General features: G+C 55.3%; 54 protein-coding genes (1 of these 54 only partly in view). 31 read left to right on the forward strand and 23 right to left on the reverse strand.

Annotated features, from left to right (window positions below):
• Positions 1-57: 57 nt before the first annotated feature.
• Entirely contained in the window at positions 58-1,083 is a 1,026-nt protein-coding gene (locus JQC75_RS01925) for a DUF4382 domain-containing protein (RefSeq protein ID WP_203325829.1), read from the reverse strand.
• A gap of 464 nt (positions 1,084-1,547) precedes the next feature.
• On the opposite strand from JQC75_RS01925, the gene JQC75_RS01930 reads away from it, so the two are divergent.
• Together JQC75_RS01930 and JQC75_RS01935 are read left to right on the forward strand one after the other, a co-directional pair.
• Positions 1,548-2,003, forward strand: coding sequence for a GNAT family N-acetyltransferase (locus JQC75_RS01930; RefSeq protein ID WP_380796754.1), 456 nt, complete (start codon positions 1,548-1,550; stop codon positions 2,001-2,003).
• A gap of 4 nt (positions 2,004-2,007) precedes the next feature.
• On the forward strand, positions 2,008-2,325 hold the full coding sequence (locus tag JQC75_RS01935; protein WP_011758525.1) for a putative quinol monooxygenase: 318 nt from the start codon (positions 2,008-2,010) through the stop codon (positions 2,323-2,325).
• 100 nt (positions 2,326-2,425) lie between these two features.
• On the opposite strand, the gene JQC75_RS01940 is transcribed toward JQC75_RS01935, so the two are convergent.
• Positions 2,426-2,605: a hypothetical protein gene (locus tag JQC75_RS01940; protein ID WP_239002064.1), complete on the reverse strand. Its 180-nt coding sequence runs from the start codon at positions 2,603-2,605 to the stop codon at positions 2,426-2,428.
• Positions 2,606-2,808: 203 nt separating this feature from the next.
• On the opposite strand from JQC75_RS01940, the gene JQC75_RS01945 reads away from it, so the two are divergent.
• Entirely contained in the window at positions 2,809-3,693 is an 885-nt protein-coding gene (locus tag JQC75_RS01945) for a radical SAM protein (RefSeq protein ID WP_203325831.1), read from the forward strand.
• A gap of 27 nt (positions 3,694-3,720) precedes the next feature.
• Here JQC75_RS01945 and JQC75_RS01950 read toward each other — a convergent pair whose 3' ends face one another.
• Positions 3,721-4,569, reverse strand: a complete 849-nt coding sequence (locus tag JQC75_RS01950) for a mechanosensitive ion channel family protein (RefSeq protein ID WP_203325832.1) — start codon at positions 4,567-4,569, stop codon at positions 3,721-3,723.
• Between the two features lie 141 nt (positions 4,570-4,710).
• Positions 4,711-5,484: a 4,5-DOPA-extradiol-dioxygenase gene (ygiD, locus tag JQC75_RS01955; RefSeq protein ID WP_203325833.1), complete on the reverse strand. Its 774-nt coding sequence runs from the start codon at positions 5,482-5,484 to the stop codon at positions 4,711-4,713.
• 306 nt (positions 5,485-5,790) lie between these two features.
• Here ygiD and JQC75_RS01960 point away from each other — a divergent pair, with 306 nt between their 5' ends.
• A complete protein-coding gene (locus JQC75_RS01960) occupies positions 5,791-6,966 on the forward strand; it encodes a type III PLP-dependent enzyme (RefSeq protein ID WP_203325834.1) in 1,176 nt (391 codons plus the stop codon).
• 85 nt (positions 6,967-7,051) lie between these two features.
• On the opposite strand, the gene JQC75_RS01965 is transcribed toward JQC75_RS01960, so the two are convergent.
• Entirely contained in the window at positions 7,052-7,267 is a 216-nt protein-coding gene (locus JQC75_RS01965; protein ID WP_203325835.1) for an HP1242/YdcH family protein, read from the reverse strand.
• Positions 7,268-7,703: 436 nt separating this feature from the next.
• Here JQC75_RS01965 and udp point away from each other — a divergent pair, with 436 nt between their 5' ends.
• The gene (gene udp, locus JQC75_RS01970; protein ID WP_203325836.1) at positions 7,704-8,462 is read left to right on the forward strand and encodes a uridine phosphorylase; all 759 of its coding nucleotides are present in this window, start codon (positions 7,704-7,706) and stop codon (positions 8,460-8,462) included.
• 57 nt (positions 8,463-8,519) lie between these two features.
• On the opposite strand, the gene JQC75_RS01975 is transcribed toward udp, so the two are convergent.
• Positions 8,520-9,272, reverse strand: a complete 753-nt coding sequence (locus JQC75_RS01975) for an outer membrane protein OmpK (RefSeq protein ID WP_203325837.1) — start codon at positions 9,270-9,272, stop codon at positions 8,520-8,522.
• Between the two features lie 394 nt (positions 9,273-9,666).
• On the opposite strand from JQC75_RS01975, the gene JQC75_RS01980 reads away from it, so the two are divergent.
• The 4 genes from JQC75_RS01980 to JQC75_RS01995 all read left to right on the forward strand — a co-directional run bounded on the left by JQC75_RS01980 (position 9,667) and on the right by JQC75_RS01995 (position 12,351).
• The gene (locus JQC75_RS01980) at positions 9,667-10,134 is read left to right on the forward strand and encodes an NfeD family protein (RefSeq protein WP_203325838.1); all 468 of its coding nucleotides are present in this window, start codon (positions 9,667-9,669) and stop codon (positions 10,132-10,134) included.
• 18 nt (positions 10,135-10,152) lie between these two features.
• A complete protein-coding gene (locus JQC75_RS01985; protein ID WP_203325839.1) occupies positions 10,153-11,067 on the forward strand; it encodes an SPFH domain-containing protein in 915 nt (304 codons plus the stop codon).
• Positions 11,068-11,079: 12 nt separating this feature from the next.
• Complete coding sequence (locus JQC75_RS01990; RefSeq protein WP_203325840.1) at positions 11,080-12,012, forward strand: SPFH domain-containing protein; 933 nt, start codon at positions 11,080-11,082, stop codon at positions 12,010-12,012.
• A 63-nt stretch (positions 12,013-12,075) separates the two neighbouring features.
• Positions 12,076-12,351: a homocysteine S-methyltransferase family protein gene (locus JQC75_RS01995; RefSeq protein WP_239002065.1), complete on the forward strand. Its 276-nt coding sequence runs from the start codon at positions 12,076-12,078 to the stop codon at positions 12,349-12,351.
• 132 nt (positions 12,352-12,483) lie between these two features.
• Here the strand turns inward: JQC75_RS01995 and JQC75_RS18975 are convergent, their stop codons facing one another.
• Entirely contained in the window at positions 12,484-12,606 is a 123-nt protein-coding gene (locus tag JQC75_RS18975) for a hypothetical protein (protein ID WP_275403202.1), read from the reverse strand.
• 104 nt (positions 12,607-12,710) lie between these two features.
• A complete protein-coding gene (locus JQC75_RS02000) occupies positions 12,711-13,604 on the reverse strand; it encodes a winged helix-turn-helix domain-containing protein (RefSeq protein ID WP_203325842.1) in 894 nt (297 codons plus the stop codon).
• Positions 13,605-13,753: 149 nt separating this feature from the next.
• On the opposite strand from JQC75_RS02000, the gene uvrD reads away from it, so the two are divergent.
• On the forward strand, positions 13,754-15,931 hold the full coding sequence (uvrD, locus tag JQC75_RS02005) for a DNA helicase II (protein ID WP_203325843.1): 2,178 nt from the start codon (positions 13,754-13,756) through the stop codon (positions 15,929-15,931).
• Positions 15,932-15,998: 67 nt separating this feature from the next.
• A complete protein-coding gene (gene ubiA / locus JQC75_RS02010; RefSeq protein ID WP_203325844.1) occupies positions 15,999-16,871 on the forward strand; it encodes a 4-hydroxybenzoate octaprenyltransferase in 873 nt (290 codons plus the stop codon).
• On the opposite strand, the gene torT is transcribed toward ubiA, so the two are convergent.
• On the reverse strand, positions 16,822-17,901 hold the full coding sequence (torT, locus tag JQC75_RS02015) for a TMAO reductase system periplasmic protein TorT (RefSeq protein ID WP_203325845.1): 1,080 nt from the start codon (positions 17,899-17,901) through the stop codon (positions 16,822-16,824). The genes ubiA and torT overlap by 50 nt on opposite strands.
• Positions 17,902-18,004: 103 nt before the next feature.
• A complete protein-coding gene (locus JQC75_RS02020) occupies positions 18,005-18,583 on the reverse strand; it encodes a nucleoside triphosphate pyrophosphohydrolase family protein (RefSeq protein WP_203325846.1) in 579 nt (192 codons plus the stop codon).
• A 95-nt stretch (positions 18,584-18,678) separates the two neighbouring features.
• On the opposite strand from JQC75_RS02020, the gene JQC75_RS02025 reads away from it, so the two are divergent.
• Positions 18,679-18,969: a helix-hairpin-helix domain-containing protein gene (locus JQC75_RS02025; RefSeq protein WP_203325847.1), complete on the forward strand. Its 291-nt coding sequence runs from the start codon at positions 18,679-18,681 to the stop codon at positions 18,967-18,969.
• Positions 18,970-18,982: 13 nt separating this feature from the next.
• Here JQC75_RS02025 and JQC75_RS02030 read toward each other — a convergent pair whose 3' ends face one another.
• The 3 genes from JQC75_RS02030 to ubiD form a co-directional block, all read right to left on the reverse strand.
• Positions 18,983-19,753: a substrate-binding periplasmic protein gene (locus tag JQC75_RS02030; protein WP_203325848.1), complete on the reverse strand. Its 771-nt coding sequence runs from the start codon at positions 19,751-19,753 to the stop codon at positions 18,983-18,985.
• A gap of 104 nt (positions 19,754-19,857) precedes the next feature.
• Positions 19,858-20,556: an NAD(P)H-flavin reductase gene (fre, locus tag JQC75_RS02035; RefSeq protein ID WP_203325849.1), complete on the reverse strand. Its 699-nt coding sequence runs from the start codon at positions 20,554-20,556 to the stop codon at positions 19,858-19,860.
• Positions 20,557-20,678: 122 nt separating this feature from the next.
• A complete protein-coding gene (gene ubiD / locus JQC75_RS02040; protein WP_203325850.1) occupies positions 20,679-22,160 on the reverse strand; it encodes a 4-hydroxy-3-polyprenylbenzoate decarboxylase in 1,482 nt (493 codons plus the stop codon).
• A 98-nt stretch (positions 22,161-22,258) separates the two neighbouring features.
• On the opposite strand from ubiD, the gene JQC75_RS02045 reads away from it, so the two are divergent.
• A complete protein-coding gene (locus tag JQC75_RS02045; RefSeq protein ID WP_203325851.1) occupies positions 22,259-22,777 on the forward strand; it encodes a hypothetical protein in 519 nt (172 codons plus the stop codon).
• A 75-nt stretch (positions 22,778-22,852) separates the two neighbouring features.
• Here JQC75_RS02045 and JQC75_RS02050 read toward each other — a convergent pair whose 3' ends face one another.
• Together JQC75_RS02050 and JQC75_RS02055 are read right to left on the reverse strand one after the other, a co-directional pair.
• Positions 22,853-25,183, reverse strand: a complete 2,331-nt coding sequence (locus JQC75_RS02050) for a M4 family metallopeptidase (protein ID WP_203325852.1) — start codon at positions 25,181-25,183, stop codon at positions 22,853-22,855.
• A gap of 272 nt (positions 25,184-25,455) precedes the next feature.
• Entirely contained in the window at positions 25,456-25,836 is a 381-nt protein-coding gene (locus JQC75_RS02055; RefSeq protein ID WP_011758549.1) for a gamma-butyrobetaine hydroxylase family protein, read from the reverse strand.
• 118 nt (positions 25,837-25,954) lie between these two features.
• Between JQC75_RS02055 and JQC75_RS02060 the strand changes: the two genes are divergently transcribed.
• From JQC75_RS02060 to JQC75_RS02075, 4 genes are all read left to right on the forward strand, one after another.
• On the forward strand, positions 25,955-29,179 hold the full coding sequence (locus JQC75_RS02060) for an nSTAND1 domain-containing NTPase (RefSeq protein WP_203325853.1): 3,225 nt from the start codon (positions 25,955-25,957) through the stop codon (positions 29,177-29,179).
• A gap of 131 nt (positions 29,180-29,310) precedes the next feature.
• Positions 29,311-29,658 carry a DP-EP family protein gene (locus JQC75_RS02065; RefSeq protein ID WP_203325854.1) on the forward strand — a complete coding sequence of 116 codons (348 nt, stop codon included), beginning with the start codon at positions 29,311-29,313 and terminating at the stop codon, positions 29,656-29,658.
• Positions 29,659-29,902: 244 nt separating this feature from the next.
• Complete coding sequence (locus JQC75_RS02070) at positions 29,903-30,814, forward strand: GGDEF domain-containing protein (protein WP_203325855.1); 912 nt, start codon at positions 29,903-29,905, stop codon at positions 30,812-30,814.
• Positions 30,815-30,830: 16 nt separating this feature from the next.
• Entirely contained in the window at positions 30,831-31,082 is a 252-nt protein-coding gene (locus JQC75_RS02075) for a hypothetical protein (protein ID WP_203325856.1), read from the forward strand.
• 17 nt (positions 31,083-31,099) lie between these two features.
• Here the strand turns inward: JQC75_RS02075 and JQC75_RS02080 are convergent, their stop codons facing one another.
• Positions 31,100-32,392: a Xaa-Pro dipeptidase gene (locus tag JQC75_RS02080; protein WP_203325857.1), complete on the reverse strand. Its 1,293-nt coding sequence runs from the start codon at positions 32,390-32,392 to the stop codon at positions 31,100-31,102.
• Positions 32,393-32,525: 133 nt separating this feature from the next.
• Complete coding sequence (locus tag JQC75_RS02085; protein WP_203325858.1) at positions 32,526-33,107, reverse strand: histidine phosphatase family protein; 582 nt, start codon at positions 33,105-33,107, stop codon at positions 32,526-32,528.
• Between the two features lie 210 nt (positions 33,108-33,317).
• Here JQC75_RS02085 and JQC75_RS02090 point away from each other — a divergent pair, with 210 nt between their 5' ends.
• Positions 33,318-33,887: a lipid-binding SYLF domain-containing protein gene (locus JQC75_RS02090; RefSeq protein WP_203325859.1), complete on the forward strand. Its 570-nt coding sequence runs from the start codon at positions 33,318-33,320 to the stop codon at positions 33,885-33,887.
• A 109-nt stretch (positions 33,888-33,996) separates the two neighbouring features.
• Here the strand turns inward: JQC75_RS02090 and hslU are convergent, their stop codons facing one another.
• The 6 genes from hslU to priA all read right to left on the reverse strand — a co-directional run bounded on the left by hslU (position 33,997) and on the right by priA (position 43,255).
• The gene (gene hslU, locus JQC75_RS02095; protein ID WP_203325860.1) at positions 33,997-35,322 is read right to left on the reverse strand and encodes an HslU--HslV peptidase ATPase subunit; all 1,326 of its coding nucleotides are present in this window, start codon (positions 35,320-35,322) and stop codon (positions 33,997-33,999) included.
• 10 nt (positions 35,323-35,332) lie between these two features.
• Positions 35,333-35,857 (reverse strand): ATP-dependent protease subunit HslV, encoded by a 525-nt coding sequence (gene hslV, locus JQC75_RS02100; protein ID WP_203325861.1) that lies wholly within the window; start codon positions 35,855-35,857, stop codon positions 35,333-35,335.
• A 382-nt stretch (positions 35,858-36,239) separates the two neighbouring features.
• Entirely contained in the window at positions 36,240-36,797 is a 558-nt protein-coding gene (locus JQC75_RS02105; protein ID WP_203325862.1) for an SPOR domain-containing protein, read from the reverse strand.
• Between the two features lie 3 nt (positions 36,798-36,800).
• Positions 36,801-38,546 carry an arginine--tRNA ligase gene (argS, locus tag JQC75_RS02110; protein WP_203325863.1) on the reverse strand — a complete coding sequence of 582 codons (1,746 nt, stop codon included), beginning with the start codon at positions 38,544-38,546 and terminating at the stop codon, positions 36,801-36,803.
• Between the two features lie 500 nt (positions 38,547-39,046).
• Complete coding sequence (locus JQC75_RS02115) at positions 39,047-40,894, reverse strand: hypothetical protein (RefSeq protein ID WP_203325864.1); 1,848 nt, start codon at positions 40,892-40,894, stop codon at positions 39,047-39,049.
• 165 nt (positions 40,895-41,059) lie between these two features.
• Positions 41,060-43,255: a primosomal protein N' gene (gene priA, locus JQC75_RS02120; protein WP_203327093.1), complete on the reverse strand. Its 2,196-nt coding sequence runs from the start codon at positions 43,253-43,255 to the stop codon at positions 41,060-41,062.
• A 122-nt stretch (positions 43,256-43,377) separates the two neighbouring features.
• Here priA and JQC75_RS02125 point away from each other — a divergent pair, with 122 nt between their 5' ends.
• The 13 genes from JQC75_RS02125 to JQC75_RS02185 form a co-directional block, all read left to right on the forward strand.
• Positions 43,378-44,103: a FimV/HubP family polar landmark protein gene (locus JQC75_RS02125; protein ID WP_203325865.1), complete on the forward strand. Its 726-nt coding sequence runs from the start codon at positions 43,378-43,380 to the stop codon at positions 44,101-44,103.
• 147 nt (positions 44,104-44,250) lie between these two features.
• Entirely contained in the window at positions 44,251-44,463 is a 213-nt protein-coding gene (rpmE, locus tag JQC75_RS02130; protein ID WP_011758567.1) for a 50S ribosomal protein L31, read from the forward strand.
• Positions 44,464-44,965: 502 nt separating this feature from the next.
• Positions 44,966-46,213 (forward strand): malic enzyme-like NAD(P)-binding protein, encoded by a 1,248-nt coding sequence (locus tag JQC75_RS02135; RefSeq protein ID WP_203325866.1) that lies wholly within the window; start codon positions 44,966-44,968, stop codon positions 46,211-46,213.
• A 149-nt stretch (positions 46,214-46,362) separates the two neighbouring features.
• Complete coding sequence (gene csrD / locus JQC75_RS02140) at positions 46,363-48,270, forward strand: RNase E specificity factor CsrD (protein WP_203325867.1); 1,908 nt, start codon at positions 46,363-46,365, stop codon at positions 48,268-48,270.
• Positions 48,271-48,440: 170 nt separating this feature from the next.
• The gene (locus tag JQC75_RS02145) at positions 48,441-49,310 is read left to right on the forward strand and encodes an MSHA biogenesis protein MshI (RefSeq protein ID WP_203325868.1); all 870 of its coding nucleotides are present in this window, start codon (positions 48,441-48,443) and stop codon (positions 49,308-49,310) included.
• Positions 49,307-49,912: a PilN domain-containing protein gene (locus JQC75_RS02150; RefSeq protein ID WP_203325869.1), complete on the forward strand. Its 606-nt coding sequence runs from the start codon at positions 49,307-49,309 to the stop codon at positions 49,910-49,912. Before JQC75_RS02145 ends, JQC75_RS02150 begins: the two co-directional genes overlap by 4 nt.
• The gene (locus JQC75_RS02155) at positions 49,909-50,562 is read left to right on the forward strand and encodes an MSHA biogenesis protein MshJ (RefSeq protein ID WP_203325870.1); all 654 of its coding nucleotides are present in this window, start codon (positions 49,909-49,911) and stop codon (positions 50,560-50,562) included. The genes JQC75_RS02150 and JQC75_RS02155 overlap by 4 nt, the downstream gene beginning before the upstream one ends.
• A complete protein-coding gene (locus JQC75_RS02160; RefSeq protein WP_203325871.1) occupies positions 50,546-50,842 on the forward strand; it encodes an MSHA biogenesis protein MshK in 297 nt (98 codons plus the stop codon). The genes JQC75_RS02155 and JQC75_RS02160 overlap by 17 nt, the downstream gene beginning before the upstream one ends.
• Positions 50,843-50,853: 11 nt before the next feature.
• Positions 50,854-52,527 carry a pilus (MSHA type) biogenesis protein MshL gene (mshL, locus tag JQC75_RS02165; protein ID WP_203327094.1) on the forward strand — a complete coding sequence of 558 codons (1,674 nt, stop codon included), beginning with the start codon at positions 50,854-50,856 and terminating at the stop codon, positions 52,525-52,527.
• A gap of 1 nt (position 52,528) precedes the next feature.
• Positions 52,529-53,431, forward strand: coding sequence for an ExeA family protein (locus JQC75_RS02170; RefSeq protein ID WP_203325872.1), 903 nt, complete (start codon positions 52,529-52,531; stop codon positions 53,429-53,431).
• Complete coding sequence (locus JQC75_RS02175; protein ID WP_203325873.1) at positions 53,428-54,684, forward strand: tetratricopeptide repeat protein; 1,257 nt, start codon at positions 53,428-53,430, stop codon at positions 54,682-54,684. Before JQC75_RS02170 ends, JQC75_RS02175 begins: the two co-directional genes overlap by 4 nt.
• A complete protein-coding gene (locus JQC75_RS02180; RefSeq protein ID WP_203325874.1) occupies positions 54,681-56,444 on the forward strand; it encodes a GspE/PulE family protein in 1,764 nt (587 codons plus the stop codon). The genes JQC75_RS02175 and JQC75_RS02180 overlap by 4 nt, the downstream gene beginning before the upstream one ends.
• Before the next feature lie 2 nt (positions 56,445-56,446).
• Positions 56,447-56,746, forward strand: the beginning of a protein-coding gene (locus tag JQC75_RS02185; protein ID WP_203325875.1) for a type II secretion system F family protein. 921 nt of this gene lie beyond the right edge of the window; only the first 300 of its 1,221 coding nucleotides appear in the window; the start codon lies at positions 56,447-56,449; the stop codon falls past the right edge of the window.

Genomic DNA, 56,746 nt, shown 5'->3' on the forward strand with positions numbered 1-56,746 from the left:
ACTGGTCTAATCGGGATACAAAAAAGCCCCTGAAACAGGGGCTTTGGGCGCTGATTATCAGCTGGCGGGAGTAAAGTCACCGGGGAAATGGCGAGTTGTGGTTTCGCCTTTGGTCACTGTTACATCCTGCTCATCGGCATGGATGAAGAACGGCATTTCCACGTCGGTTGGCGAGTTGTCGGCTTCAGGATCGTCGTTCTGGGCAACACAGGTGTAACCCAGCGCGTAATCGCCTGTGACTACGAAACCAAATTCGTAGTCATGACCGGTAACAACCTCTTCGGCATTGGTGATTTCGTTTACGCGGGCAACGGCCAGCGGAGCCACCATGGGTTCGGTAACCGCTGGGCGGATGTCACTCATGTTGTCCAGTAGAGTTGCGGCGGGGTAGAGGTACACGGCGGGGGCAAACTCGCTGCCACCGGCGGCAGTTTCACAGGCCGCCATCAGCTCGTCACTGACCTGGCCGCTGATGTTGCCAACTTCGGCGCGGTTTACCAGTTGCACTGAGGTAGGCTTCAGGGTCCAGTAGTCTTTGTTGCCATGGGGCGCCTGGATGCCACGGGCGAGATCAAACTCGGCCACGTAATCGTTGGCACCGGCTGCAATGGTGAAGGCCTTGTTGAAGAACAAGCGTCCAACTGATTTGTCCTTGTCTATATCTGCGTCTCCGCAACTTTCTCCTACACTATTGGTTACCAGTCCTTTATCAATTCCGTCTTTAGTTTTAACAAAGGAACTGGCGGTATCTACGGTTTCGCTATTTTCCATGTAGATACACATCTGGTATTCGCCAACCGGTACCTGAACGCCTTCCACCAGCGTTTCGGCTGAGCTGCCTTGAAACGCCAGCAAATCCACCTGCTGGGTGACAATAAACGGAAAAGACTCTCCGCTATTTTTGTTTTTCAGGACAACCTGTTTGAAGGCGATATTCACCTGGGTTGCATCGGCTGGGTTGTCAGAAACGCCCAGACTGAAGCTGCCCATCTGAGGTTGTGGATTTGAGTCATTGTCACTGCCACCACAGGCTGCGAGTAGCGAGGTCAGGGTGACGGCGATAAGCGTTTTGGTTAGTTTCATGTTGCACCTTTTTGTTATTCAGAGTTCCATTTTCCCTGTTATTGAGGTTGCCTTCTTCCATGTTCCCCCAGGCCCCGAGTTTCAGGGCATGCCTAACAGGATAAGCTTTTGTACGGTAAACGCAATTAATAGCCACGCTAACTGTATGGGAATAGGGCTGGGCGAAGTCAGGTGGTTCAAACAGCTGAATGTCAAATTGGGCTACTAAATGCTGATAAATACCCGGTAGCCAGCGATAAAGAGGGGCTTTTAGGGTAGGGAGGTGGATTCTCGCCTGGTGCATGGGGGCGCATTTCAACACAGGAATCGGCTTGCCGGTGGCTATGCCAACCCCCCGGAATGAAATCCTCCCATACCGCGCCTCAACCTGGAACGCAGGATTGGCGCTTACCTCCATCGCGGGGCTGCACGGTGTCGGCGGTGGTGATAGACTGGCTGCGTTCAATCACCCGGAGACCCCAATGATCCGCTGGCAAACACAGGCTTTTGCCGACCTCGATACCCTGACTCTGTACCGTTTATTGAAACTCAGAGTTGATATTTTTGTGGTAGAGCAGCATTGCCCCTATCCCGAACTCGACGAAAAGGACTTGCATCCGCAGGCGATGCACCTGCTGGGTTGGCAGCAAGAAAAGCTGGTGGCCTACGCACGCATACTGCCGCCGGGACTCAGTTACCCGCAAGCCAGTATTGGCCGGGTGGCGGTGGAGGAATCGGAGCGGGGTGCTGGTGTGGCCAGAGCGTTAATGAACCAAGCCATATCGCTTGCCCTCGAAGCCTGGCCCGATGCGGGCATTCAAATTGGAGCTCAGGAATACCTGCAGGCCTTTTATACCTCACTTGGCTTTACGCCTGTCTCCGCCGTTTACCTTGAAGATGGGATCCCCCATCTGGATATGCGCTTTCATCAAAGGACATGAATAGATGACAAACTATGTGATAAATCGTCGCCAACTGGTGTGTGTGGCAAGCTTTTTAGCGTTTCCAGGTAAAGAAGAAGCCCTGATTGAGGCCCTGGGGGCGCTTATCCCCGATACCCGTCGTGAAGTGGGTTGTATCAGATACGAGTTGAATCAAAGCCGCGACGAGCCAAGACGCATCACCTTTATTGAAAAGTTCGTGGATGTGGAGGCTTTTGACAGCCACTGCGCCAAGGATGCCATTCAGCACTACTTTCATCAGCAGATGCCCGAGCTGGTGGAGTCTTTTAAGGTGGAAACCTACCACGAGATCATCGTCTGAGTCGGTTGAGATTCGGCCACAGGCCGCAGTCGTAGAGCAGATGCAAAAAAGCCCCGGGTGAGGGGCTTTTTTAATGCTGAAAAGCGGCGGTAGTTGTCATTTATTGGCCGCGCAGCACTATCTGCGGATTGGTATCCAGCTCGCCATCGGCAGTGAGGGCAGCCAGCTCCTGATCCTGAGCTATCACCGCCAGTGGGCCCCGCGGCATGTTGCGCACAAACAACAACCGGAATCCCCAGGCCTGTAAGCGGTAAAAACTCATTTTTTGTTCAGCCGTCATTATGTTCCAATGCTGCTGAAAAGTCGGTGCGCTCCCTCGCCTGTCTTGCTCCACCAATGCGGTTTGATTCATCATGACTCGCCTTTTAAAGGTGAAAACTGGCATAGCTGGCGCGCATTTTAACAGCAGACGTGTGGTTAAAATTTGCGCTGGCGCATATTTGTAAGTATTTCTTATGACTAAATAGTCAGAGGTTCCTGTTCATGCTCAATTACATAGCTCCGGTATTTCGTCCTCCCTCAGAATGGCAATCGCTGATCCTGCAGGTGACAAACGGCTGCAGCTATAACCGTTGCCGCTTTTGCGACATGTACACTGCCGAGCAAAAGCGTTTCCGTGCCTTTAAAGAAGACAAAATAGAAGCTGACTTGAAACGGGCCGCCGCGTCAGGCGTGCCCATCAGAAGGGTGTTTCTGGCCGATGGTGACGCCATGACATTGCCATTTTCCCGCCTCGAAGCCATTTTGCTGCTTATCCACAGATACTTGCCCGATGTGAGCCGGATAAGCAGCTACTGCCTGCCAAGAAACCTCAGTAACAAGTCGGTAGAGCAGCTTGTTCGCCTCAGAGAGTTGGGGCTAAGCCTGATGTATGTGGGCTGTGAGAGTGGTGATGACGAAGTGCTGGCCCGTGTCGATAAGGGCGAGACCTTTGCTTCTTCGCTGGCGGCGCTGGAGAAAATCCGCGCTGCAGGAATGAAGTCGTCTGTGATGATCTTAAATGGCTTGGGCGGTGAGGAGTTGTCTCATCAACATGCCATCAATTCCGCCCGACTCATGAATGCCGCCCAGCCAGATTATTTGAGCACCCTGGTGGTCACGCTGCCCCTGGGCAAGGCACGCATGGACGAAGGCTTTGATAAGGACTTTCGCTTGCCCCAGCAGCGCGGTCTGCTCAACGAAATGCATACCCTGCTGACGCACCTTGAGTTGACGCAGACAGTCTTTCGCTCGGATCATGCCTCTAACTATTTGGTACTCAAGGGCGTTCTGGGGCGGGACAAAGACAAGTTGTTGTCGCAGGTGCGTCTGGCGCTGGACGAGCCGGGAGCTGTGCCGCTCAGGCAGGAATGGCAGCGTGGGCTGTAAGGCGCCCAGAAGGCGCCTCTGGCCAGCTTATTCACCGATAAGGTGCGCTTCCCGGCTAAGGGATGGGATCCTGATAGCAGCGGCTTTCAGCGCCCCGTGAATCGCCTGATGGGTGATGTATTTGTCCTGAAAGTAGCTCTGGGTAGGCAGCCAGTATCTGAGGCCAATTTCAATCCCCAGATTGTTAAACCCGTTAATCCCCACTTGGGGAGGCTGCTCGGCATGAAGCTTTCCGCTGGCGAGTAATGCATTATTGACCAAGGCGATAACGGCCTCGGCATCCTGGTCATAGCAGATGTTGAATTGGCTTTCTACCAGCTTGTATTCAAAGGAGTTATGCAGGATTTCTCCCACGATGTGCTTGTTGGGAATGCTGATCTGCTCGCCTTCCTCATTGGTGAGAATTGTCATGCCAAGCATGATGTCTTTCACCACCCCGGTCACACCGCGCACGCTGATGGTGTTACCCACGGCAAAAGGGCGGGTCACAATGATGGTGATCCCGGCGGCATAGTTTGACAGCATCCCCTGAATGGCCAGACCGGCTCCCAGCGAGGCGGCGCCTATGGCTGCCACCATGGGGGTGACGCTAATCCCCAGCTTACCCAGGGCGACTATGGCCACCATGATGATAATCAGAATGCGTACCAGATGGGTCACAAAGCTGGCGAGGGTGATGTCGACCCGATACTTTTCCAACTGCTTGTTGACCATGCCGGCGACCCTGGCTGCAAGCCAGAGGCCGAGCAGAAAAATAATCAGGGCGCCAACCAACTGAAAACTGTACTGCACCAAAAACTCGGTGATGAGGTCATAGACGTTTTGCAGCTGGGCCAATTCCTGTTGCAGTCCCTGCTCCAGACCTGTGTTATTCATATTTCCTCCGCGGCTTCCTTAACTTGCCGATGAATTCACCCTGAGGTATCAACATCTGCTTCAAATATCCTGACATTTTGCCTGTTGGGGATGGGAAATAGAATGCCTGTGTGGCGTCTGCAGAAAGAGGCCGAGTTCGTATCAACCCAGTTTCAGGCTCAGCATACTGATGGCGCCCATGGTCAACTGGTTGTTGAACAGGGCTCTGGGTTCATCCGGGTAACCTGTGCCCAACACGTAAAAGAGTGGCCTTAAGTGTTCATCTGTGGGGTGGCAGAGTCTGGCGGTATCGCCATCAACCAGATTGGTGTAATTCAACACGGCGTCATCAGCCTTATCCAGCAGCTTTTGGCCGATAGCCCCATTAAACGCGGATGCCCATGGATAAGCACCATCGCCCGCAACCAGTGCCCGCAGGTTATGCACCGTATTACCTGAGCCGATAATCAGCACGCCTTGCTCCCTTAGCGTCCGTAATGCCCGTCCTGTGCCATACTCTTGTTCTGGCTTAAGTTGCATGTCCAGGCTCAGCTGCAATATCGGAACATCTGCCTCAGGGTACAGATGGACCAGGAGTGACCAGGCGCCGTGGTCCAAACCACGCGTTTTATCCAGACTGCAGTTGGGCAACAGCGTCGCGATTTGCGCAGCAAGCTCAGGCGCACCCGGCGCCGGGTACTGCATGGCATAGAGCGTATCGGGAAAACCGCCAAAGTCATGAATGGTTTCGGGCTTTGGGGCGGCAGTTACCAGGGTGCCCCGGGTATTCCAGTGGGCGGAAATCATGAGGATGGCCCTGGGTTTGGGCAGCGTTTGCCCCAGTTCGCGCCAGCTTTGGCTGATTGGGGTATGTTCAAGGGCATTCATGGGGCTGCCGTGGCCGAGAAAAAGCGCGGGCATAGGTAAGCGGGACATCAGGACTCCATCGGTGGGTTTGTTGGGTCAGCATAATCCGGCAAACCCATGAGGAAAATTGCAAAATTTTCGTCAAAACTGCTCAGAAAATCGAACAGTAAAAGAGGTGTCCAAACTTCGACTTAACCATTTGATTAAATTGGTAAAAAAATGCATTTTTTGGAGTGGAAAAAGAGTGGAATAAAAATTTGCTTTTATGGCATAAAAATTCGTTGCATCTTCAGCGAAAATAGCGTCTACTTCGCACGTTTTTTACCATCACATTGACGCCACCCACTCGGGCGAAGCACAGGAGAACCAAGGTCAATGAGCCAGTTTCAATCTATTGACGTTGCTGATTTTTATGATAATGAAACCTTTGCGCGAATTCAGGAATTCGCCAAAGACAAGGCAACCCCTTTTGTGGTGATTGATACCAATATCATCGCGAAGCAATACGATGACATGGTGACTAACTTCCCCTTTGCCAACGTTTATTATGCAGTGAAGGCCAATCCCGCCAAGGAAATCCTGACACTGCTGAAAGACAAGGGCTCCAACTTTGATATCGCCTCCATCTATGAGTTGGATATGGTGATGGCAGTCGGTGTGACGGCTGACCGCGTCAGCTTTGGCAATACCATCAAAAAACGCAAAGATGTCCGCGCCTTCTATGAGCGTGGTGTGCGTTTGTTTGCATCTGACTCAGAAGCTGACTTGCGCATGATTGCCGAAGAAGCGCCGGGTTCTAAGGTTTATGTACGTATCCTGACGGAAGGCTCGCAAACCGCAGACTGGCCGTTGTCACGCAAGTTCGGCTGCCAGAACGAAATGGCTTACGAGCTGCTGGCACTGGCGAAAGAGCTGGGTCTGGATCCCTACGGCATTTCCTTCCACGTGGGTTCTCAGCAGCGCGATATCGGCGCCTGGGATGCGGCTATTGGTAAGGTGAAGGTACTGTTCGATCGTCTGCGCGAGGATCACGGTATTGTGCTGAAGATGATTAACATGGGGGGCGGTTTTCCGGCCAACTACATCGACAAGACCAATCAACTCGGTGTATACGCCCAGCAAATCAAACACTTCCTTAAGGAAGACTTTGGTGATGAGCTGCCTGAAATCATTCTGGAGCCCGGTCGCTCACTGATTTCCAATGCCGGCGTGCTGATTTCTGAAGTGGTACTTATCAGCCGTAAATCTCACACCGCGCTGGAGCGTTGGGTATACACAGATGTGGGTAAATTCTCAGGTCTGATTGAGACCATGGATGAAGCTATCAAATACCCCATCTTCACCGAAAAGAAGGGTGAGCTGGACAAGTGTGTGATAGCCGGACCAACCTGTGACAGTGCCGACATCATGTATGAGCACTATGCCTATGGTTTGCCGTCGGATCTCGCCATCGGTGACCGCCTGTACTGGCTGACAGCCGGTGCTTACACCACCACTTACTCGGCGGTGTGTTTCAACGGTTTCCCTCCACTTAAGGATTACTACCTGTAATCATTGGTTCAGGCGAAACGGTAACGCAAAAAGAAGGGTGCCATTCAGGCACCCTTTATTTTTGAAGCCAGCTGGCAGTGTGACATCAGTTGTCGTATGACTTGAGGATCTGTTGCAGTTCCTCTTTCAAATGCAGCTTCTTTTGCTTCAAAACTTTTAATTCTGGGGTGGCATCACTGGAAAGATGTTTTTCCAACTCCTTTACTTCTTTATCCAGCTCGTTGTGCTCGTTGAATATTTTTAAAAAATGCGCATCTTCGGATTTTAATCTGGTAATCAAGTCCCGGTATTCTGGAAACATCTACTCTTCCTTCTGCTGTGCGTTTTTCATGGGTCTGAATTAACCCTACGCCCAGTTACAGGGGATAAAAGTGATCTGGATCACTAAGTCGCCATTTTGGTTATATATTATTGAATTTAAATTAATTTATTAATGATTTTCTTGCTGGCATTACCTTCGCTTTGGGCTTCTCTTAATCCATCATTTGGGCAATGGCGTATCACCCCATGGCTGCTATCTTAATAGTCAGAACAGGTGCGTCAGGCACTGCAAAGTGGCCCTTCGCACACCAGCACGTCACAGAGACGGGTTTGTAACCTTATTGGTAATTGGATTACGGTATTTTCGATAAGGCTTGGCGGAAATTTCGTGATCCAGTTAACCTTATCCGCTTCGATACTAGGTTAAAGTCGAAGTTATTAGAATTTTATTATCAAAAATGAAAGGGGTTTTCACCATGGCTGATGTATTTCACCTGGGTTTAACAAAAGACATGTTGGATGGTGCCACGCTGGCGATTGTGCCCGGCGACCCAGAGCGTGTGAAACGTATTGCCGAGTTGATGGATAAGCCAACCTTCCTGGCCAGCCATCGCGAATTTACCAGTTACCTGGCTTACCTGGATGGCAAACCTGTTGTGGTTTGTTCAACCGGTATCGGTGGACCTTCCACCTCCATTGCCGTGGAAGAGCTGGCACAGCTGGGCATCAATACCTTCCTGCGTGTGGGTACCACAGGCGCAATTCAGCCCCATGTAAACGTGGGTGACCTGATTGTTACCCAGGCTTCGGTGCGCCTGGACGGTGCCAGCCTGCACTTTGCCCCCATGGAGTTTCCTGCCGTGGCCAACTTTGAATGTACCACTGCCATGGTGGCGGCTTGCCGTGATGCCGGTGTTGAGCCCCATGTTGGTGTGACTGCCTCCAGCGATACCTTCTACCCAGGTCAGGAGCGTTACGACACGGTATCAGGCCGTGTGGCCCGACGTTTCGAAGGTTCCATGAAAGAGTGGCAGGATATGGGCGTGCTGAACTATGAAATGGAGTCAGCAACCCTGTTCACCATGTGTGCCTCTCAGGGTTGGCGTGCGGCCTGCGTGGCGGGTGTGATTGTGAACCGTACCCAGCAGGAAATCCCTGATGAGTCGACCATGAAAAACACCGAGGTCAGCGCTGTGTCTGTGGTGGTTGCTGCCGCCCGCAAGCTGCTTGCCTGATTGGTATTCAGTAAAAAGGCGCCTGAAGGCGCCTTTTTTTACCCTTTGCTCAGGTTATCAGAAATGGTACTGGGCAATAATGGAATAGGTGCTCTGGTCGACACCATCCACACCGTACTTGTTTTTCCAGTAATCGTACTCAATACCCACCAATAACTGATCTTTCCTGGCATCGCCAAAGAGGGTTGCACCGAGATCGTATTTGATTTGCGGATTGAAGTGGAAGTTCTCCTCATAGCCTTTCTTATCGGCGATAAACACCCAATCGATAAAGCCGTCGAGGACTATCTTGCTGCGGCCAGCCGGAATATCAATCCGAAATACCGGGGTCAACTGCCAACCGTCACTGCGGTTGGCACTGTTTAGTGCATCACGGCGATAGGTATTGAGCTGGAAATAGGTGAAGAAAGGCAGTTTGAAATCCATGCCTACACCATAGAGCAGGGTCTCCACCGGACCTTCGCCTTCCTCCAGCGTCAGTGCCAGCGACATATCGGTTACCGGGCCAAAGCCTACAGGTTTGTCGAGGATTTTACCGGCACTGAAGCGAGTGGAGATTTCACCGTAGGTGGTGTTGCTCTTGCCGCCGTTGTGGCCGTTAAAGTTGATAAAGTCCTGAAACGCAAACCAATCACCGTACTTCCAGCCACCGGCGGTTTCCAACGTGATGGTGGTTTGCTCATCTGAAGGGGCTAAATCGTAGTTGGTACCATAGAGTGCGGTGACGCTGGCGTCCCACCAATGAACCAGTTCGTTGCTGTAAGCCTGGGGCGACAACAGCAGGGCAAGACACAGACAGGTTTTTTTCATTGTTCATTTCCCTTGGGTAGAGGCAGATGCAGATGATTTCGCCCGGCATACATGAGTGCCCAAAGGCCCCCGGCATTTTTGTGTCCGGTCCGGGTCGAAAAGCCAAGGCAATATAGGGAAAAAGTCCTTGGGGCTCAAACCCTTTTTTAACGGGTTTAGCTGGCAGTGCTTTACCTATTTTATTTAACAAAATTATTACGTTAGCTATGTTTTGCTGTTGATTTTTTGCTCTGGGCTTTCAGTGAGCCGAAGGATAATGTCTTGATTTTGTGAACTTGCTCCCTCTGGTGTCCCATTTTATCCACCGACAAAATTGTTTGATTGACATAATATGTCGCATTGCTGCAAAACTGCTGTTATAGTCGGCAAAGGATGCTCTGCATTGGAGGGGGAGATGGAGTTTTCTAATCCGGTACTGATATGGGCGGGGATTGGCGTAGTGCTGATGCTGGCCGAAGTCATAGTGCCAGGTGGCATAGTGATACTGCTTGGGGCCTCGTGCCTGCTGGTTTCAGGGGCCTTGGCACTGGGGCTGGTTGACGGTTTCGTCCAGAGTATGACGTTGTGGTTTATCGCGTCCATGGTATTGCTGCTTGGTTTTCGTCATATTACCCAGCGTGTGGTGGGAGGGGACTCCCACGTGGACAACACGGATGAGGCGCTGGACATCTATAACCAGACTGCGCTGGTCAAGGCCGATATAGGGCCGGGAGAAAAGGCTGGCAGGGTCGAATTTCAGGGGGCCGATTGGCCTGCGCTGGGCGATGGCAGTCTTATTCCGAGTGGCACCCAGGTACGGGTTATCTGCCGGGAAAATATATCTTTGATTGTTGAGGCGCTTCCTGCGCAGCACAACGTCTGATTCTGCAAGGAGGGAACCATGTTGCTGTTAACCATAGCTTTTCTTTTTATTCTTTTCATTTTGTACAAGTTGATGCTGATAGTTCAAATGCGGGAAGTCGCGGTCATTGAGCGTCTCGGTAAATTTCGCACTGTGCTGGAGCCCGGGTTTCACTTTTTGATCCCCTTTGTCGATCGGGTCGCATACCGTCATGACACCCGTGAGCAAGTGCTGGATGTGCCGGCCCAAAGCTGTATCTCCAAGGACAACACCCAATTGGAGGTGGATGGCTTGGTGTACCTCAAGGTGATGGACGGCAAGTTGGCCAGTTACGGCATCGAAGACTATCGTCTTGCTGCGGTAAACCTGGCCCAAACCACCATGAGATCGGAAATTGGTAAGCTCACCCTGAGCGAAACCTTTTCTGAGCGTGACCGCCTGAACGAGTCCATAGTGCGTGAGATCGATAAGGCCTCCGAGCCCTGGGGCATCAAGGTACTGCGTTACGAGATTAAAAACATCACCCCCTCAAGGCATGTTATCCACACCCTCGAGAAACAAATGGAAGCCGAGCGCCGCAAGCGCGCCGAAATCACCCTGGCCAACGCAGAAAAGGCGGCGATGATCAATCTTTCCGAAGGGGAGCGTCAGGAAGCCATCAACCTGTCGGAAGGGGAGAAACAAAAACGCATCAATGAGGCCAAGGGAACTGCGGCGGAAATCGCCATTATTGCCCGTGCCAAGGCTGAAGGTATGGGCATGGTATCCAGTGCGCTGGCTGTGCAGGGCGGTACTGAAGCCATGAACATGCAGCTTAAAGAGCAGTTCATCAAACAGATAGGCGAAGTGATGAAGAACGCTGAAGTCTCTGTTGTGCCGGCGGAGCTGGCCAAAATGGAAGGCTTTTTCGAAGGCATGGACAAAGTCAGCCACGCGCTGAATGCCAAGGCATAAGGAGACCCACAGATGCAGCTAGCAGTGAACGAAGACCTGATCGTGATGGCGATTTGGGGACTTATCTTCTTTATCTTTATTATCAAACTGTTCCAGTCTATTCGTCTGGTGCCAACCAAATCGGCTTATATCGTCGAGCGGCTGGGCAAATACCATTCAACCCTGGATGCGGGTTTTCATGCCTTGATCCCCTTTGTGGATAAAGTGGCCTATATCCATGACCTGAAAGAAGAAACCATCGACGTGCCGCCACAGGAATGTTTCTCCAGCGACGAGGTTAAGGTTGAGGTCGATGGCGTTATCTATATCTCGGTGGTCGACCCTGTGAAAGCAAGCTATGGCGTGACCGACTATCGCTACGCGGCTATTCAGCTGGCCCAGACCACTACCCGCTCTGTGATAGGTACCCTGGAGTTGGACCGTACCTTCGAAGAGCGCGACGTCATCAGCGCCAAGGTGGTGGAAGTGCTGGATCAGGCCGGTGCCCTCTGGGGCATTCGTGTGCATCGTTATGAGATCAAAAACATTCAGCCACCCGAAACCGTAAAAAACGCCATGGAAATGCAGGTGAATGCCGAGCGTGAGCGCCGTGCCTTGCTGGCCAAGAGTGAAGGGGACAAACAGGCCAAGATTAACCGCTCCGAGGGTATCAAGGCTGAAACCATCAACCGCTCAGAGGGCGAGATGCAAAAACGCATCAACGAAGCCGAAGGTAAGGCAGAGGAAATCCTTGCTATTGCCAGAGCAACCGCCGAGTCCATTGAACGGCTGGCAGCAGTGATTGCCGCGCCCGGTGGCCAGAATGCGCTCCGATTACAATTGGGTGAGCAGTATTTGAGCCAGCTCAAGGGGCTGGGGCAGCAGGGCAGCCGCGTGGTAGTGCCTGCCAACATGGTCAATTTCGACCAATGGATGGATGCCATGGGGCTCAAAGAACAGGGCTGAAAAATACAGCGCTCAGTGGTAAAGGATCCAGAGGTCCTCCCAATGCAGGGAGGACCTTTTTTTATGATTAACTGTGCTCATCCGAGTCATTTGGTTGCGGTGCCAGACAAGGCTGCTTGGCTTACCAGAGTGAAAGGGCTTCGTGCCAATGCGTCTGCGTTAAGCCATGCCGAGCTCAACGAAGCGACGACCCTGGACGATGGCGAACCCCGTCGTTTGGGGCAGGAGTATGCGAGCTTGATGACAACCAAACTGAAGGGACTGAATGTATTGGGTGGCTGTTGTGGCACGGACCATCGCCATCTGGAGCAAATTGCACTGGCCTCGATGCGCACGTGAACGCCGAATGAAACGCGGGTAGGGCCGCTGCATTCAGCGATTTATCGATTGAGATGAACCAAGAGATAGAGACTGGTGGCGACAAGTATGATTAACAGCAATGCCAGCAACATATGCACGCATCTCCCAATGTCAGGGATTATGGTTGGTGGCGCCCTGGTCATCCATGACCATGGTTGAAGACTGGCTCGACTCCATATCTTCTTCCACTGCGGGCGCCATCTTTAAGGGATCTCCCAATCCCCTTTCCGCCATGACAACGCCTGCAAGAGGCGCCGACTTCGGACATCAAGGTTATAGCATCCGTTGTCGCAGAAAAGGGTTTGAAAGTTTGTGAATCTTTTTGAATATCTATTAAATCAATTATTTGAATCAGCTTGTGTGAGCGGGCTGCTCTGTTCGCCTTGGCGCGGCCCGGTAGATTTTATGCCCCAGTTGACAGTTTCAAGCAGTGCAAACAGGGCGGCTTCATCCACTGCGACCCCTTGGGCACCGTGCTCCAACACCAGTTGTCGCTGAGCATCGGAAGGTAAGATGGTGTACAGAAAAAACGGGGTCAGGTCGCCGCTTTGCCTGAGGCTTTCCACCAGTTTGAGTCCCGCCAGAGAATCGTCCCCGCGTCCCATATCAGAAATCACGGCATCGTAGCGGTACATGGACAGCAGCATGAGGGCTTCTTCAGTGTTTTGGGTGGTATAGACAGCAATATTGGCGTCCCTGAGCGTGTCGATTTCGGCGGTATTGTTTTCGGGGTGGTCATCAACCCAAAGGATGCGGCCTTTGACATCGGCAGGCTCTCCTATCAACAGCCCCTGGGGAGACTGCCCCACAAACTGCACCATGGCAGCCACGAGCAGGGTTACACCCAGGGCAGCCCAGGCCAGGGGACGTGTTTTTGGGGGGAGAACAACGCCAGCGTTGGCGTCGGCAACTTTGCTCTGGAGTTTTGCAGCCAGCTCGGGCTCCAGCCGATAACCCCGGCCGTGGAGTGTCTGAATGACTGACTCCTGCATACCTGCGTCTTTGAGCATTTTACGGGCATCGGAAATAAGCCGGGTGACAGACCAGCTGCTGACGACGGTATTGGGCCAAAGTTTTTCCAGCAAGAGTGTGGCTTCCAACGGCTCCGGGTAGGACTCAATCAGCAGCTGGAACAGCATCAGCGTACGTTCATCGCACTGAAGCTTGCGTCCGTTGTAGGTTAGGCTGCGTCCCTGCATATCCAGCGTGAGTGGATCGAGTGTATAGATCATCTTGGCGAAAGGTTCATCTCAGTGATTGGCATTTTCAGCTCTATCATAGCCACAGTTTTGGGCATTTGCCCAGCTCAACCCATGGGGGCATTTCACCCCTTTGCCGCAGGCTTCTGATATAATGCCGCCTCGACTTTTGGGAGGCATGAATGGACGTTTCTTTTTTGCTGGATGGCCTGAACGATAAGCAGCGCGAAGCCGTGGCTGCACCCCAGTCCAGCATGCTGGTGTTGGCTGGTGCCGGCAGTGGCAAGACCCGGGTGTTGACCCACCGTATCGCCTGGTTGTTGCAGGTGGAAAACCAAAGTCCCTATTCGATACTGGCGGTAACCTTTACCAATAAGGCCGCGGCCGAAATGCGTGAGCGGGTCGAGAAAATTGTCGGTCACAATACCGGCCGCATGTGGATAGGTACCTTCCACGGTCTGGCCCACCGCCTGCTGCGTACCCACTGGCAGGATGCAGGCCTGCCACAAAGCTTCCAGATCATGGACTCGGACGACCAGCAACGTTTGCTGAAACGCATTCTCAAGAGCATGAATCTGGACGAAAAACAGTATCCGCCCCGCTTGGTGGCTGGGTACATCAACGGCAAAAAAGATCAGGGTTTGCGCCCGGGCCACATAGACGCCGGTCCTTTCCCCATGGAGCAAAAACTGCTTGAGCTGTACCGCATCTATCAGGATAGCTGTGACCGGGCTGGGTTGGTGGATTTTGCCGAAATACTGCTGCGCGCCCATGAGCTGTGGCTCAATAAGCCCCATCTGCTGGCCCATTATCAGGACAGATTCCGCCATATTCTGGTGGACGAGTTTCAGGATACCAACGCCATTCAGTACGCCTGGATCCGGGTGCTGGCAGGCAACACGGGTCATGTGATGATTGTAGGGGACGACGACCAGTCCATTTACGGCTGGCGTGGTGCCCAGGTCGAGAACCTGCATCGCTTTTTGCAGGACTTTCCCGGCGCCAACACCATTCGACTGGAGCAGAATTACCGTTCCACCGGCAATATCCTCAAGGCTTCCAACGAACTGATCGCCAACAACCCCGACCGTATGGGCAAGGAGTTGTGGACCGAAGACAAGGACGGTGAGCCCATTTCCCTCTACTGCGCCTTCAACGAGATGGACGAGGCCCGTTTTATTGTTGGCCGCATCAGCGATTGGCAGGACAAGGGTGGCATGCTCGGTGAGTGCGCCATACTGTACCGCTCCAACGCCCAGTCGCGGGTGTTGGAGGAAGCCTTGTTGCACAAGGGCATGCCTTATCGTATTTATGGTGGACTGCGCTTCTTCGAGCGCCAGGAAATCAAGGATGCCATGGGCTACTTGCGTCTTATCTCCAACCGCGACGACGACGCCGCCTTCGAACGGGTAGTCAATACCCCGGCCCGGGGCATAGGTGAACGCACCCTGGATATTTTGCGCAGCACTGCCCGCAAAGAGCAGCTTACCCTGTGGCAGACCTCGCTGCGCCTGCTCGAGGAAAAGGTGCTGTCGGGCCGTGCCGCCAACGCGGTGAAAGGCTTTTTGGATTTGATTGTGCAGCTTCGAGCTGACACCGACGAGTTGCCGCTGTACCGCATGGCTGATCATGTGATTCAGCATTCCGGGCTCAAAGGCATGTATGAGGCCGAAAAGGGTGAAAACGCCCAGGCCCGGGTGGAAAACCTTGAAGAACTTGTCACGGCCGCCCGCAGTTTTGAAATGCCGGAAGAGCTGGAGGACATGGGCGAGCTCAATGCCTTTTTGTCCCATGCGGCACTGGAAGCGGGTGAAGGTCAGGCCGATGCCCACACGGACGCGGTGCAGCTGATGACGCTGCACTCGGCCAAGGGGCTGGAATTTCCCATGGTGTTTATGGCCGGGGTGGAAGAGGGCATATTCCCCAGCAAACTGGCACTGGAGGAGGGCGATCGCCTCGAAGAGGAGCGCCGCCTGTGCTATGTGGGCATGACCCGGGCGATGCAAAAGCTCTATATCACCTATGCCGAGTCACGGCGCATCTATGGCCGTGAGGACTATGCCAGACCCTCACGCTTTATCCGCGAAATTCCCCCCGAGTATGTGGAGGAAATTCGCCTTAAGGCTCAGGTGTCTGCGCCCCTGGTGGCCAATCGTTTTGCTCACGCCCAGCAAACCTTTAATGATTCCGGCTTAAAGATTAGCGGCCGTGTACGGCATTTTAAGTTTGGTGAAGGCACGGTCACCAACTACGAGGGCAGTGGCCCACAGGCGAGGGTTCAGGTGCAGTTTGACGATTTCGGCAGCAAGTGGCTGGTGGTGAGCTATGCCAAGCTGGAGTCCCTGGGAGCCCGAGGATAAAGGCGCCAGAGCAAAACACATAAGATAACAACCGCGCGATGACCCCAAACGGGGACAAGGAAAGAAAATGACCAAAATGGCGCAAAAATGGGATGCCTATTACCGGTTGATGCGACTCGACAGGCCCATAGGCACCATGCTGCTGCTGTGGCCCTGCCTGATGGCGCTGCTGCTGGCCGCTGACGGAATGCCCGACTTACCGGTGCTTATCATCTTTATCATTGGGGTGGTGGTGATGCGCGCCTGTGGCTGCATCATCAACGACTACGCCGACCGTAAGCTCGACTCCCATGTGGCCCGCACCAGAACCCGGCCTCTGGCCAGCGGTGAGGTCACTGTTGCCGAGGCCCTGACGCTGTTTGTGGTGTTGGGGCTGTTTGCCTTCTCGCTGGTGTTGCTGCTCAATCCGCTGGTGGTAAAACTCTCGGTGGTGGGCATCATACTGACCATCATTTACCCCTTCACCAAACGCTGGACCAATATGCCACAGATGTTTTTGGGGGTGGTGTGGAGCTGGTCCATTCCCATGGCGTACGCGGCGCAAACCGGCGAGGTGCCGGCCTCAGCCTGGTGGCTGTTTGCCGCCAACTGGTGCTGGACCGTGGCCTACGACACCATGTATGCCATGGTCGACCGGGATGATGACCTCAAGATAGGGATTAAGTCGACCGCGATTTTATTTGGCCGATTTGACCGTGAAATTATCGGTGCCTTTCAGCTTGCGGCCCTGGGGTGCTTTATCGCCGCGGGCTGGAGTGGCGACCGCGGCCTGCTGTATGGTCTGGGTATTCTGACCTTTGTTGGCTTTTCTGCCTATCAGCAACGGCTCATTCATGGCCGTGAGCGGGGCGATTGTTTCAAGGCTTTTTTGAACAACAACTGGGCCGGGCTCAGTCTGTTTTTGGCTCTTGGAGCTGATTACGCCGTTGCAGCGCTGTAGCGCCGCCGATGGGGGAGAGGTCCTGATGGATCATCCACTGATGTTCCGGCGGCAGCGTCAGGCTTAAATCTGCCTCAGCCAGATTCTCACTGGTCAGGACCTGAATAACCGGGCTGACCAGTCGGGGTGCACTGCCCTGCTCCAGCCACTGCACCGTCAGATCCACAGCCACCCTGGCCTGCAGCACCGGCGAGTCGGTGACCGTGGCCTGCAGCCTGCCATCCCGGACCAGTTCTATCGTCTGGGGATTGGAATAAAAAGAAATAACCTTGGTGTTACCGCGTTTGCCGTCGATAAAGTATTTACTGGCAATACTGGCGGCCACCGCATTGGCGATGATGTAGTCCGGATGACGTTCTGCCACCATATTGCGCACCAGATTAGCTTGAACAAAAGTTTCGGTAACCCCGTAGCCCCCATGGTGAAGCTGTATCGCTTGGTCGACGATAGTTTTTTTTAAACCGATTTCTGCATCCATTACCCACGCGGCACCTTCCGGCCCCGGGAACCAACCAAGCTCGATTTGGCGCGTCTTTGCGGCCGTCTGTGACAGCATAAATTCCACAGCTGCCCGGACCATATCCGAGAACTGCACCAGAGAGCGGCTGCTCACCTTGTCGGTGCTCATGCCGTTTACCAGATCGATAACCGGAATCCCATCGGCCATCAACAGCGCCGCCTGTTCGTTAAGACCATCGGCCGAAATGGCCGCAATAATATAGGCATCGGCCTTGAGTTTATGGCAGTCGCGCAGTTGCTGCTGTTGCACTTCCAGTTTGTCGTAACCTCCGGCATTGTAGATGCCAATCTCCACACCCAGTCGCTCCGCTTCCTGCGACAACCCCCAGGCAACGCCCCACCAGTAATGGTCCTTGCCATGGGGCAGTAGCGCACAGATGCGCCATGGGCGGGTAGCTTTATCGGGTGCTTGGTAAATCCCGTTCTTGCCGTCGATATGCATCTCCAGCGCAGGGCTATCTGCTAAAACGGGAAAGACGATGAGGCTGAGTAGTAGAAGAAAGATATTCATGATCCTATGGGTGACAGACGTCCTTTTGATTAAGCCTAGTCGCGGGTTATTGAATTGACAGCAGCTGAAACAGAAATTCTGTACCGGCCATTAAAAAGGTGTATCAACCAGCGACCAGTGCGCTTAAGTTGGCGGGGCGGTAGTACACAGATTTCAGCACCTTGCCCTGACGCACGGTTTTTCCTTCAAGCTCCACGTCCTTGGCGCACTTGGCAATGAGGAAGTCGCCCTGACGACTCCCCACAATGTCCACGCCCTGTGTTGCGTAGTGGGCAATGGTGTCGGCCAGCTCTTGCTCGGTGCGGCATACCTTGCTCATGTTGCTGGAGTGCACTTCATCCCAGCAGATTTCGAAATTGATGCCACGGTTGGCGGCAACATGCAGCAGTACATCGATAAAGTAGCTGATCTCCAGCTTGGCATCGGCGGTTTTGGCGCCCAGATGAACGGCGCGGCCCATAAGCACATAAACGCTGTCCACTATGGCATCGGCCTGCTCGACCTTGCAATTGGCTTCGGCAAGCTCGGTCAGTTCTTCAATGATCAATGAAGAGTGCAGGGTATCGGCTTTGGCATCCAGGCTGGCAGTGTCTTCCACTGGTAAATCAAAGGTGGTGCGAAATTCGTGGATATCCCGGTACAGCTTTTCGTAGAGTGCCGGAGTCAGCATGGTCAGTTTCATGGCTCGCCTTTTTGCGGAAATTACGTGAGACTCGGGATGATAAAGAATTGCCTCGCCCGAGGCAAAGAAAGCTGCCACGCAAGGATGGAGAAAAGATGAACCCTGACAAGGTCGACAGAAACCGTTTACATGAGCTCACCGATTTGCCCAATGTGGGGCCAGCTACGGCCAAGGATCTGCAGCTTTTGGGAATTCACACAGTGGATGGTCTTAAGGGACAGGAGCCCATGGCACTGTACCTGAAATTATGCGAGCTGACTGCCCAGCGCCAGGATCCCTGTGTGCTGGATGTATTTATGTCTCTGGTGGCTTTCAGCGAAGGGGAAGAACCCAAGCCCTGGTGGCATTACACCGATGATCGCAAACGCCTGTGGCCTGATCTTTAATCGGCGTGTTTTATCAGTGCAGGTATTTCTGGGTAATGGTGGCCCAGCTGCTGCTTTCGTCTGCCATGGGCGTCTTGAGCGAATCCAGTGCATGCTGTAGTTGCATTCGTAACGCTTCGGGCACATCGCGGCTGAAGGCGTAGTAGAGCTCGGCTTCTCTGAGCAGATACACCACCTCAAAGTCATCAAAACTCATGCCCGCCTCTTTGATAAGCCATTTGGCCACGGTCTCTTCGTAGGCCCATAGGTCGATACGGCCACGGGCCATCATCTTCAGCAGCAAGTCGGCGCTGGCATTGGATTGAAGTTGGTCCGCCAGGCCAAGCTGTGTCAGCACTTCTTCGCCTATGTCGTTGGTGACCACCCCAATGCGCTTGTGTTGCAGGTCTGCCAGCGACTCAATGCGGATGTGCTGCTGTTTTGGTGCGATGAGTACTATCCGCATCGGGGCTATGGGGCCTACCCAATGAAACAGGGATTCCCGCTGTGGGGTGCGGGTGGTGGAAAACAGCACCATATGATGGCCCCGCAGCGCCATGGCGTAGGCCCGGGTCCAGGGGTAGACCCGGATAGCGTCGCGGCTGATAGCTTGTCCCTCAAGCGCGGCGGCGCTCAGCAGTAAATCCACGGCAATTCCCTGCACCTTGCCATCGCGGGTAAAATTGAAAGGCGGGTATTCTTCGGTCAGAAACGACAATGAGCCCAATCTGTCCTGTGCCATGGGTGTTGTCATACCAGCCAACACAAGCAGGAGCAGCACTGAAAACCGGATGGCGTGATGCATGGACAAGCCCTCATTGCCCGGATTCTTTGAGTGTAGTTCTCCCGGGCGTGGGCGTAAAAAATCCCGGGCATTGCCGGGATTTTAAATTCGCGTTTGCTGTCAGGTTACTTGATAAAGGCGAAGGCATCGCCGTAGAGATGGGCTTCATCAACTCCCATTTCCCGGAACAGTTCCCGCGCTGCGCCGACCATGTTGAAGCGGCCTGCAATGTAGATATCGTAACTGACGAGGCTGATGAAATCGGCCTTGATTTGCGCCAGCAGGTTGTTGGTTTTGCCTTCCCAGCCCTCGGGAGCTTCTTCCACCACGGGCACAAAGTGCAGCCAGGGGTGAGCCTGGTGCCACTGGCGGGCGATGGATTCGTAATACATGGCATCCTGGGTGCGGCAGCCCCAGTAGAGGGTGGTTTCTACCTTCTGCCCCAAGGCTATCTGCTGCTCGACAATACTCTTGATGTAAGAGAAACCGGTTCCGCCGGCGATGAGCAGTCGTGGTCGGTGGCTGTCTTCCCGCAGGAAGGCGTCGCCGCCCGGCGCTTCGATGTGGATATGGGTCTCGGTTTTCAGGCGTTCAATCACCTGCATGGGGTAACTTTCACTGACGGCAGCACCTATGTGCAGCTCCACTGTGTCATTGCCGGGGGCCGAGGCGATGGAGAAAGGGCGTTTGTCCTTCTCACCCATCACCACGCACAGGTATTGGCCCGCCTTGAACTCCAGTGGCGATTCCGGAGCCAGGCTAACCTGATACACGGCGTCGTTGAACGGCGTGATACTGAGGACTTTACAACGAATGCTGTTCATCTGTGTTCTTTGAAACCTCTTGGTATGCTTTCCCTTTCTGTGAAGGGTTTCTCTTTACTGTGTCTTTAGTATAGGTGCCGCTGTGCGGCACCCTTATTTTGGCATTACATGCTGTTGGGGGATTATAGCGTCGGGGATTGGTCGATACCGAGTTCGTCCCAAATATCGTCCACTCTGCGTTTCACCGCCTCGTCCATCACGATTGGGGTACCCCATTCACGATTGGTTTCGCCTTCCCATTTGTTGGTGGCATCCAGGCCCATTTTGGAGCCGAGGCCCGCTACCGGCGAGGCAAAGTCGAGATAATCGATGGGGGTGTTATCTATCATCACGGTATCGCGGGTGGGATCCATACGGGTGGTAATGGCCCAAATGACGTCCTGCCAGTCGCGGCAGTCCACATCTTCATCCACCACCACAATAAACTTGGTGTACATGAACTGGCGCAGGAACGACCAGGCGCCCATCATCACCCGCTTGGCATGACCCGGGTATTGCTTACGGATGGAGATCACCGCCATTCGATAGGAACAGCCTTCGGGTGGCAGGTAAAAATCAACAATTTCAGGATATTGCTTTCGCAAAATCGGCACGAACACTTCGTTCAGTGCCACCCCCAGCATGGCCGGTTCATCGGGTGGACGGCCGGTGTAGGTGCTGTGGTAGATGGCATCTTTCCTGTGGGTAATGTGGGTCACGGTAAACACAGGGAAGCTGTCGGTTTCGTTGTAATAGCCGGTATGGTCGCCGTAGGGACCTTCCTCGGCCATCTCGCCGGGGGCTATGTAACCTTCGAGGATGATTTCGCTGGTGGCCGGTACTTCGAGGTCACAGGACAGCGCCTTCACCACTTCGGTGCGCTCGCCGCGTAAGAGGCCCGCAAAGGCATATTCGCTCATGGAGTCCGGCACTGGGGTCACAGCGCCCAAAATAGTCACGGGATCTGAGCCCAGCGCCACCACCACGGGGTAGTTTTCACCCGGGTGTTTTTCCTGAAAGTCCCGGAAATCCAAGGCGCCGCCACGGTGGGACAACCAGCGCATGATGAGCTTGTTTTTGCCCAAAAGCTGCTGACGGTAAATGCCGAGGTTCTGACGCTTCTGGCGTGGGCCCTTGGTGATGGTCAGACCCCAGGTTACCAGCGGTGCCACGTCACCGGGCCAGCAGTGCTGAATGGGCAGCTTGGTCAGGTCAACATCGTCACCAGACAACACCACTTCCTGACAGGGCGCGCGGCTCACTGTCTTGGGCGGCATGTTCAGCGCTTGCTTAAACATGGGGATTTTGGCGATGGCATCTTTAAAACCCCGTGGTGGCTCAGGCTCTTTGAGGAAGGCCAGCAGCTCACCCACATCGCGCAGCGCCAACGGGTCTTCTTTACCCAGCGCCATGGCGACACGCTTGGGCGTGCCAAAGAGGTTTGCCAGTACCGGCATACTGTGGCCTTTGGGCTGCTCGAACAAGAGCGCCGGGCCGCCGGCACGCAACACGCGGTCGGCGATTTCAGTCATTTCAAGATAAGGATCAACCGGATAGCTGACGCGCTTAAGCTCGCCGCACTCTTCGAGGTGGCTGATAAAGCTACGTAAATCCTTAAAACTCATATGGAAATGCCTCTGTTTGCAAAACCCTTTTGTGGCGCGCACTATACCATTAAAGCCCCGTTGGCGGAATCAAAAGCGCCCCGGGCAGGGGGGGGAGTATGACAAAGTCCTGGTGTTCTGTGGCCGTGGTGGCGGTACTGGCCCTGTCCGCCGCGCCCTTGCCTGCATTGGCTGATCTAAGCACCTCGGTGTGGATAGGCAATCACAATGGTCTTGGCCTGAGTTATTCCAGCGGCGGTTATGGCCACTGGCGCTATCCGGGACCCTATTGGCGCACCGGCATCGGCTGGGGTTGGCGCGACCCCTTCTATCGCGATCCCGTTTGGCGCTACAACGACAGCTGGTATTGGCAGCAGCGGGCTTGGGCGGAAAGTGCTTGGGCGGAAAGAGAAAGGGAGCATGAGCGTCAGGCTGAGCGCGAACGCCAGCGGCTGATGACCCAGCCACGGCCGGTGCCGCCGGCCATGATCACCCGTTCCCGGGAACAGGTTGAAGGCTTGGCCTCTTTGCCGCAAAACGCCAGAGTGATCATGGTGGACGGCAAACCTCAGTATGAATGGCAGGGGCAGAGATACCATTTTGACTGGCAGACCGAGCGTTATATGCCGTTGCCGTAAGTGACCTCAAGCGTGAGTAAATAATAAAAAACGCCGTCCACTGGACGGCGTTTTCAGTTTAAACCGGTTTGCTTATCAGAAGCTTACGGTTTCAATGTCGGAGCAACCACCATCGGAGTTGCACACCTGGAAGGTGACGCTGCTGCCGGCAGTGGCAGTGAAGCGGTCAACATAGCTGTTGGCGCTGGTACTGCCTACGGCTTCACCGTTACGCAGCACAGTGTAAGAGGCGCTGTTGCCGGTCCATTCCAGACCGATACGGGCGCTGCCACGGCGTGACACATTCACCTTGGTGATGCTCAGGTCCATCTCGGCGGCAGGCACTTCCACGTTGAACACTTCAGAGGTGCTGGCGGTGGCACCGTCATCGTCGGTCACGGTCAGGGTCACTGTGTAGCTGCCACTTACCAGATACTGATGGCTTGCAGCAGAACCGGTCGCGGTTTCACCGTCACCGAAGTCCCAGCTCCAGGCCACAACGCTGCCGTCAGAGTCGGTAGCAGTGCTGGTGAAGTTATACAGGGCGCCGGTGTAGTCAGCGGTGAAGCTGGCAACAGGAGCTTCGTTTGGCTCAGTGCTGCCGCCATCGAAACTGCCTACCAGGGTAGTGCCGCTGTACGAGCTGTAGCCATTCAGCATCACCCAGTAAGTACCTTGCTGTACATTGCTGATGGCACAGTTTTCGTTGTTGCCTGCTGCATAAGGGCGGCAATCGTAGTCAGTGCTGGTTGGGTGAGCACCAAACTTCACATAGAGGTCGGCATCACCTGAGCCGCCGGACAGATTGAACACCAGATTGCTGGCACCGGCTGGGACGTCCAGGGTCCAATACTGCTTGCTGCCAGAAGCGCCGCTGATGTCAGTCACGGCGACGCCGTTTTGCATCACGTCGGCTTCTGGTGGTGGCGGTGGTGGTGGCACTTCACAGGGCGTAACACCCACGGCGGCAAAGGCAGCATCTACGTCGGCAGTGCTGTAGCCCTTATCGGAGGCCGCATTGCGAACACCACAGGCACCTTCATACATCAGGCTGTTGGGGGTCCAGTAAATCTGGTTGGCAATCAAGAACACTTCAAAGGCTTTACGGGTATCCCAGCCTTCCGTGGTCGCCAGGGTGTAGAAGGCCTTGTTGAATACACCTGAGCTGTAGTGCACATCCAGGCCATCATAGTAGTCGTCGATATGACCGATAGACTTGCCGTCCAGGGTTGGGTCAGCCATGTAGCGCAGGGCACCGTCGCCTTTGAAGATATCAGCGCCAACCAGCCAGTCGTTGCTGCCTTTCATAAAGAATTCAGCCGCTTCACCCGCCATATCCGAGAAGGCTTCGTTCATACCGCCAGACTGGTTGGCATACACCAGACCAGAGTTCTGTTCGGTAAAGCCGTGGCTCACTTCGTGTGCCGACACGTCCAGAGACACCAGTGGGTAGAAGTAGCTTTGGCCATCACCGAAGGTCATGGCGCTGCCGTCCCAGAAGGCGTTCTCGTAGTTGTTGCCATAGTGCACGCGCATGGTCAGCTGGAAGGACAGGGGCGCAGTGCCATACCACTGATCGTACATGTCATACACAACGCCACCGAAGTAGTGGGCATCGTTCAGCGGTGAGTAGGCACCGTTGATCTCTTTAACGGTATTGCGTGGGCAGGTGTAGCTGAATGCCGTGTTACCGCTGGTGCCGTGGTTCAGGTTGACGGTTTTCACGTTGGCGTTGTTCATGGTGCAGGTGTCACCATTCACTTCCACGTCCAGATTGCCGAAGTCGGTACCGTATTCATACTGGCCGGTCTTGATGTTACCGCCGGGACCTGTACCTGTGCCGGCATGGTTCAGGCCTTCCCAACGCTCCAGTACTTCACCCGTGTGGGCATCGACCATGGTGAATGGGCGGCTTGGAGTGTCGCCGTCAACCACGTAAGAGGTGATATACACCAGACGTGGCTCCTGTGTTTTGCCGAACAGGATAATCCAGGGTTGGGCACTGTCGTTACGGGTCTTGCCGGCCTTGAGACCCTGGCCACCCTTGGCGGCTTTGGCGATTTCCAGGGCTTTGTCTTTGCTCAGGCTGGGCTTGGCAAAAGCAGCATCTTTATCTATGTTGGCCAGCATCTGGCCTTTGAGGTTGCTGTAAAAGCCCATTTCAGAGCGATCAGCGGCCACGGAGAAACCATAAACAGGCACGCCGTGGAAATATTGCTGCAGACGCTCTTTCTTCAGGCCTTTGCCCAGATCCAGTTGCTTGGCGGTGCGGAACTCGTGGCCGGGGGCCAGTTGCAGCACACTGCCGATGTCACCGGCGGCTGCATGGCGCATCTTGGCCACGTCTACCACGTTGGCGGCATAGGCTGAGGTACCCAGGGTTGCCGAAATGGCGATAAACAAGAGTGAGAGTTGTTGCTTGCGCATAAGTGACTTGTCCTTGTTGTGTTGCGGCTAAGCTGCCGCGAAGCACTTCCTTAGTGCCATCTGCCGGAGGTCCGGCGAATGGCCATGGCTCAACAGGTTTATGCGGGATAGTGAGGCCCGCTGTTACAGGTTGTTAACCTCAACAAAGCCTCATGTTATTGAGCTGTAAATGGATGGGCAATTGCACAAACGCACTATACTGGCGGCTTTTACTCCGCGCGGGATGCTACTTTCGACTAGGTGGCCGGAAGATTGTTCCGGCCCCTGAAACGCTAGCGATAACTGATATTCATGGGGATCATTGGCTCTCTGGAGCCTTTTTCCGCACGCAGACGGGCGAGATACTGTTCCCACAAATTTAATTGGTTGGTAGCCAGTTGGTGCAATACCTGCCATGAATAAAGTCCGGTATCATGGCCATCATCAAACACTAATTTAACCGCGTAGTTACCTACGGGTTCGATGGCGGTGATGTTGACGTCCTTTTTATGGGTAACCAGTACCGGGTTGCCGTGGCCGTGGACCTCCGCCGACGGGGAATACACCCTCAGGAATTCGCAGCTCAGCTGATACTGGCTGCCATCATCAAATCCCACTTCCAGCAGACGTGATTTTCGTTTCAGCTTAAGGGATACAACCTGGGGATGGCTCATGGGGGCTCCTGACCGTGGATTAACCCGGATATGGTCGCTCGCTTTGCGATGATTGTGAACCCCGCAACACAGAAAAAGGTGTGGCTTTCCAGCCAAGGTCACAGAGGGCCTCAAAGGGATGACAGAGACAATTTTCTTCTTCGGCGATTGGCAGGTGTCGCCCCAAAGCAACCGCATCAGTCGCGGCAGTCTCAGCCGCCAGCTGGAGCCCAAGGCCATGGAGGTACTCTTGTATCTGTGTCAGCGCCAGGGCGAGGTGGTCAGCAGTGACGAGCTGCTGGATGCCTGCTGGGCCGGGCTTGAGACAGGCGATAATCCGCTGCACAAAACCATCGCCGTGCTGCGCCGTGCCCTGGATGACAGTGCTACCAATCCCCAATTTATCGAAACCCTGCGCCGCCGTGGCTACCGCACCCTGGCGGCTGTTTCTTTTCCATCTGGTCATGAACAGGGTGCCGCAGAAGGCGTGTGGCAGGCGGGGTCACCTTTTCCTGGGCTGCGCCCCTTTGGCAGCCAGGATGCCGACGTGTTTTTCGGCCGCCGGGAGCAAATCAACACCCTGCTTGAGAATATCCATCGTCAGGTGCGCAGTGGCCGGGGCCTGTGTTTGCTGCTTGGCCCCAGTGGCAGCGGTAAGACGTCGCTGATCCACGCAGGTATTCTGCCCAACCTCAGTACCTCCCAGGGAGTAAATGGCATAGGTCTGGTGTCCAGCGCCGGGCTGGATATGGCCGATGTGGCCCCGGGTGCGCTGATGCTGGAGCTGGCATCGGCCATGCTCGACTGGGAGGTGGATGATAAGCCGGTATTTGAGGGGGAAAGCGCCGACACTCTCGCCCTTATGCTTGGCGAGAGCAGCGAGTCTGTCACTGGCCGTTTGCTGGCGGCCTTGCCATCCGGACGCTGGGAAAAACCGCGTTTTGCACTGGTGGTAGACAGGCTTGAAGTCCTGCTCTCTTCGCCTGCGTTTGATGAAACAGACAGAAGCGCGTTTTTGGCGTTGCTCGATACCCTGTCCCGCAGTGGCGCCGTGCTGGTGCTCTGTGCCTGTCGTAACGACTTTTACCCGTTGGTGGTGAGCCACAGTGTGCTGATGGCGGGCAAGGGCAATGGCGCACACTTTGACCTTGAGCCACCCAGTCGCCAATCCTTGCTGCAGATGATCCGCCTGCCTGCGGCGGCAGCGGGGCTCAGTTGGGAGCATGATAAAGACAGCGCGCTGGGGCTGGATGAGCTTCTCTGCCGCGAGGCGGCCGAGAGTCCGGATGCCTTGCCCATGCTGCAGTACCTGTTGCAGGCGCTGTATCTGGCGCGGGATGAATCCAATCAGCTAAAGCTCGATGTCTACCACAGACTGGGCGGCATCGAAGGCGCCATCGGCCGCGCCGCCGATGAGGCTTTGGCTGACCAGAGCGCCGCCACCCGCGCCGCTCTGCCCGGGGTGTTGGCGCGGCTCGTTACCCTTAAGGAAGACGAGCTGTCGGTAACCAGTCGCAGCGCCCGTTACAGTGAGCTTTGCACCGAGGACGAGCGCCGACTGGTACAGGCACTGGTGGACAGCAGATTGTTTGTATCCCATCTTGAGGGCGCCCAGCCCAGCTTCAGTGTGGCCCATGAAGCCTTGCTGCGGCGCTGGCGCAGGGCGTCGCGCTGGATTGAAGAACATCGGCAGTTGCTGGCGCTCAAGTCGCGCCTGTTTCATCAGGCCAGCCGCTGGCAGAGTGCCGGGCGTGATCGTGACTACCTGCTCGGGCCGGGCAAGCCCATGCTGGAAGCAAGGCAGCTTCTTGAAGAGGGACAGTTGGCGCTCGATGAGCAGAGCCGTGAATTTATTCATGCCTCCCTCGCCCGGGATGTGCGCCGCAGTTGGGTAAAACGCGGCACAGTAGCCCTGCTTGGCATGCTGACCCTGATTTCCGTGGTGATGGGTGTCAGGAGTATGCAGGCCGAGCGTCTTGCCACCGAGCGGCGTCTCGCGGCGGAAGACTTGCTTGGCTTTATGGTGGGCCAGTTCGCCGACCGGCTGCGCAGCATCGGCCGTATGGATCTGCTCGATGGGGTCAGCAACAAGGCGCTGGATTATTTCAGTACGCCCGACGCCAGCTTGTCAGTGGCAGCCCTGTTCCGCCACGGTCAGACACTGGAGGCCATGGGGGAGGTGGCCTACAGCCGCGAAAAGCCCGATGAGGCCAGGGCGGCGCTGCTGGCAGCGCGGGATAAGCTATTGCCCCTCAGAGGCCGTGATGTGCCTCAGCTCGAACTGTACAAAACCCTGGGCGCCAATGCGTTTTGGCTGGGGCAGATTGAGTACGACAACAACAACTGGGAAGCGGTAAAAATCTGGTTCGGGGCATACCTTGAGCACAGTGAAGCCATGGTGAAACTGGCACCGGAAAGCCGGGATGCGCGTTTGGAGCTTTCTTATGCCGAAAACTCCCTCGGCAGTCTCGCCATGAAGCTGCAGGATTACCCCCTGGCTCAGCAAATGTTTGAGGCTTCTCTCGCCCTGAAGTTACAGCTGCTCAGCGACGCCCCCGACGATGGCCAGCTGATTGCCGACGTGGCCGATACCCAATCCTGGCTTGCCAGTGCGGCCATGGCCACGGGGGATATTCCCCTTGCAGTGAAACTGCATACGGATATTGGCACACTGCTTGGGCGCTCCAGTGAGGCCTACGCCCTCGACCGTCTGTCCCACAGTCAGGCCAATCTTGCCCGTCTGTACGAGTGGCTTGGCAATACCGACGCAGCCAGGGAAGCCATCCTCAGGGCCAAAGCCATTCGCATTCAGGCCCTGGCCAAAGACCCGGGTAACCAATCCTGGCGCTACGACCTGTTGATAACCGGTCTGCACGAGATTGAACTCGGCATAGGTTCCGGCTCCGAGGCTGAATTGGAAGCCAGCAGACAGCGACTGGGCGCCGAAGCTAAGACGTTGTCGCTCCAGCGCCAGCAAAAGTTTGCCGAGCTGTATCCGCTCGCGGCCGGTAGACGGCTATTGCAACTTGGGCATTTTGCCGCCGCCGAAGCCATGGCCGAGCAGGCAATCGCTGTGTTGTCGGCAGGGGCTGCACAGGTGTCCGACGACTGGGAAGATAAGGCCCGGATGGCGGAGGCCGAACTGCTGTTGGTACAGAGCCAGTTGGCTCAGGGAACGAACGAGGTAAAGTTCGCCATGTGCCAGTCGGTGAAAACCCGCCTCGACCCGATTGTTGCCGTGTCACAGGCTCCCCGCTTTGTGCGTCCCTATGTGATGGCATTGGAATGCCTGGGGCAGACGGATGCTGCCGATGCCCTTAAAGGCCCGCTTGCCGCTCAGGGGGTTAGGTTCCAGGCTTTTTGATTTGGTTTTATAAAATAAAATCAATCTATTACCCCGTAAGCTTGCCAGAAGGTGTTATCAGGCAAGCTTGTTAGTATGGTCTCAGCAGCCCCCGCGGCGGGGGCGCATTGACAGAAAATAAAGGAAAACCCATGTCAGTTCAGAATATTCAGGTCACTGTGTCTCTCGATGCCAATAACACCCCGGTATTTAACTATGTGCCGGCAGGGCCCGTGGTCGTGACCGAATCAGGCACCCAGATTATTTATTCGTTGCAGGACAAGACCGGCAAAGGCCTGAGTTTTGCCGGTGCGGCCTTTGCTACCCCGTTTGATCGGGTGATAGATGCGGTGGAGTTGCTGAATGAAACCACCCTGGCCCTCTACGACGCCGATACCATAGTCGGCAAGACCGGTTTCAGACTGGTGTTCAACATTGCCGGCAGCACGCTGCAACTTTGCAGCCCTGACCCCCAGGTCATCAATAAAGACGTGAAGTAACTTGGTACGACAAACACACCCGGCCCTGTGCCGGGTGTGTTTTTTTGGGCGCTGCAATGGCGGGTGGAGCCCAGGTTTTGGCCAATTTGGGCGGCAAAAGATAGTCTCCCAGCGGAAGCCAGGCTTCGTAATGTGTGTTTTTATCATTTAATATCAGTGCTTTGCGTCGTAAGCTTGGGGGAAGGTTAAAGTTGACGCCGCATTCTAAAGTGGTTGGCATAGGACACACCGTCAGGAGCCAGCCATGTACCCCGTCCAGGAAAATTATTGTGAGTTTGCCGCCGTTGCCGAGGTGGTTCAGTGTCTTCAGCAGCCCATGGTGTTAGCCGATGCCTCAGGCAAGGTGCTGTGTGTTAATCCAGCTGCAGCGGCATTGCTGGGGGATGAAGCCGAGACCTTTGTCGGGGAGCTTTGGCCAAGTTGGCTGGAGAGTGGATATCAGGGACTCTACCGGGAGCTGCAGTCTGCAGCCGATGGACAACATCATGCTCTGCAGCATGGTGCCAGGGAAGTGCAGCTTCGGCGGGTGGACGGTGCCCTCTTGTGGGTGAAGCTGAGTCTATCGTTTGTGCAGGGGCTGCTGCCGCTGTTTTTGGTGGGTTTTGAGGACTTGTCTTCGCAAAAGGCGGAGGTGCAAAGGCTCACTGCGCTGGCGGCCACCGACTATTTAACCGGCCTGGCCAATCGCCGTACCCTGATGGAGGCCTTGGAGAAGCAATGGCGCCAATGTCTTATTCGCCGACATCCCATCAGTGTGGTGATTGTGGATGTGGACTTTTTCAAGCAGTTCAACGACCTCTATGGCCATTTAAAGGGGGATGACTGTTTGAGGCGCATTGCAGCGGCGCTGGCTTCTGCCCTGCCTTCACCACAATGCCTGGCAGCGCGATTCGGCGGTGAGGAGTTTGTGCTGCTGCTCCCCGGCTTTAATGCGGCCATGGCCGAATTGATAGCCAAACAGGTGTCTGATGCGATAAGTGCCATCGATATTAAGTCAATGGGGTTGCCAGAGGGGGCATTGCTGACGGTCAGTCAGGGGATTGCCTGTGAGATAAGTGGCCAGTTTCGCACTGCCGATGCCATGCTGCTGGGGGCAGACACCGCGCTTTACCGGGCCAAGCGCGAAGGCAGAAACAAGATAATTCTGTCGGACTGAGCGGGGGAGGGATGCCATGAACTGGCTGGCGATTTCCAAGCTGGGCTGCGGCCGCAAGCGGGCCGAAACCTTCCTCGAGCTGCAACGTAAACGCTATGGCCGCACACCGCAGCAGGCTGCACTGTCGCTGTGGAAGGGGATTTGCACCGAGCCTTCGGCCCGGTGCATCGTGAGCGATCTTAAAAACCTATCCCGGCAACCCCATCTCGACGGCAGCGAAAAGGCCTATTTACACGGAGTGCTCAATCATTTTGACCACCTGTGTTGAAAGGGCTGCAAGGGCCATCAGCCTTTGAACACCTTGCCGTCTTTCATCACAAAGCTGACATGTTCCAGCAGGCGGATATTGTCCAGCGGATTGCCATCGACAGCGATGATGTCAGCCAGGAAACCGGGCTTCAACTCGCCTATATCCTGTTGCTTCAGCAGGGCGGCACTGGTGAGTGTGGCTGCCTGAATCGCCTGCAGTGGCGTCATACCAAATTGCACCATGGTGGCAAATTGTTTGCCGTTGTCGCCATGGGGATAGATGGCGGCATCCGAGCCAAATACCATTTTGACTCCGGCCCTGGTGGCCTTACGGAAGCTGTCGCGCTGGGCCTTGGACACCTGTTTTTCTTTATTGATGTTTTCTTCGGGTACGCCATTGGCGGCGCCAAAGGCAAGGGTATATTCGGTGTTGTAAATATCGCAGCTAAGGTAGGTGCCGTGTTTCAGGGCCAGCTTGATGGCCTCATCGTCGAGGAAGCTGCAGTGCTCTATGCTGTCGATGCCGGCGCGGATGGCGGCCTTGATGCCGCTGGTGCCATGGGCGTGGGCGGCGATGATAAGCCCGCGCTGATGGGCTTCTTCGGCGGCGGCCCGGAGTTCATCTTCGGTATATTGCTGCACGCCCACCTTGGTGCCCTTGGAGAACACACCGCCGGTGGCGCAAATCTTCAAGGTGTTGGCGCCATACTTGATATTTTCACGCGCTTTGGCCCGCACAGCCCAGGGGCCATCTGCCACGCCGCCTGCCACCGAATGCATCTCGGGCGCGCTGAAGTTGTCGTCGCAGTGGCCACCGGTGATTGAGAGGGAATGGCCCGCGCTCCAAATACGTGGGCCCGGAATTTCTCCGGCGTTGATACCATCGCGTACCGCAATCACGCTGTAGCCCGAATCCCCCAGATCCCGCACTGTGGTAAAGCCGGCTTCGAGGGTCTTTTTGGCGTTCTTTACCGCCTTGACCGTTTGCCGTGGCACCGAGTAATTCATCGACTCGAGAAAGTTATCTTCGGCATCGCTGCCAAGATGCACGTGCATGTCCATCAGCCCCGGCAACAGGGTCTTGCCTTTTAGTTCAATGAGTTCACTGCCGGACGGGATGTCGAGCCCGCCTTGGGTACCCAGTTCCACAATGCGGCCATCTTCGATTTTCAGCAGTGGCGATTCGACCAGTTTGCCGCTGCGTACATCCAGCAGTGCATCGGCACTGATAAAGGTTGCTGACAATGCCGAAAAGGGCAGCATGGCCATCGACAGCGCCAATGACAGGGACAAGGATGACAAGCGGGGCAGGGATGAGTTTTGACGCATCGGATGTTCTCGTTGTTGTTATTTAACGTTGCCCGGCAGCGGGCAGACTTTTGAGCATACCTCAGCGACCCGGGCGCAACAACGCCCTGGCAAGGGTCTTTACTTTCAAGGGTTTCAGCTCTGGCGAGAGACCTTAGCAGGATATCCGGTGCAGGCGGTTTTGGCTGAAATAATAAAAGGCATCCTGGGGTTTATCCTGGCGCCACATCTCGTCATCGCCAAGGTTTTGCAGCAGGCCTCTGAGCACCACACCCGTGACGCCATGTGACACCAAAATCACCTTTTGCGGCGTGGCCGGATCCTCCAGCCAGTGATGCAGGCGGTCTCTCAGTGCACCGAGGGGTTCGGCGCCGGGGCCCTTGATGTACCAACCGGGTATGGCCTCGAGTCCCGGCCAACTGCTGTGGATATCGGGGATGTGTTCTTGCTCCCAAGCCCCGAGTCCTGCTTCCTTTATCCGCGGCTCCGGGATGACACTGTCTGGGCGGCGTCCCAGTGCTTCAGCCACTATGGACGCGGTTTCCATGGCCCGCCCCAAAGGGCTCGCGACCAGCGCATAGTCGTCGAGCTTGCCGCATCCCCTGAGTGCCCGGCCATAGGCCCTGGCCTGCTCCCTGCCAAGGGCTGTGAGGGGCGAGTCACAATGGCCCTGCAAGCGGCGCTGGGCATTGAACTCGGTTTGACCGTGGCGAAGCAGGTAGATGTCAGTGGGCATAACAAACCTTTAAGGAATTACGGCAGCTTAAAGACAGGACTCTAGCCGAGGTGGCTGATAGCGACAAGAGGGCTTTGGGCAGTGTATCAACCGGGGGCTCACCGCTACGCACCGTGAAGTATATCCCGTTAACGTTGAATCAGTTGGCGAATTGCGTTGTGGCAAGGTAGAGTTTTGGATGTTTTACATTAACTGAAAAAGGATCCGCTAATGAAGCCTGGATACATAGTAATTTCCCTGATTTTATTGCTTGGTGGCTGCGCTACTGGCTCCTCTCCCGAGGCCAAGAAAGCCAACGCCAGAAAAGAGACCGCCAGCGCGTTGCAGGGTATTTACAAAGATCACCCAACTGCCAAGTCCGCAGTGTCATCGAGTTTGGGGTACCTGATCTGTACCGGCAACGACAGCTACCTGTTTGCAGCCTCAACAGGGGGAGGGATTTGTACCTTAAACAGTGGCGGCAAGACTGAATATTATCGCTTTGCTTCGTTGGGTGCCGGGTTGGGGATAGGGTTTAAAAAGGTGGCGTTCCTTTATACTTTCCACGATGCGGCTGCCATGAAGCGTTTTCGTGAAGAGGGCTGGGATGCTGGTGCCAGAGCAGAAGCCTCTGCCAGACACGAAAACGATGGCGGCCAGGTGGCGGCCAATACCTCCTTCGATGTGGGAGGAGTAAAGGTGTTCCAGTCGGCAATTTGGGGAGCCGCTGCTCAGGCTACGGTCCAGGGATACAAATTCTGGCCTACCAACTTTGACAAGGATGTGGCGCAATTCAATTAAGGCTCATCGCGAATAAGGATGAGCAGGCAATAAAAAGGCCGGGAATATTCCCGGCCTTTTTACGTTTAAACGCTTCGCGCTATCAGGCAAAGCTGCTTACCCTGATGGCTTACAGAATAAAGCGGCTTAAGTCTTCGTTCTGCACCAGATTATCCAGGTGGTCATTCACGTAATCGGCGTCGATGGTGAACTTGCTGCCGGACTTGTCGCTGGCTTCGAAGGAAATGTCTTCCATCAGCCGCTCCATGACGGTGTGCAGACGGCGGGCACCGATGTTTTCGGTGCGCTCGTTCACCTGCCAGGCGGCCTGGGCGATACGGTCAATGCCCGACTCGGTAAACTCGATGGTCACGCCTTCGGTGGCCATCAGCGCCACATACTGCTCGGTGAGCGAGGCATGGGGCTCGGTGAGAATACGTTTGAAGTCGGAGGCGGTGAGGGCATCCAGCTCAACACGGATAGGCAAGCGGCCCTGCAGCTCAGGGATAAGATCCGATGGCTTGGACATCTGAAACGCGCCCGATGCGATAAAGAGGATATGGTCGGTCTTCACCATGCCGTGCTTGGTGTTAACGGTACAGCCTTCCACCAAGGGCAGCAGGTCGCGCTGCACCCCTTCACGGGACACGTCGGGGCCCGAGGTTTCGCCGCGCTTACAGATCTTGTCGATTTCGTCGATAAAGACGATGCCGTTCTGCTCAACCAGTTCGATGGCCTTTTCTTTCAGATCTTCCTGATTCACAAGCTTGGCGGCTTCTTCATCCACCAGTTGCTTGAGGGCATCTTTGATCTTCATCTTCTTGCGCTTGGCAGGCGCCTGCCCCATGTTCTGGAACAGGCTCTGCAGCTGGCTGGTCATCTCTTCCATGCCGGGGGGCGACATGATTTCCACGCCAATCTGCGGACCGGCGATGTCGATTTCGATTTCTTTATCGTCCAGCTGACCTTCGCGCAGTTTCTTGCGGAAGATTTGACGGCTGGAAGAGTTGTCGTCGCTGCTGTTGTCCCAGTCGTTTTTGGGGCGCGGCAGCAGGGCGTCCAGTACCCGCTCCTCGGCGGCTTCTTCGGCGCGGGTACGACACTTCTTCATTTCCACTTCGCGGGTGAGCTTGATGGCCGTATCGGTCAGATCGCGAATGATCTGCTCCACTTCCTTACCCACATAGCCCACTTCGGTGAACTTGGTGGCCTCCACCTTGATAAAGGGCGCGTTGGCGAGCTTGGCCAGACGGCGGGCGATTTCGGTTTTACCTACGCCGGTGGGGCCAATCATCAGTATGTTCTTGGGGGTCACTTCGTGACGCAGGGCGGCGTCCAGCTGCATGCGACGCCAGCGGTTACGCAGGGCAACGGCCACGCTGCGTTTGGCCTTCTGCTGACCAATGATGTGTGCGTCCAGCTCGTGAACAATCTCGCGGGGGGTCATTTCAGACATGGCAATTCCTTCAGTAACTCAGTTCTTCGATGGTCTTGAACTGGTTGGTGAATACGCAAATATCACCGGCGATGGTCAGGGCCTTTTCGGCAATGTCACGGGCACCAAGGTCGGTATTTTCCAAAAGCGCCGTGGCGGCGGCCTGGGCGAAGTTTCCGCCTGAGCCGATGGCAATCAAATCGTTTTCGGGCTGCACCACGTCGCCGTTACCGGTAATGATGAGCGAGCTTTCGGCATCGGCCACCGCCAGCAGGGCCTCGAGCTTTCGCAGCATGCGGTCGGTGCGCCAGTCTTTGGCCAGTTCCACCGCGGCGCGCATTAAATGACCCTGGTGCATTTCCAGCTTGGCCTCAAAGCGCTCGAACAGGGTGAAAGCATCGGCGGTGCCACCGGCAAATCCGGCCAATACCTTGCCGTGGTACAGGCGGCGAACCTTGCGGGCATTGCCCTTCATCACGGTATTGCCGAGGGATACCTGGCCATCACCTGCGATGACCACCTGATTGTTACGGCGCACGGATACGATAGTAGTCACAATGGATCCTCTTTTAGCGTCCGAAGGGTTGGCCTTCGGGGGACGAATACTGCTTATATGGGGTCGTGCGCCCGCTTTTCAAGTGAGTAAAGAGTTTCAGGTGAGCAAGGATTTTCAAGGGCCAAAAGAAAGGTCGCCCGCAGGCGACCTTAAGTGTTGTGTGCTGTGGCTCAGTTTTGCCACAGCCAGAAATGTCTGACAGGTGTTCATGCCGATGGCTTGCTGAACACATGAGCTGATGCTCAGTTTTGCCACAGCCAGATTTGGCATGTGTTCATGCCGATGGCTTGCTGAACACATGAGCTGATGCTCAGTTTTGCCACAGCCAGAAATGTCTGACGGGTGTTCATGCCGATGGCTTGTTGAACATATGAGCTGATGCTCAGTTTTGCCACAGCCAGATTTGGCATGTGTTCATGCCGATGGCCTGCAGCTTGTGGCGGGCACGTTCAGCCTCACGCTTGCGCTCGTAGGGGCCTATCACCACCTTGTACCAGGTGCCGCTGCCACCCTGAACCTTGCGAATTTGCGCCTCCATGCCCTGAAAGGCGATGACAGCCTTCATCTTCTCGGCCTGGGACATTTCGCGGAAAGAGCCGCACTGCATTTGATAAGGGCCAGCAGATCGCATGGTTTCGGGCGGGGGAACATCCACTTCGACCTGCTTGTTTTCCAGCTCTTTCAGGTAGGTCCACTCTTCCTGCGGCTTTGGCGGCAGGGCGTTGGGATCCTTTTTGGGCTTGCTGGCCCGGGTGTCGGTCTTGACCGGTTCCACCTGGTCGGCGCTGCCCTTGATGGTCCACAGAAAATAGCCGAAGCCTGCCACCAATGCGACAACCACAATCAGCGCGAGCCAGGGCTTCCGCCCCGGCGTGCGGGCATTCCTGTTGCCGCCACGGCCTTTACCCCGTGGCGCTCGATTGGCGTAATCGCGACTCATGGATTACATGCGCTCCAGCGTCTCGATACCCAGCAGTGACAGGCCCTGCTTGAGGGTGTCGGCGGTCAGGCGGGACAGCAGCAGACGGCTGTCACGGGCCACTTCGCTCTCGGCGCTCAGCACAGGGCAGGCCTCGTAGAAGCTGGAGAAGGCGCCTGCCAACTCGTACAGGTAACCACAGAGGATGTGTGGCTGACCCTTGTCCACCATGCGGGCAAGGATTTCACCGAACTGGGCCAGCTTGTTACCCAGTTCCTTCTCTTTGTCGTGCTCGAGCACCAGCTCAGCATGAGACAAATCGATGTTCTCGGCCTTCTTGAAGATACCGGCCACACGGGTGTAGGCGTACAGCAGATAGGGGGCTGTGTTGCCTTCGAAGCTCAGCATCTGTTCGAAGCTGAAGATGTAGTCGCTGCTGCGGTTCTTGGACAGGTCGGCGTATTTCACCGAGGCAATGCCCACCACGCGGGCGATTTCTTTGACTTCGGCCTCATCCATATCCGGGTTCTTGCTGCGAACCAGCTGCTCGGCACGCTCGACCGCTTCATCGAGCAGGTCAACCAGCTTCACCACGCCGCCGGAGCGGGTTTTGAAGGGGCGGCCGTCTTCGCCGTTCATGGTGCCAAAGCCCATGTGCTCGAGGGTCATGTTGTCACGTACGAAACCGGCGGTGCGAGCCAGGCTGAATACCTGCTGGAAGTGCAGTGCCTGACGCAGATCCACAAAGTAGAGCACGCGGTCGGCATTCAGGGTGCCGGAGCGGTAGCGCATGGCGGCGAGATCTGTGGTGGCATACAGGAAGCCACCGTCGGCTTTTTGGATGATCACCGGCAGTGGCTCGCCGTCTTTGTTGCGGAACTCTTCCTGGAATACCACCTTGGCGCCGTCGCTGATGGCCAGCAGGCCCTTGGCATCGAGATCTGCCACCACTTGCGCCAAATCGGCGTTGTAGGCGCTCTCGCCGTGTACGTCTTTACGGGTCAGGCTCACGCCCAAGCGGGCGTACACATCGTGACAGTGGCTCAGGGAGATGTCGTTGAATTCGCGCCACAGCTTGTTGCAATACTCGTCGCCGCTTTGCAGCTTAACTACCAACTGGCGTGCGCGGGTTGCGAATTCATCGGATTCATCGAAGCGCAGCTTGGCGGCGCGGTAGAAGCTTTCGAGGTCTGACAGCTCCAGATTGGCCTTGTCATCACCCTGGGCGCGCAGCTCTTCCATGTAGGCCAGCAGCATGCCGAACTGGGTACCCCAGTCACCTACGTGGTTTTGACGGATGACCTTGTGGCCCAGGAATTCCAGCGCACGTACCACGCTGTCACCAATGATGGTGGAGCGCAGGTGACCTACGTGCATTTCTTTGGCGAGGTTGGGGGAAGAGTAGTCCACCACCACGGTTTGAGGCGCAGCGGCTTTTACGCCCAGCATGGCATCGCCAATGGCCGCCTTGAGCTGGTTGGCCAGGGCATTTTCGTCGATAAAGAAGTTGATAAAGCCGGGACCGGCGATTTCGACCTTGGATACCTGCGCCGAGGCGGGCAGGTTGTCGATGATAAGTTGGGCCAGTTCGCGCGGCGGCTTACCTGCAACCTTGGTCAGCATCATGGCCAGATTGGTGGCCAGATCGCCATGGCTCTTGTCCTTGGTTCGGTCGACCTGAATGCGCGCTTCAAAGTCGGCGGGCACTATGCCCTGGGCTTTCAAGGATTCAAGGGTTTGTTCGAGCAAGGATTGAATGAGTTCTTTCATCGGCCTGTATCTACTGACTGCAAGGTTTAACGGGAATAACCGGGAATTGTAGCCTCTGCGCCCCCCGGCTGGCTATTGGCAGAAGGAACTTTTTGAGCAAAAAACCAAAGCACTCTGACGATTTTTGTAGATGAACATTAATTCATGCATTGCCAAAGGGGAGTTCATGGTGACTGGTGCATAGTGTGTCACATGGTTCGTTAGACATGGATGTTGGTTATGCTGGGTAGCTTGTTCTTGTTAGCGCAGATTTGCTGACCAGCGACTTATGGCCTCACAGAGGCGGCAGAGTGAAATGCAAATTTGCTCTGGTGTGTCCTCTGTGGCCCTATTTTTTACCTGTTTCTCACTCCTGTTTGCCTGCTTTGGTGAACAAAGCTCATTGACATCCCACCTTGCGCGGCTTTTTAGCCGCGATTTTTTTATCTGTTATTCAAATAACTGTTACTAAAAAAATGCAGCCCGGAGGCTGCATCCTGCAGTGGGTGGCTTCAGTCTGTTCAGTTGGCTGGCCCGGCCATCATCTGGCTCTGCCACAGGGAGTCTTCGCTTTCTGATGAGGTCAGGGAGATAAGCACGGCGTTGGGTTTCCCTGCAATCGGCGCCAGTACCATTTCGAACCGGGTTTCGGCGGTATCTGTGTAGGTAATCTCGATGGAACCAGCCAAATTGATGTGCCAGTTCATTGCCAGGCTGGGCTCTTCACCTTCCCAAATGGTGCCGACGCCGTCGGCACCGAAATAGACATGGAAGGTACCCGTGTCGCCAGCGAAAAGTTTGAAATCCAAACTGAACTCTTGTAACAGCACATCGGCGTCGCTGAATCCCTCGCTGGCGCGGATCAGGCTTACCTGCCCAAGCGGTTGGCTGCTGTCGTAATCCTGCAGCATGGCACCGAAACGTTCGAGTTTCGGCAGACTGAAGCGGCCATCTTCGGCATCCTTGAACCAGATTTCGCCGAAAGGTTTCAGTGTCAGTGTGTCACCCGAGGTTGAGCTGTCTTTATCGTACAGGCCGCCCGGGCCGTCTGCATCTACTGTTATGTCAGTCACGCTGAAGCCAGCGTCACTCCACTGGTATTGGCCAAATTCACCGGACAGCACCCGAGGCGAAGATTCGGCGTAGCTTTCCTGATTGTTGGTGTGCACCAGGGCGTAGTCGGTGTCTGAGAGAAATACCACCACAGTGAGGTTTTCATCGGCTTCTTCCCATAACTTCCAGGAGCCGGCAAGCGGGCTGCTGCCATCATCTATTCGAGTCAGGGTTATGCTGTCCTCGCTGAATTGAATGGTCAGCGACTCACCCAGCGTCATGGACTTCACATCGTGGCTGCCACTATCGAAAAAGCCACCGCTGTTGTCTGACTCGTCAATCAGGGTAAGGCTGATGTCCCCGGTTTGAGGATCCCACTCGTAACTGCCAAGCTCGGCGCTGCCCGCCTGCTGATCGCCATCGTCAGTGTGCTCGTGCAGGATCAGATAATGGCTTTCATCTACAAAGGCCAGGATGTTGCGCATGCCGTCGCCTTCTTTGAACAGCCAGCTGCCAATCAGTTGTTGCCGAAGAGAGGTTTCAACATGGGCCCTGGCGTCGGCGTCGCTCACCAGGGTACGGTTATCCAATGTTGTCAGCACTGGAGCCACGGCGTCGGCAAAACCCGTGCTGCCGATATCCAGCGCCGTGCCGTTAAAGGCATCTGTGGTGGCCTGTGACAGTGAAATACCATTGCTGGGGTCTGCATCTTCATCCAGCGTTTGCAGTATGCGGGCGATGTTGGAAACCGTAATGGCATCGCCCTTTGCAAAATCATTGGGGGTAACCAACCCGGTGGCCTCAACGGCAGGGAAAGTCAGATCGCCAATGAAAAACACCACGGTTTCACCCGGCAAATACTTGTAGTTCCCCATGGCATCGGTAACACCACTCTGGGTTTCGGTCCGATAGCCTATACCGGCTACCGGACTGTCGAGGAAGAGCCCTGCCTGAACACCGGCGCAGCTGATTTGGGCGGCATTGGCAGTGGTGCTGTTCAATGTGCCGCTTGCACCAGTGATATTGCACACCTGGCCATCTGGTTGATTGCTGATACTGATACTGAAGCTCGTACCCTCAGTCACGCTGTTGGCGAACTGGAAACTGCTTCCAGAAACACTTTGCGTTTGCGTGCTGCCGGCGGTGAGCGTCAGCCCCAGGGTGCCATTAAGGCCGCTGATACTGCCACCTATCTTCAACTGAGCAGGTTCAGTGGGTTGCTCGGTGTTGTCGTCATCGTCGCTGCCACCGCAGGCGGCCAGGCCAAGTGCCAGCGGCAGCAGCAGGCCACCGCGAAAGAAGAGGGATTTGTGCATGATTCGATCCTTAATATATGCGTCCGTTTAGTCCCGGTTGGGGATTTGGGTATTGCACCCAAGTGACAGCATAAGAAAGACCGACAAAAGTGAGGTGTGATTCTTTTTGAAAAGATTTGAACGCTTAATAATCAGTTGGTTACAGGTTTAATTTGACTGTGTTCGTTACAACAAATCCTGCGGATCCCTGTCAAGGCTCCAGCGGCAGCGCTTGGCCTCGGGCAGGAGGTCGATGGCAGGCAGGATGGCTTCGAGCGCTTGCTGCAATCCCTGACGCTGCTCGGCCTGAAACATCAACTGACGTCTGTGCTTGCCCGCTTTGCGATCCATGGGGGCGGGCAGGGGGCCTATCACCTCAAACCCCTTGTCCCTTGGCAGCATGGCGGCAATGGCAGCCAAAAAGGCCTCGGCATCTTCTGCCCTGTGGGCCTCGGCCCGGGCCAGCACCATGTGCCACGCCGGTGGCAGTGCCGCCTGTTTGCGCTCACTGAGCTGGCCCCTGGCAAACTCGCCATAGCCCTTATGCATCAGCTCCCGCAATATGGGGTTATCACTCTGGTGAGTTTGTAAAAGCACAGTGCCGGGTTTGGCTGCGCGCCCGGCGCGGCCCGCCACCTGAGTATAGAGCTGGCCAAACCGTTCAGGAGCCCTGAAATCGGCGCTGAACAGAGCGCCGTCCACATCCAAAAGGCCCACCAGGGTGACGTCGGGAAAGTGATGTCCCTTGGCCAGCATCTGGGTGCCAACCAGGATTTTATAGTCGCCGCGGTGTATGGCCTGCAGGTGATTCTCCAGTGAGCCCTTGAGGCGTGTGGTGTCTCTGTCGATGCGCACCACTGGGTATTTGGGGAATTCTTCCTTTAATACTTGCTCGAGCTGTTCTGTGCCTATGCCCTGACCCATGAGCATGGTGGAGCCGCAATTATGACACTGGCGCGGAATGGCATATTGGTTGCCGCAGTGGTGACAGCGAATTTCGCCGAGCTTTTGATGCACGGTAAAAAAGGCATCGCAGCGATCGCACTCGTGCAGATGGCCGCACTCATGGCACAGGAGCGCCGGGGCAAAGCCACGACGGTTCAAAAACAGCAGCACCTGATTGCCTGCATCCAGATGCAGGCGCATTTCGTTGAGCAGTGCCGACGACATGCCTGCTTTCAGCGGTTGGTTACGGATATCGATAATGCCCTGGCGTACCTTTTTGGCGTTGCCGGCGCGCTCCCCCAGATGCAGGTGGCGATATCGGCCTGAGAGTGCGTTTTGAAGCGACTCCAGCGAGGGGGTGGCCGAGCCCAGCACCACGGGAATGTTTTCAAGGTGGCCGCGCATCACCGCCAAATCACGGGCGTGATAGCCCACGCCTTCCTGCTGCTTGAACGAGCTGTCGTGCTCTTCGTCGAGGATGATAATACCGGGGAAGGCCATGGGCGTGAAAAGGGCGCTGCGGGTGCCTATGATGATGGCGGCTTCCCCACTTCGCCCGGCACGCCAGGCATCGAGGCGTTGATTGTCGGTGAGGTTGGAGTGGATAACGGCGACTTCAACCTTGAATCGGCGCCGGAAGCGATCAATGGTCTGGGGTGTCAGGCCTATCTCGGGCACCAAAATCAGTGCCTGCTTGCCTTCGCTCAATACCTTTTCCAATACCGACAGATAGACTTCGGTCTTGCCTGAACCCGTGATGCCCTCAATCAGAGCGCATTCATAGCCCTGGGCGGCATTGATGGCGGCTACCGCCACTGCCTGCTCTTTATTGAGTTTGTGGGGCGTTTCACCAAGCTCAAGGCTCGTGCGCCAGCCAAGATTGATGTCTACGGGAACCTGTCCACGGTGCACCCAGCCCTTGTCTTCGAGGCCTTTCAGTGCCGCCTTGCTGAGCTCCAAGGCGTTGAACTCGTCAAGGCTCAGGGGGTGTTGCATCAGCATCTCTGCAAGTTTTTGCTGCGCGGGTGCTCTTTTCAGCGTTGCTACACCGGCTTCGATGGCCTTATCCGTGAGTTTCAGCCAGGTGCGGCTCTTTGGCGCGGCATCGGCGCCTTTGCGCAGTGCCACAGGCAGTGCCTGGGTCAGCATCTGTCCCTGACTGCAAAAATAATACCTTGCGGCCCAGAGAGTCAGTTTATAGAGTGGTTCAGACAACGCCGGTTCATCATCGATTATCTCAATGATTTCCTTAATTTGGGCGTCGGGCAGTTCACAGCTGTCTTTGGTGGCAGTAATCAGGCCTATCAGTTGTTGTTTGCCAAAGGGCACCTTGACCCTTTTACCGGGGCAGGGCGCGGAGCTTGTGTGTGCTGGCAATCGGTAGCTGTAGCTGCGGCGCATGGGAACCGGCAGGGCAACTTCAACAAACTGTGGCATAATCAGGTACATCTGGCTTGAGTTGCCTCTAGTGTAACGGCAGCGTGGGAACTCAGCCACAGCTAAAGCAGCCCAGTCACTATGCAAAAAAACAATGCAAGAAAAACGATGCAGGAAAAACAATGACAAGACTTTTCATCCTTGCCTTGCTGTTGATGGTTCAGGCCCTGACGCCCGCACAGGCGCGTTTATCCCATGTGAGTATCAATAAAAGCCAATTTACCCTGGGAGAATATCCGCGCCTGCGAGTCAACATAGTGTCTGAGCGCAGTGATCTGTCGCGACTGGAGTTTGTGGTGCGCCAGGGCACCCGTGAAGAAAAGCTCATGGTAGAACCCCTCAACAACTTTATGTTGTTGCTGTTTGGTGTCGACAACGTGACAGACGCCAATGCTGAGCTGGTGGTACGCGAATACGTGGTCAATCAGTGGCAGGAATATAAGGTGATACCGCTCTTTGGCGGCAAGGAACGAATCGCCAAGACGCCGGCAGCCGCGCCAAGGAAAGCCGCCGAACTGCTGGCTCCCGAAGCCGTGCCTGTGGCCAGGCCTCCGGCCCCACAAGTGGCTGCCATCAGCGCCGCCAATGACAGCAGTGGCTGCACCGTTGAGTATCAGCAGGGCGAAACCCTCTGGCGCATTGCCAGCCGTTATGCGCCTCGCTGGAATACCAACGTATACAGCACCATGATGGCACTGTTTGATGCCAATCCCAGCGCCTTTACCAAAGGGAAAATCGGCGGGCTTAAGCAGGATGCCAAGTTGGCCTGTCCGTCGCCCGCGCTGCTTGGACGCTATCCGGATACCCGGGAGGCAAGACGCCTGTTTGAAGCCAAAAGTCTGGAGTGAATCGCTGGCTTTTTAAACGATAATCCGCTTGTCAGTATGGGGGAGATCCTGTACCATTCTGCGCCCTAACATACTTGTTATTAACTGCATGTGGTGTCCGACTTCGGGTTGGAAGAGCGACATGGCCTTTACTTTGAGGTAATCCCGATGAAACCAGGTATCCATCCTGAATACGCCCAGATCACTGCCACCTGTACCTGTGGTAACGTTATCAAGATCAACTCCACTGTAGGTAAAGACCTGCACCTGGACGTGTGTGGTGCTTGTCACCCATTCTACACAGGTACCCAGAAAGTGGTTGACACTGGTGGTCGTATCGACAAGTTCAACAAGCGTTTCGGTATGCTTGGCAAGAAGTAATTGCACCAGCAATGAATTCATAAAAAGGGCACCCTCGTGGTGCCCTTTTTGCTTTTCAGCCTGACTCAGTCCTTCGTTTTTCCTTCATTCCAACCAAGAATCCTATTGCCTCCATCGAGGTCAGATGAGTTTGTTTTTCAAGCGATGATTTTGTGACTTTCGACTGTGATTCCCGGTGTAACAGCGAAAATGGAATTAAATTTGGTAATTTTGCTACATAAGTCGCTTTGAATTGCGCCAAAAAGGCTGATTTTATGAATTGCTTAGGTATAAAAACAACAAAGTTAATTAATGGTTTGGCATTTTTTTTCCAAAGTTAATTGCTGAAAATGACGCTTTGATGCTTTGGTGGTAATCAAGTCCCTGAAATTTGTTGAAGGTTGGTTTCAAAGCCTTGGTAATTCGCGTAATCTTTATGACCTCAGTGAAGGGGTCCGAACTCGCGGCAGCGAGGCCCTTTACCCGCGGATTTACCCATAAAAACGTCGTTCAGGATTAAAAAATGGCAGACTTTCGTCAACAAGCACTCGATTATCATGAATTTCCGGTTCCTGGAAAAATGGCTGTGTGTCTTACCAAACCCGCTGAAACCAGCATGGATCTGGCGTTGGCCTACAGCCCGGGTGTGGCCGAGCCTGTTCGTGAAATAGCCTCCAATCCTGCCGATGCCTATCGTTATACCGCCAAGGGCAATACCGTGGCGGTGATCTCCAACGGTACCGCCATTCTGGGGCTTGGTAATTTGGGTCCCCTGGCATCCAAGCCTGTGATGGAAGGCAAGGCCCTGCTGTTCAAGCATTTTGCCAACATAGATGCCACCGATATTCAGGTGAAGCACCGCACCACAGAAGAGTTCATCAATACCGTTGAGGCCATTGCCGATACTTTTGGTGGTATTAACCTGGAAGACATCAAGGCGCCCGAGTGTTTCGAGATTGAGCGTGAGCTGATTGAGCGCTGCAGCATTCCTGTGTTCCACGACGATCAGCACGGTACCGCCATCGTCACCGCTGCCGGCATGATAAACGCGCTGGAAATTCAGGGTAAATCCATCGATAAAGCGGTGTTCGTGTGTATGGGCGCCGGCGCTGCCGCCATCGCCTGTATGACCATGTTGGTGAAGTGTGGTGCCCAGCGTGAAAATGTCTACATGCTGGACCGCAAAGGCGTTATCCACACCCGCCGTGACGATCTGAACGAATACAAGGCGCTGTTTGCCAATAACACCGACAAGCGCACCCTGCAGGATGTGATTAAGGGGGCCGATGTGTTCCTGGGGCTTTCCGGTCCGGATGTGCTGAGCGCCGAAGATGTGCTCTTGATGGCAGATAATCCGGTGATCTTTGCCTGTTCCAACCCAGACCCGGAGATCAAGCCGGAACTGGCCCACGATATCCGCAAGGACATCATCATGGGTACCGGCCGCAGTGATTACCCCAATCAGGTAAACAATGTGCTGTGTTTCCCCTTTATCTTCCGTGGTGCCCTGGATGTGCGTGCTGCACGCATCAACGATGAAATGAAGATTGCCGCTGTGCATGCCCTTGCTGATTTGGCGAAAGAACCGGTTCCCGCCTCTGTGCTTGCCGCCTATCCCAATGTCAGCAGCTTAAGCTTTGGCCCAGAGTATGTTCTGCCAAAACCCATGGATCCGCGTTTGTTGCCAAGGGTAGCCCGTGCTGTGGCTCAGGCCGCCATCGATTCAGGCGTTGCCGCCATCGACACCCTGCCAGAGAACTACCTGGCCTGATTCGTAATTCTGGCGCGGTAAAGGCAGATAAAGGCAACCCTTGTGGTTGCCTTTTGTTATTGAGTACCTGATAATTTTTAACAATTTGCATTGTCCCGCCGGCGCGCTGCCGGCCTATAAGAACTAAAACATCAGGACGGCCCCATTTCATGCAACTGACTCGCATGCTGACCAAAAAACTCATCAGCTTCTGGATGATGTCGCTGGCGGCGGTCGCTTTTGTGTTTTTGCTCAGCGCTCTGATGAGCTTCGTGCAGCTGACCTATCGCTTTCAGCAGCAAAAGGTCGCAGAGCTTGAAACCATGTTGGTTAACCACTATCAGCACCAGAGCAGCTGGGACCTCGACACCTGGTTGCCCCCCATGCTGCTGGCCTACAACGCGGTCAGTTTCCGTTTGACCCAGGGTGATGAGCTGGTGTTTGAATATCAGGGCAATCTGGGTTCGGATCAAAGGGTACTGTACGAGCGAACCCTCTATGGCAATGATGCTATCCAGATGCGGCTGGAGCTGCCCCGTCCCTTTTCGGCACACCGCCTTGGCTGGCGTGAGCTGATGATTTTGCTGGTGGGAATAGTGGCAGTGGCGGGATTTGTGCGCTTCGGATTTCTGTGGTTTTCCGCCGAGCTTGAAGGCATAGAGGCGCTGGCGCAGCGCAGCAAACTAATCCTCGATGGCAAGCTGGATGAGGCGGCCAAAACCCCCGGGAACGGTAAACCACGACTAATCAATCGGGCGCTCTCAAGATTGCTTGCGGAGCTTGCCGATGCCCACAAGGAGCGCGCCCGTTTCGATAAATTTATTCGCTCCAATACCTTCCTCGACCCCCAAACCCGGATAGGTAACCGGCTGTTTTTGCAAAACCGCCTCAATGCCCTCTCCAGCGATCAGGGGATGCTGGCACCCGGAGTCCTGTATCTGCTTGAAATGGAAGATTTGGATATCCTGCAACAGGAGGCTGGCGATGAAGTGGTACTCGAGCTGCTCCACAGCACCATCAACGCCATCAATCTGGTGCTGCAAACCCAGGCCAACAGTATTTTTGCCCGCCGCTCCCATAATCAGCTGGCCATCGTCGTGCCGCAAATCTCCCTGGTGGAGGCCGACGCCTTGGCCGACAAGCTGCTGAAAATCTGTCTGGCGCAGCCGCTGCCCAAAATTGAAGAAGCCGATAACTTTTTCCATCTGGGGGGCGCTTACTTTAAAGAAGGCGATATGCCGGAGCCTTTGCTGGACGAGGCCGATATGGCCCTGCGCGCCGCGCAGCTGCAGGGGGCAAGCGGATGGTTTATGTATGACAAGGGCGCAGTGGATCAAGAATTTGCCAAGGGCTCAGTACGCTGGCGCTCCTTTCTTGAAAACGCTCTGGTTAACCGGAATTTCGTTACCTTTACCCAACCTGTGTGCGAAGGTGATGGCAGCCAACATCACCATGAAATTTTTACCCGGGTCCGCGACCCCATGGGCAGCCTGGTGAGGGCGACTTTGTTTATCCCCATGGCGGTGAAGTGTGGATTGATGCCACAAATCGAGCGGCAGGTGGTCGAGCGCACCCTGTTTGAGTTGATGTCGGATACCGGCAACGCCACCCGGCATTACAGCATCAACCTGAGTGTGGACTCGCTGACCAGTCGCGCCTTTGTACGCTGGTTGCAAACTACCTTGCTTGAATACCGTCATCTGGCATCCAGGCTGGTGTTTGAAGTTACTGAAGACATGGTGATGAAGCACCGAAGCCAGCTCGAGTCCAAGCTTAATATGCTGCGCAAAATGGGCAGCCGCATTTGTGTGGATCATGTGGGGCAGCAGGTGGTGAGCACCCAATATATCCGCGAGCTGGGCTTTAACTTTATCAAGCTGCATCGCTCAGTGGTGCGCCAAATTGACTTGCGCCCTGAGAACCAGCTGTTTGTCCGCAGTCTTATTGGCAGTTTATATCGTACCGATGTGCAGGTGTTTGCCGAGGGGGTAGGCTCTTTTGAGGAGTGGCAAACGCTGCTGATTTTGGGGGTAAGTGCCGGTCAGGGCAGCTACTTTGGTGATCCGCAGCAGACCTGAGTGGCAATTTGTGCCAAAACCCTTGTGAAACGCAGGCCCTCGGCCTATCTTATGGTGTATTCTCTGCATAATACTTATTAAAAATAACTAATTAGTACGCCATCGCCGCCCACTTTCCCTGACTTGGCGCGTTTCACGCGGTACATGGCAAGGCGCATAATCACACGGACATGACTGCAATGGGCCGATCTCCTTTTTGGCATAAGAAAACTGAGCGTCGCGACCTGGGGCTGTATCTGTCGAACCATAGCTGTTGGGTGGTCCCGGCGGCAGATGCTGAAACCGACGGCGCAGAAATTCCTCTCGATGGCGACAACTGGCAGGGGCTGATGGCGGCCATAGTGTCCCGTTTCGGTCCTGCACGTCTGGCCGTGGTATTGGGGGCCGGGCGCTATCAACTGCTGCTATCCGACAAACCCCCTGTGCCCGACAACGAACTGGCGGAAGCGGTCCGTTGGTCCATTAAAGACATGGTATCTGAGCCCGTTTCTTCCCTGAAGCTGGACTATTTTGAGCCTCCTCATAGCCACTCCAATAAACTCACCGTGGTGACTGTCAGCCGGGATGCGCTGGCAAGTCTGGTGCTGGCCGCCGATGACAATGACTGTGAGATAGTCGGCATTGGCATTGAAGAGTTGGTCACCACCCGGCTGTTTGCCTCCGAGCCACAGGCGCGCATGGTGGTGAGCCATGTTCCGGGCAACGAATTGCTGCTGACGGTGATAAAAGAGGGGGAGCTTTGGATGCAGCGCAGGGTTCGGGGATTCAGTGAGATTGATGGGATAGCCGAATCGGATTTGGCCTATGGGGCTGCCGATAATCTCAGTTTGGAGCTGCAACGTTCCATGGATTATTTCGAGAGCCAACTGCGTCAGCCGCCGGTGGCCAGTATAGAACTGCTGACTCAGGGGGCAACTCAGGCGCTGGCACGGTTAGTGGGTGCTAACTTCAATCAACGGGTGACCGCCATGAATACCGGCCCCGTGGGGCTGACCTTTGCCCGCCTCGCCTGTGAGGAGTTTTTGGGGGCGCGCCCATGAACAAGACCCGCATTAACCTCTACGACGAGTCCTTGCTGCCGACCCGGCAGCGTCTGAATTTCAAGCGCCTGAGCCAGTCAGTGATTGCCGTGCTGGGCGTACTGCTGCTGGCGGGCGTTGCACTTGGTTGGCAGCTATCAACCGTGAAAGCAGAACTTAACAGTGCACGGGCCGAATCTGAGCGCCTTGGCCAGCAAAAGCAGCAATTGGAGGCTCAGCTGGCAAACCACAAGGCCGACGCAACACTGGTGGCAGAGGTCACTGAGCTGAAGGACTTTCTGGCGTTGAAACGGCAGCTGCTCAGTGAGCTTGGCAATCAGCAGCGATTTGCCAGCGGTGGCTATGGTTCGCTGATGACAGATCTGGCTTCTGCCGCCGATGGCAACGTGTGGCTTGAACGTATTCTGGTGGCGGAAGGGGAGCTCAGGTTTGAAGGCTCTGCCAAAGCGCCCACCAGTGTGCCTTTGTGGGTCGAGCGGCTGAAACATACACAAACCCTTCAGGGTAAACAGTTTGCCACCATGACCATGGCCCGTGATGAAGGCGCGCCGCTGGGCTTTATTCTCACCAGTGGCGCACTGAGGGAGGAACTGAAGCCATGAGCCGTTTCGATTCCCTCGCGACTAAATACGACGACCTGACCTCAAGGGAGCGGGGCATTATCTTTTTTGCCGTGCTGTTTGGGCTGCTCATGTTGCTATCCATGCCGGTGGAGAGCCTTTGGAAGGAATACCGCCAGGCAAACCAGACACTCAGTCAAACCCGTGCCAATAACCACATCAGTGAGCAGCAGTTGGCCCTGTATCAGGAGCGATTGGCCCAGGATCCCAACCGGGATTTTCTTGAGCGTAAGGCCTTGTTGCTGAAGGAACATCAGCAGCTGGACACAGCCCTGGAAGAACAGACTGTGGATATGGTACCCGCCCGTCTGATGCCCTCTGTATTGGCCAAAATGCTCGATGGCGCCAAGGGCTTGACCCTGACCGGATTCGAGTCCATTGCGCCAGTCCCCCTGATTGAGGTGGGTGAAGGAGAGCAAAAACTGAACCTGTATTCCCATGGCATAGCACTGACCCTGGAAGGGGATTTTTTTGCGGTGCTGCGGTTTGTTGAAGCGGTGGAAAGTCTTGAAAACAAACTCTATTGGAAGCGAATGGATTACCGGGTTAAGGCGTACCCCAAGGCCGAGGTGCAGCTGATGCTGCATACCCTGAGTGTAAACGAGGACTTTATCCGTGTGGCGAATCAGTAGTTTACTTTTGTGCCTGTGCGGCGCATCCCAGGCGGCAGAGCCCTTAAGAGACCCGACCCAGCCTGCGGACTTCAGGGCGCAGGCTGTCGGTCAGGCGCAGGGAAGCCGGCTGACCAGCATCATCAATTCCCCCGACGCTAAATATGCCGTAATAGGCAATCGCCTGCTTACTTTGGGCGACAGTATTGGTAACGCGAGGATCACCGCTATCGGCAGTGATTATGTGTCCCTGTCCGACGGGAAGACCCTCAGGCTGTTTCAGGCTATTACAGAGAGATAAAAGTTATGGCAATTTCTGGTATCAAATACCTTACCCCTCTGCTGTCGCTGTGCCTGATAGCATGCCAAACCACCGACAGGCCCAATCCTCAGGCGTCCAAGGAGGCGCTCAATGAAATTGTGGCGCCGAAAGGTGTTGAAGCTCAGCCACCGGCGAAGCTGCCTGATTCTGTGTCCCGCGAATTGGCGGGCAGTAACACGGTATTTGCTCCCAATTTGCCACCGGAAAGACGCTTCGATGTGGCCGCCAATGCGGTGGATGCCCGGGTGTTTTTCCCGAGTCTCGTTAAAGGCACGCCCTTCAGTGTGGCCGTACACCCTGAGGTGCAGGGGCGTATTTCATTGTCGCTCAAAGGGGTGACCCTGAGTGAGGCCTTGCAGGTGATTGAAGACCTGTACGGCTATGAGGTCAGCCACGAGGGCAAGGTACTCAAGGTGTTTCCATCGGGAATGCGTACCGAAACTTTCCCTGTGAACTACCTCTACATGGAACGTCATGGCGTGTCTTTAACCTCTGTGACGTCCGGCCGTATCTCAGACAACAATAACAACAATAACAACGGCAATAACAACAACGGCAGCAATGGTAATAACGCCTTTGATAACAACGGTGTAAATAACGGTGTTAACGGAAATTCCAACGGCAACAATACCAACGGCACCTTTATTCAGTCCCGTAACAAAACAGACTTCTGGGGTGAGCTGAAAGAAACCCTCGAGTCCTTGATTGGCGGTACCGGCAACAATCGCCATGTGGTGGTTACGCCCCAGGCCGGTTTGGTGACAGTGCGTGCGCTGCCCGGTGAACTGCGTCAGGTGAGGGAGTTTCTGGCCACCGCCGAAACTCACCTGCAGCGACAGGTGATTTTGGAAGCCAAGGTACTTGAGGTGACCTTGTCTGATGGTTACCAGCAGGGTATCCAGTGGAACAAGATAGCCGGCAGTGCCCTTGCCGACGGTAACACCAAGATTAACTTTGCCACCTCTGCAGGCAATGAGTTCGGTAATCAAATTTCCAGCGCTCTGGGCGGCGTGACCTCATTGTCTCTCATAGGTTCAGACTTCGATGCCATGATAAATCTCCTCGATACCCAAGGGGACGTGGATGTGTTGTCGAGCCCGCGGGTAACGGCCTCCAACAACCAAAAGGCGGTGATCAAGGTGGGCAAAGATGAATACTTTGTCACCGATGTATCCTCCACGACCGTGGCGGGCACTACGCCTGTGACCAGTCCCGAAGTCGAACTGACGCCCTTTTTCTCCGGTATCGCGCTGGACGTTACCCCGCAAATTGATGGTGAGGGCAATGTGCTGCTGCACGTACATCCCTCGGTTATCGATGTGAAAGAACAAACCAAGACCATCAAAATCAGCAACAGCGATCTGGAGCTGCCCCTGGCCCAGAGTGAAATCCGCGAGTCGGATACTGTGATTAAGGCCACTTCCGGGGATGTGGTGGTGATCGGTGGTCTGATGAAGAGCGAGAGCATGGAGCTGGTATCCAAGGTGCCTCTGCTTGGGGATATTCCTTTTCTGGGTGAAGCCTTTACCAACCGCAGCCAGTCTGTCCGCAAGACAGAGCTGGTGATACTGCTCAAACCAACTGTTGTGGTGAGTGGCACCTGGAAGAAAGAGTTGGAGCGCTCCAAGGCCTTGTTGGACCGTTGGTACCCCGAGGGCGAATAAGGTGTACTTGCAGCACTTTGGTCTTCGGGAAATGCCTTTTGCACTGACCCCGAATACCGGATTCTTTTTCGCACTGGCGCCCCACGCAGAGGCGCTGCAAGTGCTGCAAACAGCACTGCAAACCGGTGAAGGTTTTATCAAGGTCACGGGTGAGGTGGGCACGGGTAAAACCCTGATTTTACGTAAGCTGCTCAATGACCTGCCGGCGCCGCTTCGCTGCGCTTATCTGCCCAATCCCTGTTTGTCGCCAAACGAACTGCGCTGGGCGCTGGCGCTGGAACTTGGCCTCAAATACTCCGCCAATATCGATCAGCAGCAGTTAACCAGCCTGATTCAGCATCAACTGATGGCACTGGCCGCCCATGGCCACAGCGTGGTGCTTATTTTGGATGAAGCCCAGGCTTTGCCACAGGAGAGTCTGGAAACCTTAAGGCTGTTCACCAATCTGGAGACAGAAAATCGCAAACTCCTGCAGGTGGTGCTCTTTGGTCAGCCCGAGCTGGATGAAAGGCTGGCAAGCCCTGAGCTCAGACAACTGCGGCAGAGGATCACCTTCAGCTACCGCCTCCGCCCCCTTAACCGCCAAGAAATTCATGCCTATGTGGCCCATCGATTAAGGGCGGCTGGATTAAGTGAAGGCGGGCTTTTTGATAATGTTGCCATCGCTGCCATTGCCAGGGCATCCAGAGGAATACCAAGACTTATCAATATCCTGGCCCATAAGTCGTTGATGCTGGGGTTTGGTGAGGGCGCAAAATGCATCGGGCGTCGCCAGGCGCTGGGCGCTATACGGGATACCGAAGATGCATCCCAACCCCTCTGGCCACGCTGGTTGCCGGTGCTGAGTCTGGGCAGCCTGATGGTGGCTGCCATGGGCTTGTGGTGGCACGGGGGCGGCTTATGAGCGTTATCAATCAAATGCTGAAAGATCTGGATAAGCGCGCCGAACCTCATCAGTTGCAAAAACTGCCTGCAGCAGTCGCCATTCCAGCGAGCAAAGCCCCCGGGCTGCCCTGGCGCTGGCTTGTCTTGCTGTCGCTGCTACTTATCGCAATCGCGCTGATGCTTTGGCACCTGAAAGCGTCCGATAGCGGAGATGCTGTGGCATTAAGTCCGATGAGTTCAGGCCAAAAGGCGCCTGTTCAATCTCAAGATTCGGCAGAGTCTGGGACGGCGCCTGCAAGCACATCCACGGCGAGCAATGCACAGGTAACGGCAGCACAGGTGACTACAGCACAGGTAACTACAAAAGCGGCGAGCAATGCGGTGGAATCCCAAACCCTGGCGTCCACGGATGCCAGGGGCGACACCGCGTCAGCTATGTCGACAGCGCAGGCAAGGGAGCCCGATGAATCAGCCCCAAACGTGACGCGGGATGGCGAGCACGAGATCTTGTCCGAGCCAGCCGCCGTATCAGCAAAAGCGCCTGCCATTCCCGAAACCTCTATGACAGGAGCTGCCGTTGGTTCAACAGCTAACGTGAAGTCGGTGCCGCCCGCGGCTGAACCTTCCGGTGCCGACATGAATACCAATACGCCGGCGCCCGGCAGCATGGCCGTAACCGAAGTGGTGCTGACACCGGCGGAGCAAGCCGAGCGCGCCATGCTAAAGGCCAATACAGCCAGAGATGCGGGAAAGCTTGATGAAGCGATAAGGCAATACGCCACGGCGCTCTCTTATGAGCCAGCGCGCCACGAGGCAAGAAGACAACTGGCAGCGCTTCATTATGGTCAGGGTAAACCAGGCGACGCCATTCAGCTGCTCCAGCGTGGGCTGGCGCAGTTTCCGGAGCAGTCGTCTTTTGCGCTGCTCCTTGGCCGTTTGTGGCGGGAGCAGGGTGACAAGCTGCAGGCAATGGCAGCCCTTCAATCAATTGGGGACACAGACCCCAAGGCGCGGGATAAGTGGCTGTTGGTGGCGGATATGGCCCGTGAAACACAGGACCATGCACTGGCCGAGTCGGCATACCTGAAACTCCTGGACTCCGGTATGGAAAGAGCCCAATGGTGGCTGGGGCTTGCCTACGCACAGGATGCGCAGGGCAAGGTTGCTGATGCCCGTCGTCACTATCAGCGTGCACTGGGCATCGCCGGGTTATCAGCCGATGCCCGCGCCTATGTAGAAAACAGATTAATGCAGTTGGGAGAGCGCCAATGAAACCAAAACTCAAGATGCGCCTTGGGGATTTGCTGGTATCGGAACAAATCATTGGTGAGGATCAGCTGACGGCGGCGCTGGCTCAGCAAAAGAGCACAGGCCGTAAATTGGGTCGCACCCTGATTGATATGGGGTATATCGCCGAGGATCAGCTGCTGAAATTCCTGTCTCAGCAGCTGAACATTCCCTATCTCGACATCAGTCGCCGTCCAGTGCCTCCGGCGGTGGTCAATTTGCTGCCTGAAGTACAGGCTCGCCGCTACCGCGCCCTGGCGATTGAAGACAAGGGGGATGCGGTAGTGGTCGCCATGAGCGATCCGGCTGATCTGCAGGCACTGGACAACCTTGAAGTGCTGCTGGCACCCAAGCGCCTTGAGCTGGTGGTGGCCCCCGAAGCTCAGTTGATGCAGGCCTTCGATAACCTGTACCGGCGCACCGAACAAATTGCGCAAATGGCCGGGCAGTTGGAGGAAGAATACGCCGCCGACGAGGCGTTCGACCTCGCCGCCCTGACTGCAGGAGACAGCGACAGTGAAACCACAGTGGTTAAACTCTTGCAGTCGATTTTTGAAGATGCGGTACAGATGCGGGCATCGGACATTCATATCGAACCCGGTGACAAATCGTTGCGCATTCGTCAGCGTGTGGATGGCCACCTGCAGGAAACCATACTGAACGAAGTAACCATAGCCGCGGCCCTGGTGCTTCGTCTTAAGCTTATGGCAGGGCTGGATATTTCCGAAAAGCGCCTGCCGCAGGATGGCCGCTTTCATATGGAAGTGAAAGGTCACAAGATAGACGTGCGTATTTCGACCATGCCCATTTACCACGGCGAGTCTGTGGTGATGCGTCTGCTTGACCAATCGGCCGGATTGCTGACCCTGAATGAAACCGGTATGCCGGATGCGATTTTGCAGCGGGTGCGCAAACAGATTAAACGCCCCCACGGCATGCTGCTGGTGACAGGCCCCACGGGTAGCGGCAAAACCACAACCCTCTACGGCATCCTGAGTGAACTCAATACCGCCGACCGCAAGATAATCACGGTGGAAGATCCGGTGGAATACCAGTTACCCCGCATCAATCAGGTGCAGGTTAACCACAAGATAGGGCTCGATTTTTCCAATGTGCTGCGCACCACACTGCGTCAGGACCCCGATATCATCATGGTGGGGGAGATGCGTGACCACGAAACCGTGGAAATCGGTTTGCGGGGCGCCCTGACGGGCCACTTTGTGCTCTCGACCCTGCACACCAACGACGCTGTGACCTCGGCGCTGCGACTCCTGGACATGGGGGCCGCCAGTTATCTGGTGGCCAGTGCGCTGCGGGTGATCATTGCCCAGCGTCTGGTGCGCCGTGTATGTCAAAACTGCGCAGTGGATTATCACCTGACCAGTCAGGACAAGGCCTGGCTGACCACGGTCAGCAAGGGAGTGGATTTGTCTCAGGCGCGTTTTCGCATGGGCACCGGCTGCCAAAGCTGCAGTGGCACAGGTTATCGTGGCCGTATCGGTATTTTTGAGCTGCTGGAGCTGGATGAGGCCATGGTGGATGCCATGCGCACCGGCAATCCCCAGGCGTTTGCCCACGCGGCTTACGCCAGCCCCAACTTTACCCCCTTGCTCATCTCGGCACTCAATTACCTGAAGCAGGGGATGACCACCATTGAAGAGGTCGCCAGGCTGGTGGAGGACGTCAGCGAAACCCAGATACCTCTGTCGCAGGAAATGGCCCAGTTTGATGGCGCAGGAGCCTGACAATGCCTGTCTATAAGTATCGGGGGCGCAATGCCCAGGGACAGCAGGTAACGGGGGAGCTGGATGCGGCCTCCGAGAATGCGGCCGCCGATCAGCTGCTGTCCCGTGCCGTGATCCCGCTGGAATTTCGCGAAACCAAACCCCGCGGCAAAGGCGTGAGCGTATCAAGCTTGTTTCGCCGCCGGGTCAGTCTGGAAGAGTTGCAGATTTTTACCCGGCAGATGTATTCGCTGACCCGCTCGGGCATCCCGATTCTCAGAGCCATTGCCGGGCTGAGTGAAACCACCCATTCCCAGCAAATG

It is taken from the genome of Shewanella litorisediminis (genome assembly GCF_016834455.1).
Taxonomy (GTDB): domain Bacteria; phylum Pseudomonadota; class Gammaproteobacteria; order Enterobacterales; family Shewanellaceae; genus Shewanella; species Shewanella litorisediminis.

Coding starts and splice junctions, on each gene's coding strand:
- JQC75_RS01925 (WP_203325829.1), bottom strand. CDS start 1,083: ATGAAACTAACCAAAACGCTTATCGCCGTCACCCTGACCTCGCTACTC.
- JQC75_RS01935 (WP_011758525.1), top strand. CDS start 2,008: ATGACAAACTATGTGATAAATCGTCGCCAACTGGTGTGTGTGGCAAGC.
- JQC75_RS01940 (WP_239002064.1), bottom strand. CDS start 2,605: ATGACGGCTGAACAAAAAATGAGTTTTTACCGCTTACAGGCCTGGGGA.
- JQC75_RS01945 (WP_203325831.1), top strand. CDS start 2,809: ATGCTCAATTACATAGCTCCGGTATTTCGTCCTCCCTCAGAATGGCAA.
- JQC75_RS01950 (WP_203325832.1), bottom strand. CDS start 4,569: ATGAATAACACAGGTCTGGAGCAGGGACTGCAACAGGAATTGGCCCAG.
- ygiD (WP_203325833.1), bottom strand. CDS start 5,484: ATGTCCCGCTTACCTATGCCCGCGCTTTTTCTCGGCCACGGCAGCCCC.
- JQC75_RS01960 (WP_203325834.1), top strand. CDS start 5,791: ATGAGCCAGTTTCAATCTATTGACGTTGCTGATTTTTATGATAATGAA.
- JQC75_RS01965 (WP_203325835.1), bottom strand. CDS start 7,267: ATGTTTCCAGAATACCGGGACTTGATTACCAGATTAAAATCCGAAGAT.
- udp (WP_203325836.1), top strand. CDS start 7,704: ATGGCTGATGTATTTCACCTGGGTTTAACAAAAGACATGTTGGATGGT.
- JQC75_RS01975 (WP_203325837.1), bottom strand. CDS start 9,272: ATGAAAAAAACCTGTCTGTGTCTTGCCCTGCTGTTGTCGCCCCAGGCT.
- JQC75_RS01980 (WP_203325838.1), top strand. CDS start 9,667: ATGGAGTTTTCTAATCCGGTACTGATATGGGCGGGGATTGGCGTAGTG.
- JQC75_RS01985 (WP_203325839.1), top strand. CDS start 10,153: ATGTTGCTGTTAACCATAGCTTTTCTTTTTATTCTTTTCATTTTGTAC.
- JQC75_RS01990 (WP_203325840.1), top strand. CDS start 11,080: ATGCAGCTAGCAGTGAACGAAGACCTGATCGTGATGGCGATTTGGGGA.
- JQC75_RS01995 (WP_239002065.1), top strand. CDS start 12,076: ATGATTAACTGTGCTCATCCGAGTCATTTGGTTGCGGTGCCAGACAAG.
- JQC75_RS18975 (WP_275403202.1), bottom strand. CDS start 12,606: ATGGCGGAAAGGGGATTGGGAGATCCCTTAAAGATGGCGCCCGCAGTG.
- JQC75_RS02000 (WP_203325842.1), bottom strand. CDS start 13,604: ATGATCTATACACTCGATCCACTCACGCTGGATATGCAGGGACGCAGC.
- uvrD (WP_203325843.1), top strand. CDS start 13,754: ATGGACGTTTCTTTTTTGCTGGATGGCCTGAACGATAAGCAGCGCGAA.
- ubiA (WP_203325844.1), top strand. CDS start 15,999: ATGACCAAAATGGCGCAAAAATGGGATGCCTATTACCGGTTGATGCGA.
- torT (WP_203325845.1), bottom strand. CDS start 17,901: ATGAATATCTTTCTTCTACTACTCAGCCTCATCGTCTTTCCCGTTTTA.
- JQC75_RS02020 (WP_203325846.1), bottom strand. CDS start 18,583: ATGAAACTGACCATGCTGACTCCGGCACTCTACGAAAAGCTGTACCGG.
- JQC75_RS02025 (WP_203325847.1), top strand. CDS start 18,679: ATGAACCCTGACAAGGTCGACAGAAACCGTTTACATGAGCTCACCGAT.
- JQC75_RS02030 (WP_203325848.1), bottom strand. CDS start 19,753: ATGCATCACGCCATCCGGTTTTCAGTGCTGCTCCTGCTTGTGTTGGCT.
- fre (WP_203325849.1), bottom strand. CDS start 20,556: ATGAACAGCATTCGTTGTAAAGTCCTCAGTATCACGCCGTTCAACGAC.
- ubiD (WP_203325850.1), bottom strand. CDS start 22,160: ATGAGTTTTAAGGATTTACGTAGCTTTATCAGCCACCTCGAAGAGTGC.
- JQC75_RS02045 (WP_203325851.1), top strand. CDS start 22,259: ATGACAAAGTCCTGGTGTTCTGTGGCCGTGGTGGCGGTACTGGCCCTG.
- JQC75_RS02050 (WP_203325852.1), bottom strand. CDS start 25,183: ATGCGCAAGCAACAACTCTCACTCTTGTTTATCGCCATTTCGGCAACC.
- JQC75_RS02055 (WP_011758549.1), bottom strand. CDS start 25,836: ATGAGCCATCCCCAGGTTGTATCCCTTAAGCTGAAACGAAAATCACGT.
- JQC75_RS02060 (WP_203325853.1), top strand. CDS start 25,955: ATGACAGAGACAATTTTCTTCTTCGGCGATTGGCAGGTGTCGCCCCAA.
- JQC75_RS02065 (WP_203325854.1), top strand. CDS start 29,311: ATGTCAGTTCAGAATATTCAGGTCACTGTGTCTCTCGATGCCAATAAC.
- JQC75_RS02070 (WP_203325855.1), top strand. CDS start 29,903: ATGTACCCCGTCCAGGAAAATTATTGTGAGTTTGCCGCCGTTGCCGAG.
- JQC75_RS02075 (WP_203325856.1), top strand. CDS start 30,831: ATGAACTGGCTGGCGATTTCCAAGCTGGGCTGCGGCCGCAAGCGGGCC.
- JQC75_RS02080 (WP_203325857.1), bottom strand. CDS start 32,392: ATGCGTCAAAACTCATCCCTGCCCCGCTTGTCATCCTTGTCCCTGTCA.
- JQC75_RS02085 (WP_203325858.1), bottom strand. CDS start 33,107: ATGCCCACTGACATCTACCTGCTTCGCCACGGTCAAACCGAGTTCAAT.
- JQC75_RS02090 (WP_203325859.1), top strand. CDS start 33,318: ATGAAGCCTGGATACATAGTAATTTCCCTGATTTTATTGCTTGGTGGC.
- hslU (WP_203325860.1), bottom strand. CDS start 35,322: ATGTCTGAAATGACCCCCCGCGAGATTGTTCACGAGCTGGACGCACAC.
- JQC75_RS02105 (WP_203325862.1), bottom strand. CDS start 36,797: ATGAGTCGCGATTACGCCAATCGAGCGCCACGGGGTAAAGGCCGTGGC.
- argS (WP_203325863.1), bottom strand. CDS start 38,546: ATGAAAGAACTCATTCAATCCTTGCTCGAACAAACCCTTGAATCCTTG.
- JQC75_RS02115 (WP_203325864.1), bottom strand. CDS start 40,894: ATGCACAAATCCCTCTTCTTTCGCGGTGGCCTGCTGCTGCCGCTGGCA.
- priA (WP_203327093.1), bottom strand. CDS start 43,255: ATGCCACAGTTTGTTGAAGTTGCCCTGCCGGTTCCCATGCGCCGCAGC.
- JQC75_RS02125 (WP_203325865.1), top strand. CDS start 43,378: ATGACAAGACTTTTCATCCTTGCCTTGCTGTTGATGGTTCAGGCCCTG.
- rpmE (WP_011758567.1), top strand. CDS start 44,251: ATGAAACCAGGTATCCATCCTGAATACGCCCAGATCACTGCCACCTGT.
- JQC75_RS02135 (WP_203325866.1), top strand. CDS start 44,966: ATGGCAGACTTTCGTCAACAAGCACTCGATTATCATGAATTTCCGGTT.
- csrD (WP_203325867.1), top strand. CDS start 46,363: ATGCAACTGACTCGCATGCTGACCAAAAAACTCATCAGCTTCTGGATG.
- JQC75_RS02145 (WP_203325868.1), top strand. CDS start 48,441: ATGACTGCAATGGGCCGATCTCCTTTTTGGCATAAGAAAACTGAGCGT.
- JQC75_RS02150 (WP_203325869.1), top strand. CDS start 49,307: ATGAACAAGACCCGCATTAACCTCTACGACGAGTCCTTGCTGCCGACC.
- JQC75_RS02155 (WP_203325870.1), top strand. CDS start 49,909: ATGAGCCGTTTCGATTCCCTCGCGACTAAATACGACGACCTGACCTCA.
- JQC75_RS02175 (WP_203325873.1), top strand. CDS start 53,428: ATGAGCGTTATCAATCAAATGCTGAAAGATCTGGATAAGCGCGCCGAA.
- JQC75_RS02180 (WP_203325874.1), top strand. CDS start 54,681: ATGAAACCAAAACTCAAGATGCGCCTTGGGGATTTGCTGGTATCGGAA.